A 57,671-nucleotide genomic window follows, 5' to 3' on the forward strand; every position below is an offset into this window, starting at 1 on the left:
ACGGCCATCTGGACCAGCAGCAGGACCACGGCCACCACGAACACGGCCCGCTTGCGCCGCCGCAGCCGTTCGAGGAGTCCCGGCGGCGCCACCGCGCTGTTCACCGGCACGCGGTCGTCGTGCCTGCTGGCCATGAATGTCGGCATGCCCTTTGTTACGTCCGCTCCGTACGCGCCTGCTCATCGGCCGGCCCACGGATTCGGGTGCGCGACGAGGCGCCGGCCGGATGATCCGGCCGGCGCCCAGGCAGGGGAGTCACGAGTATGCCCGGCCTTCCGTACAACTCAAGGAATCTCGGGCGGCTGCGTACGTACAGCCGGGCGTGCTCGGCCTCCTCCGTCTCGGCCTCGCCCCACTCAGTAAGGGGAGGCCGGGTCACGTGGCCCGGCCGAGACCGCCCTGCGCAGGGCGGCCCGCCAGGCGAAGGCCACGGCCAGTTCGACCAGACCGATCAGCACCATCCACAGGCCGAGCAGCCGGGTCAGGGCACGGGCCGACTCCGTCGGCAGGGCCAGTACGACGATGCCCGCGATGATGCCGATCGCCGCCCCGCACAGGACGAAGCCGCGGTGCGGCAGGTCCCTGCTGGCGAGGGCCGTGTACGCGGTCAGCACCCCGGACACGAGCCAGACGACGCCGAGGATCAGGGACAGCGCGGCGATGGTCTGCATCGGGTTCCGCAGACACAGGACGCCCGCCAGCACGTAGATCACCGAGATCAGCAGGGCGGCGAACCGGTTGCCCTGCTCCCGGTGGCCGAAGACCGACACGAACCGGAACAGGCCGATCACGAGCAGATAGAGACCGAGGAGAACCGCCAGGACGTGCAGGGTCTCATCCGGCCAGACCAGGACCAGGATGCCCGGGACCAGCGTCGCGACGGCCGAGCCGAGGAGCCAGGTCCAGGAGGCGCCGACTCGGTCCAGCAGCACCGTGGGGTCACCCGGGGGTGCGGAAGCCGAGCCCTTGTGCCAGGGGTCCGGCCCGGTGGGCGATGCCGAACCATGCGATTCGGTCATGGTTCCTCCTCACGCGGTCGAGCGGGCCACTGCCGGACCGCCGACGGGACGGTGGGTGGATTCCCGGCCTCCAGCGTCCCGTGCGCCGGCCTCCCGCGGGTCACCCCCGGCGGGTGATCCTCCCGGCAGCTCCAGCGATGTCCTCGGGGCTTTCCGGCAGTAGTGCCGCTTCCTCGGCGTCCTCATGGCTGTTCCGGCAGTTGGCGCATCTCCACGACGCGCAGCCCCAGTGACCGGCAGCGGGCCAGCAGCCCGTACAGATGCGCCTCGTCGACGACCGGGCCGAACAGGATGGTCTGGCCGGAGATCAGCACGTGATCCATCTCCGGGAACGCCTCGGAAAGCGTCTCCGACAGATGTCCCTCGACACGGATCTCGTACTGCATGGGGAGCTCCCCCCGGCGAGCGGCCTGGGGCAGGCGGACGGCCTTTCCTACGATCATCCGGCGCGCCGCGTCGCCCGCCCTCACCCGCAGAAGGTGAACCTGGGTCCGGGGCGCCGCCTCCGGCGTTCACGCCTGTTCGAGGGAGCCTGCCGGGGCGCCCGGGTCGGGAGACTTCTTCCGGCCCGTGCCGGTCGGCAGATGCGTCGTGACCAGGAAACTGGCGAGCGTGATGCCGCCGGCCGCGAGGATCGCCGCCTTCAGACCGTTCAGCTGGGCCGTCGCGTAGGAGTCCGTGACGGCGGCGACCTCGGCCGGCGGCAGCCCGGCCTGTTCGGCCGCCGAACGCACCTCGTCGGTCGGCACGAAACTGATGCCCGCTTCGAGCGCGACGCTGGTCTGCTGGCGTGCCTCCTGAGACACGTCCGGATTCTTCGCCACCTGGGTGGTGAAGGCCTGGGCCAGGGCGCCGATGAGGATCGATCCGATGAGCGCGGTCCCGAGCGCGGAGCCCAGATTCTGGGCGGTGAACTGGAGCCCGCCGACCTCGCTGCGCTCCTCCTCGCCGACGCTGGACTGCACCACGTTGCCCAGCTGCGAGGCGAGCAGGCCCATGCCGACGCCCAGCAGGGCCATGGCCCCGGCGAACTGGGCGTCGTCGATGACCGGCTTGATGCTGGCCAGCAGCCACGCGATGGCTCCGAGCAGGGTCAGCAGAGCCAGCCTGACCACCCGGCGCGGCCCCATCACCCGTCCCAGCCTGGACGCCAGTACGGAGGCCACCAGCATGGTGACGGACACCGGGAGCAGCCGCAGTCCCGTCTGGAACGCGTCGAAGCCCTGCACCACCTGGAGATACAGCGGGATGGCGAAGAACAGCCCCAGCAGGATGAGGTTCTGGCTGAGCAGCGTCAGCAGACCGGAGCGCAGGGGCAGTTTGTGCAGCAGGGACAGATGGATCAGGGGGTCGGTGCCGTGTTCCTCCCTCCGGCGCTCCCACTTGGCGAAGACGGCCAGGACGAGCACCCCGGCGGCCACGACGAACAGCGTGGGAGCGAACCCGAAGATCGTGAAAGGCGGGTTGCGGGGCTGCACCCAGCCCCAGGAACTGCTCTGCAGGACACCGAGCACGCCCAGGCCCAGTCCGGCCGCGGACAGGGCGGAGCCCACGCCGTCCAGCCGGGGGCGTGGGTCGGGCCTGGGCGATTCGGCGATCGCCCGGCGGCACAGGAGCATCGCGATGACGACCACGACCTCCCCCGCGAAGACCAGACGCCAGGTGAGGTACGTCGTCACCCAGCCGCCCAGCAGCGGTCCGACCGCGATGCCCGCGCCGGCCAGCCCGCCGATCACGCCGTAGGCGACGGCCCGGTCCCGTCCCGTGTAGGCCTCCGCCACGAGGGCCGCCATGGCCGGCAGCACCATGGCGGCGCCGAGCCCCTCGATGACCGACCAGCCGAGCGTGAGAACCCAGACAGTGGGAGCGACCGCGGTCAGGGCCGACCCGAGGCCGTAGACCATCAGTCCGATGATGAACATGCGACGGCGTCCGAGGATGTCGCCGAGCCGCCCGCCGGTGGCCATGAAGGCCGCCATGACCAGCGCGTAGAGCGTGATGACGGCCTGGATGGCGGTGACCTCGGTGTCGAAGTCCTCGACGAGCTGGCTGATGGACACGTTCATGACGGAGGTGTCCAGGACCATCAGGAACTGGGCCGTGCCGAGCACCATCAGGGCGCGCCAGTGCTTCACCGGTAACCACCTCATCGAGTCGGCCCGCGACGCTGGTGCGCCGAACAGCGGCGTCCGCCCCTGCTCCGCTCCCATGAGACCCGAAGAACGCGTCCCCCGCCTCACCCGGCGCGGGCGACCGGAGCCTGCCTTGCGACTTTCGGTACAGCGGGTGACGATCAGTGTGCGGGGGTTACGCCGGGGAGGGAGCTGTGGACCCGGACCACATCGGATCGAACGCGTCGCCGCAGCCGAGAGATCGCGGAGGCAGAACCCCATGGCCGGGCTGCTGACCCCAGGTGGTGACCCCCTGCTCGCCGTCCGGTTCACCGTCCCGGACCTGACGGAGACCTTCGTCCGCAGGCCGCGTCTGGTCGGACGTCTGAACGAGGGCGTTCAGGGCCCGCTGACGCTGGTGAACGGGCCCGCGGGCGCGGGAAAGACGCTCCTGGTCGCCCACTGGATCTCCACGATGGACCGTCCGGGTGAGGTGGCCTGGCTGACCGTGGAGCACGAGGACACCGGACCCGGCATCTTCTGGACGTACGTCCTGGAATCCCTGCGGCGGCACGGAGCGGCGGTCCCGGACGACGTCGGCAGTCCCTCCAGCCCCGGCGACGTCGACCACTCCCTGCTGACCCGGCTCGCCGCCTGGCTGAGCGAGCGCGCGGATCCGGTGATCCTGGTGCTCGACGAGTTCGACCGGGTGGGAGCCTCGGCCGAGCTCGCGGACGAGCTCCAGTTCGTCCTGCGGCACGCGGGCGGCGGTCTGCGCCTGGTGATCGTCAGCCGTACGGAGCCGCAGCTCCCGCTGCACCGCTATCGCGCCGCCGGAGCCGTCGCCGAGGTCAGGGGCGCCGACCTGGCGTTCGTCCCCGGCGAGACGGCCGCCCTGCTGAGCCGCCACGACATCCGGCTGTCGGACGACGGCGCGCGGTCGCTGACGGAGTGGACCGGAGGCTGGGCGGCCGGGCTGCGGCTGTGCATCCTCGCGGCGCAGCACGTGGACGATCCGGACACCTTCATCAAGAACTTCGAGGCGGGTCAGAGCACGCTCGCCGACTTCCTGCTGGCCGAGGTGCTGGAGGCGCAGTCGGACGAGACCCAGGACCTGCTGCTGCGGTCGAGCATCCTCGAACAGATACACCCGGATCTGGCCAACGCCCTGACCGGCCGGGACGACGCGGAAGCCATCCTGGCCGGGCTGCAGCACGCCAACGCGTTCGTCGAGGCCATCGGCCACTCGTGGTACCGGCTGCACCCCTTGTTCGCGGAGATCCTGCGGGTCCATCTGCGCGTACGCCAACCGGGTGTGGAACCCGAGCTGCACCGGCGGGCCGCCCGCTGGCTCAGCGACGCGGGACTGCTCGCGGAGGCACTGCCGCACGCGGCGGGAGCGGGCGAATGGGAGCTCGCGGCGGGCCGCTTCATCGACGAGCTGGCCATCGGCCAACTGCTGACGGGACTCGACGCCGAGCGCCTCGACGGATTGTTCGCCGCCATGCCGCCGGATGCCGCCGGTCCGGCCGCGTGCCTGGTGCGCGCCGCCCGTGAGCTCGTCCGCCACGACGTCGACCGGGCCCTCGAATTCCTGCGGCGGGCCGGGGAGAACCTGACCGACGAGGGCGCCGACACGGCGGCTCTGCGGCTGAGCCACGCGCTGCTGAGGGTGTTCACCGCCCGGCTGACGGGCTCGGCCGAGCGGGCGGAGGCGGCGGCCGAGGACATGAAGGCGGCGGAGCTGCTCCTCCCGGCCGAGCGGCTGGAACAGCACCCGGAGCTGCCGGCTCTGATGCTCACGGACCTGGGCTCGGCGCAGCTGTGGGCGGGGCGGTTCGACGAGGCCCGGACCTCGCTGTCCGCCGCCGCGCGGGTGGATGACGGACCGTCCACCGCGTACCCCCGGCACGAATCGCTCAGCCGGCTCGCCCTGATCGACTTCCTGTGCGGCCGGCCGGGCCGCTCGGAGTCGCACGCTCGGGCGGCGGTGGCCGAGGCGGAGCGCTCCGGTCTGCCGCCCGCAGCCCGGACTGGGGTCGCCCAGCTCGTCCTGGCCGCGGTCGCCGTCGACCGTGACGATCTGCCCGTGGCGCAGACGCACCTGGACCAGGCGACCGCCTCCACCACGGCCTCGCGCGATCCCGTCGCGACGGCCGGCCTCGGTCTCCTGCGCTCCCGGATTCTGCTGGCCAAGGGGCATCCGAAGGAGGCGCTGCGCGTGCTGCAGGAGCTGCGGCGGCCCCCGCAGGGTGTCGAGCCCTCGCCGTGGGTCAGCGGTCGGGCCGCGCTGGCCATGTCCACCGCGCATCTGGCCCTGGGCGATCCGCTCGCCGCGTTGGACGTGCTCGCGGAGGAGGGCACCAGCGGGCCGGAGGCCACGGCGGTCGCCGCCCGTGCCCGGCTCGCGACCGGTGACGGAGAGACGGCACGCGCCCTGCTCGACGACATCCCCACCGAGCTGGACGAAGGGCCGGGCATCGCGGTCCGGGTGCTGCTGGTACGGGCGCAGACCGCGGACGCGCTGGGCGACGACTCCACCGCACAGCGGCTGGTGGCACGCGCCCTGCACCTGGCCAGGCCGGAACATCTGCGACTGCCGTTCGTGGAGGCCGGACCCTGGCTGCGGTCGTTCGTACGACGTCGGCCCGTACTGGCCCAGGGCCATGAGTGGCTCCCGGCGATGGCCGCGGTCCGGGGCACCGAGCCCGCCCCGCGGCCGGATCACGCGCTGGTGATCGAACCGCTCAGCGAGCGCGAACAGGAGGTGCTGGAACGTCTGTCGCAGATGATGTCGAGGGACGAGATCGCCGCCGACCTGCATCTGTCGGTCAACACGGTCAAGACCCACCTCAAGAGCGTCTACCGCAAGCTCGCCGCGACCCGCCGGGGAGAGGCCGTACGGCGGGCCCGCGACCTGCACCTTCTGTGAGCAGCGGACCCGTGCCGTTCGTTGCCCTCCGACCCGGTCAGTCGGTGTCCGTGTCCGGCCGCGCGACGCAGAGCGCCCAGATGACGAACCCGTACAGGGCGATCAGCGTCAGCGACCAGACGGGGTAGTACGGGATGTCGAGGAAGTTGGCGATGATCAGCAGGGCCGCGATGCCCACGCCGACCACGCGTGCCCAGGTGGCCGCCGTGAACAGACCCAGGCTCACGACCACGGCGATCGCGCCGAGCGACAGGTGGATCCAGCCCCAGCTCGTCAGGTCGAACTTGAAGACGTAGTTCTGGCTGGTGACGAAGACATCGTCCTTGGCGATCGCCATGACGCCCCGCAGGATGTCCAGGACGCCGGAGACGAACAGCATCACCGAGGCGAAGATCATCAAGCCGCCGGCCGCCGTCAGGGCGGTCTTGGAGTGGGTGTGATGCTGGGTGGTTGCCATGGCAGAACCTCCGTTGCACGGGCCGCGACCGCAGCCAGTCACCACCGAGCCTGCGACAGCCGGCCCCCTCCGGCCTCACCCCCTGAGGGTGACGATGAACGGACCCGGTCCGTGGCACCCGGGACCAGGAGCTTGGGACCCGGGATCAGGGACCCGGGTGCGAGGGGAGAGGCCGGGGGAGGGGAGGGGGACGGGTCCGGCCCGGCACCGGGCGCTTCCGCCCGTGCCGGGGTTCGTGGCTCGGCGGGGCGCCCGCCTGTTGTCGCCCGGGTGCCGGGTGCCGGGTGCCGGGTGCCGGGTGCCGAGGGTCGTGGTTCGGCCGGACGGCGGGCGTTGCCCGTGTGTCCGGGGGTTCGTGGTTCGGCGGGGCGCCCGCCTGTTGTTGTCCGGGTGCCCGGGTTCGTGGCTCGGTCGGACGGTCACGGTTGCCCGTGCCGGGGATCCGTGGCTCGGCCGGACTGCTGCCGCAGCTCGTGCCGGCCGGGCATTCGCGGGCTGGCCGGATGGCTGCCGCTGCCCGGGTGCGCCCCCTGCGAAGGGGGGGGCGCGGCATGGACGGACGGTCGCCGCGCTCGATGCCGAGGGCGCGGTTCCGCCCCCGGCATCCGCTGCCCGGGCCGGGGAGTCGCGGGCCCGCCGGACCGGTGCCCCGGCCGCTCCCTCGGGCCGAGCGCCGCGGGCTCAGTGGCCCAGCAGCGACCTCAGCTCGGGCTGGAGGAGGTCGCCGTGGGCCCGTACGAGGTCGTCGCACAGGTCCCAGATGCGCTCGACGGGGAGGGCCGCGGCCGTCGCGGGGTCGGCCATCGCGGCGTGCCGGATGTGCCGCGGCTCGTGATCGGTCGCGGCGCGCACCACCAGGTCGTTGACGGCGACGTACGCGCTGTTCAGGGCCGCGCACTGCGGCGGCAGCGCGCCGACGCGGGTCGGCTGCACCCCCAACGCGTCGGTCAGGCACGGGACTTCGACGACACAGTCGGCCGGGAGGTTGTCGATCAGGCCGCGGTTGGGCACATTGCCGTAGATCGTGCGCGGGGTACCGGTCAGCGTGCTGTGGATGATCTGCGGGGCGTACTCCAGGGTGCCTTCGACGGGGAGGGGCGCCCCGGAGGCGAGGGCCTCGCGGGTGCGCCGGTAGCTCGCCGCGTTCTCCTCGATGATCTCCAGATAGGCGCCCACCGGCAGCCTGAGCCGCTCGATCTCGCTGTCGTGGTGGAGGTACCACGGCACGTACTCCGAGGAGTGCTCGCTCGTCTCGGTGGGGTAGTGGCCGAGGCGACGGTACATGTCCACGCGGACCCGGCGCATCAGTCCCGGGTCCTTGGCGATCGCCTCGTCCAGGAGCGGGTAGAGGTCCTGGCCCGCGCGCTCGAAACGCAGCACCCACGCCTGATGGTTGACCCCGGCGGCCAGATGGGTGACCTCCTCGAAGGGCACGCCGACGAGCTGGGCGAGGTCGTGCATCGTCCAGTACACGGAGTGGCACAGGCCGGTGACGCGCAGGGCCGGGGCGATGCGGCTCAGATACAGGACGTTCATCGCCATGGGGTTGGTGTAGTTCAACAGCAGGGCGTCCGGGCAGAGTTCCGCCATGTCGGAGGCGAGTGCGCGGAGCACCGGGAAGGTGCGCAGGGCGCGGAAGATGCCGCCGATGCCGAGTGTGTCACCGATGGTCTGGCGCAGCCCGTAGCGGGCGGGGATGCCGAAGTCGGTGCGGGTCGCCCCGTCCATGCCGACCTGGATGATGTTGATGACGAAGTCGGCGTCCGCCAGGGCCGCGCGACGGTCGAGATGCGCGGTGATCGTGGGCTTGGCGCCGCGGACACCGGCGATGTACCGGGCGGCGCCCTCCGCCGTGGCCAGCCGTTCCGGGTCGATGTCGTGCAACGCGATCCGGGCGTGCGCGAGTTCGGGGAACGTGAACAGATCGGCCAGCAGTCCCTGGGTGAACACCACACTCCCGGCTCCGATGAAGGCGATCTTCGCGGGGGTGACGTCGTTCATGTACGGCTCCTGGTGTCGCGGGTGCGGGAGATGTCCGAAGTGCCCGTGTCTTCGGCGGTGTTCGGGGTGCTCGCGCCGGGAGGGATGCCCGGGCCGTCCGCGCGGGCCGCGGCGCGGGCCTCGTCCCAGGTGGCCTGTGCCGCCGTACCGCCGTGCGCCCGGGTGGACAGCGAACCGCAGGCGGCGGCCACCGTGAGCGCCGAGCGCAGGTCGAGTCCGCGCAGGGTCGCGGCGACGAATCCGGCGTCGAAGCTGTCGCCCGCGCCGACGGTGTCCACGGGGTCGACGGGCAGGGCGGGCACGCGCGACAGCTCGGTGCCCACGCAGGCGAGGGCGCCGTTCGCGCCGTCCTTGACGACGACCGTCGGTCCCCGGCCGGCCAGGAAGGCGGCGGCCGCGACGAGTTCGGGCTCCCCGGACAGCGCGGACGCCTCCGCCGCGTTGGGCAGCAGGAAGTCGGTGAACTTCAGCACCGGGTCGAGGAGTTCGTGGTCCCAGCGTCCCGCGGGGTCGTCATTGGTGTCGAGCGAGGTCGTCGCCCCGGTCTCGCGTGCCAGGCCGAACACCGAGGCCAGTGACCGTGCCAGACGGGGCATCAGAAAGAACGAGGCCGCGTGCACATGCCGGGAGGCCGCGATCAGCTCCCGCGGTACGTCCTCGGGACCGGTCGCCGTGAGACAGCCCGGCGCGGTGAGGATGGCCCGGTCCCCGTCGCCGGCCGTCACGACCGTCGTGAGCGGTGTGGGCAGGACCGGGTCGGTGACCAGGAAGCCGACGTCGACGCCCCGCCGGGCGAGCGCCTCGCGCACGAAGGAACCCGCGGGATCGTCACCCACCCGGCCCGCGAACGCGACCCGCAGCCCGAGCCGCGCGGCCCCGCACGCCATGATCGCCGCCGAGCCGCCCAGCACCAACCCGGCGTGCTCGACGAGCTGTTCGCGCTGCCCGAACCGCAGGGGACCGTGCAGCGGGCCGACCACGACATCCGGATTGGCGTCGCCGGCGACCAGGAGATCGAAGGATGTCATGGTGCCTAGCCCTTCAGGCCGCTCGAAGTGAGCGACTGGACAAAGGTCTTCTGCGCGAGCAGGAACGCGACCAGGACGGGCAGCACGGTGATCACATTGCCCGCCATCACCGCCGACCACTGCGTGTGGTGCTGTCCCTGGAACGTCGTCAGACCGAGTTGCAGCGTGTACTGGGTGTCGTGGTTGATCGCGATGAGTGGCCAGGACAGGTCGTTCCAGGTGCTCAGGAACGTCAGCACCGCGACCGTGGCCAGCGCCGGCCTGGCCAGCGGCAGCACGATCGAGAACAGCACCCGAAGCCGCGAACACCCGTCGATCCAGGCCGCCTCCTCCATCTCCCTGGGCAGCGCGAGGAAGAACTGCCGGAACAGGAACACCGCGAACGGGGTGACGAGCGACGGCAGGATCAGCGCCCCGAGCGTGTCGATAAGACCCATTTCCTTCATCACCAGGAAGGTCGGGATCATCGTGAGCTGGAAGGGGATCACCATCGTCGCCAGCATCAGAGCGAGCAGCGCCCGCGATCCGGCGAACCGCATCCGCGCGAAGGCGTAGCCGCCGAGCGCGCCCAGCAGCAGATTCGACAGGACGGCCACGCCCGCGACGATCAGTGAATTGGCGAACCAGCGGGGGAACATCGCGTTCCCGAGCACATACCGGTAGCCGCCCAGGTCGATCCCCTTGGGCCACAGCGCGGGCGGGAACCGGTTGATCTCCGCGTTGGACATCACCGAACTGAGCGCCAGCCACACCAGTGGCAGCGCGAAGCACAGGGTCAGCGGCGCCAGCAGCAGATGCCAGCCGCTCGGCCTGCGGGAGGTCGCGGGTGAAGTCATCGGACCGCTCCTTCGATACGTTCCCGGTGGCGCCGTACGAGGTGCAGCGCCCCGCCCGCCACCAGCAGGGCGAGGGCGAGGACGTACGCCGCCGCGGCCCCGTATCCCGCGGTGAACATCTGGAACGCCTGCTGCCAGACGAAGTAGACGACCACGCCGGTCGATCCGAGCGGCCCGCCCTTCGTCGTCACGTAGATGAGGTCGAACACCTGGAGCGCCGTGATCAGTTGCCACAGCAGCAGGAACACGGTGACCGGGGTGAGCGTCGGCAGGATGATGTGGCGCAGCACCCGCCGGCGGCCCGCCCCGTCGATCCGCGCGGCTTCCACGAGTTCGGGCGGGACGTCCTGGAGCGCGGCCAGATACACGACGACACAGAAGCCGACACCGCTCCACAGCGAGATCAGCACCAGCAGATAGATCGCCTGGTCCGGGTCGGTCAGAAAGCCCTGCGGGGAGAGCCCGATCTTGTGCAGCAGGGAGTTCGCGACGCCGAACTCCGGGTCGAGGATGAACGAGAACAGCACGCCCTGCGCGGTCGCCGACACCACGAACGGAACGAAGACGAGCGTGCGGTAGAGGCCGATGAACCGGATGCGGCGGTTCAGCGCCAGGGCGAGCGCCAGCCCGCCGACCAGGCTGAGCGGCACGTACAGGGCGGTGTACAGCAGCGTATTGCCCACGGCCGTATGGAAGTTGGGGTCCTGGAACAGCGCCCGGTAGTTGTCGAGGCCGACCCAGCGGCCAGGGGTGACCAGGTCGTCGGCGCGGAAGGAGAGGAGCAGCGACCACACGACGGGCACGATGCTCAGACCGAGGATCACGACGACCGCCGGGCTGATGAACGCCCAGGCGGTGGCCGTCTCGCGACGGGTACGGCGGCGGGCGGCGCGCCGCGCGGCGGCCGGGGCCGGCGCGGCGCCGGGTGCGAGCGTGAGGGCGCGGGGAAGGGTGGACATGACGGCCTCCTTCAGCTGGATGTCAGCTGGGAACGTCTGAAGTCGAGGTCACCGGGGGATGAGCAGGGCCGCGTCGGCCGTGCCGGCGCACCGGCGGATGGCGTGGGCGGGGGAGTCCTTGCCGAGCAGGACCGAGACGATCGCCTCGCCGAGAGCCTGGGAGATCTGCGGGTAGGCCGCGTGCACGGGCCGGACCCGGGCGGAGGTCAGCGTCTCGGTGAACACGTCGAGCCCCGTGGTCGCCGCGGAGTGCTCGCGCCACTCCGGCCGCCGTGCGGTGGCCGAGCTGAGCGGGAGGCTGCCCTCCGAGATGCCCCAGCGCGCGTCCTGGGCCGGCTGGATCATCCAGCTCACGAACTCGACGGCGGCCCGGGAACGGGCGGAACCGTTGTCGAACACGGTCCAGGTGTCCGGTCCGGAGATGGTGATCGGCCTGCCGTTGTACGTCGGCAGCGGGACGACGTCGTAGTCGATCTTCGCAGTGATGATGTCCGGCAGCTCCCAGGGCCCGGTGGCCACCATCGCCATCCGGCCGCCCAGGAAGACCTGGTACATCTGCTCGCTGCCGGGTTTGGGGTCGACGTACACGCTCTTGTCGTGGGCCAGCCGGGCAAGGGTCCCAAGGGCCCGGGTGCCCTGTTCGGCGAAGCCGATGCCCTTGCCGTCGGCGGAGACCACCTCGCCGCCGAGGTCCCAGATCATCGGCCACAGCCGCCAGACGGTGTCCTCGTCGCCCGTGCCCGGCCAGCCCGTGCCGAACACCCCGCGCCCGGGGTCGGTCAGTCTCCGGGCGGTGTCGACGAACTCGTCCCAGCTCCAGCCCGGCTTCGGGTAGGGGACCCCGGCCTGCCGGAACAGCTTCTTGTTGTAGACGACGGCCAGCGAGTCGAGCACCGCCGGGGCGGCGCGCACCTTGCCGTTGACGGTGACCGCGTCCCGTACGGGCGCCCAGAAGGAGTTCCACGGCGGGGTGCCCTGGTGCAGCGCGGACGTCAGGTCGACGACCCGGGGGCTGCGCGCGACGCTCGCCAGGTCCGAGCCGAAGATGTACGCGATGTCGGGGTACGAGCCGGCGGCGAGCGCGGCCGTCACCTTCTGGAGCATCGCGTCGGCCAGCACCCCGCCGCCCGAAGCGTCCACGCGGATGCGCGGATGGGTGCGGTTGAAGTCGGCGACCATCGCCTCCACGACCTTCCTGGCCGTGTCGTTCTGGCCGTGCCACAGTTCGACGGTCACCCTGCCGTCGGCGCCGACGCCGTCCGAGGGTCCGCCGCAGCCGGCGACGGCCCCGGCCGCTGCCGCGCCCAGGAGCACCCGGCGCCGCGCGATCGCGCGTGTCATCCCGGCCCCCGTCAGCGGGTCTTGCGGACGTAGTCCGCGCTGCCGGGGGTCGAGACCATGACGTCCCGGCGCACGATGCTCAGCCGGTCGCCGAAGGCCGACCGGGCCTTGCGCAGACCGCTGTCGGTGTACTCGATGACGACCACCCGGTCGTGGAACGCCTTCGCGTACGCGCCGCACTCGTCGTACTCGCCGCACTCCTCCGCCACCGCGAAGTCGAGCCCGGTCCGCGCCCTGAGCCCCGCCAGTTCGACGGTGTTCTTCTGCCCGATGGCCAGATGCCGGGCGTGCGCGTGTTGCGACAGCAGAGTGATGAACGCGGTGGCGTCGTCCGCGCTCAGCAGCTTCCGGGAGCGGGTGTAGCTGTCGTAGTTGTCCGGCTCGATCGCGTCGAATCCCTTGGTGGCGCACTCGTCGATCCACCGGTCGACGCGCGCCGCCACCCGCCGGCGCTTGGCGGGCGTCCGGATGTCGAGCAGCGCCTCGTTCCAGTCCTGGTCGACGACGACCTTGCCGTCCGCGTCCCGCAGCAGCAGGTCCGCGGGCCACTGCCCGCGTTCCTCCGGCTGGGCCTGGAAGGCGTTGACGTAGCAGATGTTGTACACGCCGCGCGCCGGGGACGACGAGCGGTCGCGGCTGACGATGCGCACCCCCGCGGCCGGAGGGTAGGCGCCGCCGATCTGGTAGTCGAAACCCGCGTGCAGCGGGGGGAGTTTCACGGCGGCCGGTGTCGGGTCGGGCCGGGGCGTCGGTTGCGGCGAGGTGGACTCCGCCCCGACGGGCGCCGAGGGTTCGGCCGTTGTCCCGGAGGGCTTCGGTGGCGTGACCGGGGCCTTGGACGGTGTCCTCGGGCTCTTCGGCGAGGCGCTCGTGTCCTTGCCCGCATCGCAGCCCGCGAGCGTCAGAAGGCCGGCCAGGGCCGTGGCTGTGCCCAGAACTCCCGCGCGGAGAACACGTTTGACGGGGGGCATGTCCGCTCCATCAATCGCGAGTACGTCCCCGCCTCGGACGCTGCGAGCGGTCCTGGCGACTTTGGCCGGACTTGAACCTGGTCCGTTACCGGCTGGGCGTACCTCTGCGTGCCGGGTCGCACCACGGCACGCGAGGATCAAATCGTGCATGCCCGACTACGTCAAGTGCCGTCCCGGACAAGGGCATTCTCCGGCCTTTGTTTCGCGGGCCGGGGCGCGGGCCGGTCCTAGGGGCGCGGCGGATGCGGGGGAGGGGGCGGCAACGTCGTGACGTCCGGTGCCGGTTCGGGCCAGACGAGCAGCACCGGGCACGGCGCGTGGTCGACGACGAAGCGACCGGCCGGTCCGAGACTGTGCGGGCCGAGCCGGCTGCGGTCGCCGTCACGGGCCAGCACCAGCAGACCGGCCCCCTCCGCCGCGGCGACCACCTCCCGCTCGACCCTGCCGGCGCGCTCCAGCCGCGTCGCCGGGCCCCCGAGCCGCTCGGCCGCCGCGTCGAGGAGCTCGGCGGCAGAGGTCGTACCGAGGGTCTCCAGGAGGTCGCCCGGATCGGGCTCGGAACGTCCGCGGCCGAGAAGCCCCGCGAAGGCGCCGTGCGCGAGACCGGGCACCCCCGGGTCCGCGACATGCAGCAGCACCACGTCCGTCGCACCGGGAGCGTGCGTCCGTACGGCGTCCACGCACGCGGGCCATGTTCCCTCGACCAGCCAGACGACCACCCGCATGCCCATCAGCCTCCGATGACGTGGAGCGAGAACCACAGCGCCAGTACGGCGGGGACCAGTGCCGCGGGCACGGCGATCAGGCCCAGCCGGGTGAACTCCTTGAGATCGACGCCGTGTTCGTGCTGATGCACGATACGTCGCCACAGCAGCGTCGCCAGGGAACCCGCGTACGTCAGGTTGGGCCCGATGTTGACGCCGAGCAGCACGGCAAGGACCGCGCCCGCGCCCGAGTCGGCGGCCAGCGGCAGCAGGACGAGGACCGCGGGCAGGTTGTTGATCAGGTTGGCCAGCACGGCGGCGATGGCGGCGATGCCGAGCAGCGCCGACAGCGAGCCGCCTTCCGGGAGGAGGTGGTCGAGGGCGTCGGCGAGCCCGTTGTCGACCACCGCGCGGACGACGATGCCGAGCGCGAGGACGAAGGCCAGGAAGGACGGCGCGGCGGCGCGCACCACCGTGAGCGGGGTGGTGCGGCGACGGACGAGGGCGCGGGTGGCCAGGACGAGCGCCCCCGCCGCGGCGGACCAGGCCGGGTCGACGCCGACCGCCGAGGCGAGGACGAAACCGGCCAGGGTGCAGCCCACGGTGATCAGCGCGAACAGCGGCAGTTCCGGCGGCTCCTCCGCCCGCCGGGGGAGCGCGCCCGCCGCCAGGTCACGGACGAAGAAGCGACGGAAGACCAGGTACTCGGCACCGATCGCGACCAGCCAGGGCAGCACCATCAGCGCGGCGAACCGGGTGAAGCTCAGACCGCTGGCGGTGAACGCGAGCAGGTTCGTCAGGTTGGACACCGGAAGGAGCAGTGAGGCGGTGTTCGACAGATGGGTGCACGCGTACACGTGCGGCTTCGGGCGGGCCCCCATCCGCGCGGCCGTGGCGAACACGACGGGGGTGAGCAGCACGATGGTGGCGTCCAGGCTGAGCACCGCCGTGATCGCCGAGGCGAGCGCGAAGACCGCGGTGAGCAGACGGCCGGGCTGTCCCGCCGCCCAGCGGGCCATCCACGCGCCGCACGCCTGGAAGAGCCCTTCGTCGTCGCAGAACTTGGCCAGGACGAGGACCGCCGCCAGGAAGCCGATCACCGGACCCAGGTGTGCGGCCTCCGCGCGGACGTGGTCCCAGGAGATCGCCCCGGTGGCCAGGACAAGACCCGCGGCGGGCACGGCGACCACCGCCTCGGGCCAGCCGAACGGCCGCACCACCGCGCAGACGAGGACGGCCGCGAGCAGGACGACGGACAGCGACTCGGCGAACGGACCGCCGAGAGCCGCGGCGAGCGGGACGGCGACCTGCGTGCCGGGCCCGGCGGAGAGGGGTCCGGCGAGGGGACTGCCGGGACCGGGGGAGAGCGCCCCGGCGAGCAGGGCTCCGGACGTGCCGGTGACGGCTTGGACGAGCGGGCTGTTCAGGATCGGGTCCTCCGGGCGGTGATGACGGCGCCCTCCATCACATCAGACACCCCACCGCCCGCCCGCGTACGCCCTGCCCCCGCGTCACGGACCCACCCCGCAGTTCACCCTCGAACGGCTCTCACTCCTCGCCGAGAAGCGACAGCTCCGCCCAGATGGTCTTGCCGTCCGGGGTGTGCCGGCTGCCCCAGCGCTGGGTGAGTTGGGCGACCAGGAGCAGCCCGCGTCCGCCCTCGTCGAAGGTCTTGGCCCGGCGCAGATGCGGCGCGGTGTGGCTGCTGTCCGAGACCTCGCAGATCAGGGTCTCGGCGTCGTGGATGAGCCGCAGCCGGATGGGCGGCTCGCCGTAGCGGATGGCGTTGGTGACCAGCTCGCTCACCACGAGCTCGGCCGTGAACGTGGCGACGGTCAGCTCCCAGACCTCCAACTGGTCGGCGACCTGCTTGCGGATCGGCGCGACGAGGGCGGGGTCGGCGGGAATGTCCCAGGTCGCCACGTCGGAAGAGGCGAGGCCGTGGGTACGGGCGAGCAGCAGCGCCACGTCGTCCGGCGCGCCGCCCACGGGAAGCAGCGACTGGAGGATCGCGTGGGCCGCCCCCTCCAGGGACCGCGACGACTCCTCCAACGCCCGGCAGAACAGCCGCAGTCCGGTCTCGGCGTCCCGTTCGCGGCTCTCGAGCAGGCCGTCGGTGTACAGGGCCAGCACCGTGCCCTCGGGCAGGTCGAGGTCCACGGACTCGAAGGGCAGCCCGCCCAGACCGAGCGCGGGACCGGGCGGCACGTCGATCTGCCGGGGCGGGCCGCCCGGCGGCAGCACGAAGGGGGCCGGATGGCCCGCGCTGGCGAGCGTGCAGCGCCGGGACACCGGGTCGTACACCGCGTAGACGCACGTGGCGCCGACCTCTCCGGTGGTCCCCTCGGACCCGGCCTCGGTGGACAGCCGTACGACGAGGTCGTCGAGGTGCGTGAGCAACTCGTCCGGGGCCAGGTCGATGTCGGCGAGGGTGCGGACGGCGGTGCGCAGCCGGCCCATCGTCGCCGAGGCCTGGATGCCGTTGCCGATGACGTCGCCGACGACCATGGCGACCCGCATCCCGGACAGCGGGATCACATCGAACCAGTCGCCGCCCACTCCGGCTCGCGCCGCCGGCAGATAGCGCGACGCCGCCTCCAGGGCCACCGTCCGGGGGAGGGACTGCGGAAGCAGGCTGCGCTGCAGGGCCAGCGCGGTCTGGCGCTCGCGAGAGAACCGGCGGGCGTTGTCGATGCAGACGGCGGCCCTGGCCGTGACCTCCTCGGCGAGCAGCACGTCGTCGGCGGTGAAGGGTTCGGGCCGTCGGAACCGGCTGAGGACGGCGACCCCGAGGGTCCGGCCGCGGGCCCGGATGGGCACCGACATGGTGGCGTGGATGCCGTACTCCTGGACGCGTCTGCCGCGCAGTCCGTCCCAGCTCAGCCACTCCCTCAGCGTCCCGGCCGCGTTCGGTGCGACGAGCGGCCGGCCGGCGATCAGCGAGTCGGCCTGCGGGGAGGACGCGGGATACACGTCGATGTCGCCGGGTTCGACGACCGGAACGCCCTCGCGCAGCGACCGGTGGGCGGCGCGGCGGAGCATGATCGGGGCGGTCGGCGGCTCGACACGGTACTCGGCGCCGTTCTCCGGTGGGTCCAGCAGATCGACGCTGACGAAGTCGGCGAGGGCGGGGACGCAGACGTCGGCCAGTTCCTGGGCCGTGCGGGTGACGTCGAGGGTGCTGCCGATGCGCACGCTGGCCTCGTTGACGAGCTGGAGCCGCTTGCGGGCCCGGAACTGCTCGGTGAAGTCGTGCGCGGCCACACACACGCCGAGCACCCGCCCATGGGTGTCGGTCAGCGGGGCGATCCGCGCGAGCCAGTGGTGCGCCCGCTCCTCGCCGCCGCTGCGCGCGTAGGTCTCCACGTCACGCCCCCGGCCGGAGGCGAGGACCTCGGCCATCTCCCGCTCCAGCTGCTCGCCGGCCCGCCGGTCGCCGATCTCGGAGACCCGCAGGCCCCGGATCCGGTCCTCCGGGAGGCCGGTCACCTCGGACATGGCGTCATTGAGGCCGTACAGCCGCAGCCGCTCGTCGTAGACGGCCATGGCGCAGGGCGCCTGGGCGAGGACCGCGCGGATCAGCGGGTCCTCCATGCCGCGGGGCTCCCGGTCGGCCGACGGGGTGAGCAGGAGCCATTCACCGTTCCGCTCCAGGCGGTGCGCGAGCAGCCACACGGACAGGACGCGGCCGTCGCGGTGGCGCAGGGAGAGTACGCCGTTCCAGCGGTCGCCGGTGGACCCCAGGGGCGGGGCGGTGTCCGCGAGCGCCAGGATATCCGTGGCCGGGCGGCCCTCGATCTCCTCGGGTGCGTAGCCCAGGAGCCGACGGGCGCCCTCGCTCCAGCGGATCAGGGTGCCGTCCCCGTCGATGACCGCCCGTGCGGTGGCGGCCTCGTCGAGAGGGTGGACCGGGCTCATCATCGCCACTTTCCCTTGTGCACACTCACCGTGAACAAGCGCGTCGTCCGGGTTCCAGCCTAGTGGCTGGGCGTCCCGCGCACCCCCGAACAGGGAGGGCCCGGACAGCCATTCGGACGGTGCGTTTTCGGCCGATGCGGCTCGCGGTGCGGAAGTGACGGTCCGACCCTTGACGCCCCGGTGTGCCCCTCCGTCAGAATCTGTTTGTTCGCGATCAGTTGTGATGACTTATGGGCACTGATGAGGGAGAGTCGCCGTGACGGTCACTCGAAGATCGGTATTGATCGCAGGAACGGCCGTACCCGCCGCCGACGCGCTCACCGGCGCCGCGGACGCCCGGCCGACGGCTCCCGGGCACCTTCCGGGGCGCCGCACGCTCGCGCTGCGCGACGGCTGGCGCTTCGCGCTGGCCGATCCGGGCGGTATCACCGACCCGACCGGCGCCTACGAGGGGGCCGAGCGGCCCGGCTACGACGACTCGGCGTGGCGCTCGGTGGCGGTGCCGCACGACTGGAGCATCGAACAGGCCCCGACCACGGAGCACGGCACCACCAGCGGCACCGGGTTCTTCCCCGGTGGCCTGGGCTGGTACCGCACCGCCTTCACCCTGCCGTCCGCCCTCGCAGGCAAACGGATCTCGGTGGAGTTCGACGGCGTGTACATGGACGCCTCCGTCTACTGCAACGGCGAGGAGGTCGGCCGCCACCCCTACGGGTACACCGGCTTCGCCTTCGATCTGACCGGCAGGCTGCACACGGACGGCGGCACCGAGAACGTCATCGCGGTCCAGGTGCGTAACCAACTCCCCAGCAGCCGCTGGTACTCGGGCAGCGGGATCTACCGCGAAGCCCGCCTGGTCGTGACGGAGGCGATCCACGTCGCGCGCTGGGGAACACGTGTCACGACACCGGAGATCGACGGGGAGCGGGCGGTGGTCCGGGCCCGGACCACCGTCGTCAACGAGACCGGCGCCCCGGCCGACGTCCAGGTGGTCTCACGGGTCGTCGGCCCCGACGGCAGGACCGTCGCCCGCACGGCCAGTACGGTCGGCGTCGGCGACCGGACCGACGAGACCCATGAACTGACGGTCGACAAGCCGAAGTTGTGGGACTTCGCGACCCCGGAGCACCGCTACACGCTGGAGACCGAACTGCGGGTCGGCGACACCGTCGTCGACACCTTCCGCACGCCGTTCGGCATCCGCACCTTCCGCTTCGACCCGGACGAGGGATTCCACCTCAACGGCACCTACACCAAGATCAAGGGCGTCGACCTGCACCACGACCAGGGCGCCCTGGGCACGGCGATCAGCATCGACGCCGTACGCCGCCAGATGACCATCATGAAGTCCATGGGCGTCAACGCCTTCCGCACCTCCCACAACCCGCCCTCGCCGCAGATCGTCGAGGTCTGCGAGGAGCTCGGCATCGTCATGATGGTGGAGGCGTTCGACTGCTGGCGGACCGGCAAGACGGCCTACGACTACGGCCGGTTCTTCGACGAGTGGTGCGAGAGGGACGCCACCGAGATGGTCCTCGCGGCCCGCAACTCGCCCGCCGTGGTGCTGTGGTCCATCGGCAACGAGATCCCCGACTCCACCTCCACCGCCGGGCTCGCCATGGCCGACCGGATCATCGGCGCCGTCCGGGCCGCGGACGACACCCGCCCGCTGGTCATCGGTTCCGACAAATACCGCCGCGTGCCCGCGAAGGGCTCCGCGGCCGACCTCATGCTCGCCAAGCTCGACGGCCTCGGCCTGAACTACAACACCGCCAAATCGGTGGACGCCCTGCACGCCGCCTACCCGCACCTGTTCCTGTTCGAGTCCGAGTCGTCGTCCGAGACCTCGACCCGCTCCGCCTACCAGGAGCCGGAACACCTCAACACCGGGGAGAACCACACTCCGGGCCGGCGCGCGGTCTCCTCCTACGACAACAACCTCGCCTCCTGGACCATGAGCGGCGAATACGGTCACAAGAAGGACCGGGACCGCAAGTGGTTCGCGGGCGAGTTCTTGTGGTCGGGCATCGACTACATAGGCGAGCCCACGCCGTACGACGTCTTCCCGGTGAAGGCCTCCTTCTTCGGCGCGGTCGACACGGCCGGATTCCCGAAGGACATGTACCACCTGTTCAGGAGCCAGTGGACGAGCGAGCCCATGGTCCATCTGCTGCCGATGAGCTGGAACCACACGGTGGGGGACACCGTCGAGGTCTGGGCCTACGCGAACGTCGACACCGTCGAGCTGTTCCTCGACGGGAAGTCCCTCGGCACGCGGACGTTCGACACCAAGAAGACCACCGACGGGCGTACGTACCTGGAGACGACGGAGGCGACCGGCGACGACAAGACCTTCACCGACGGCCCGTATCCCGGGAGTTACACGAGCCCGAACGGCAGCGCGGGCAAACTGCATCTCCTGTGGAAAGTCCCCTACGCGCCAGGGGAGTTGAAGGCGGTGGCCCGGCGGGACGGCAGGGCGGTCGCGACGGACGTCCTGCGTACGGCCGGGGCCCCGCACGCGATCCGTCTGACCCCGGACCGCGTCTCGCTCGCGGCGGACGGGCGTTCACTGGTGTTCGTGACCGCCGAAGTGGTCGACGCCCAGGGGGTCGTGGTACCCGACGCTGAGGACCTGATCGCGTTCGATGTCGACGGTGGTTCGCTGGCCGGCCTCGACAACGGCCGTCAGGAGAGCGCCGAGCGGTACCAGGCGAGTAGCCGAACCGCCTTCCACGGCACAGCACTTGCCGTCGTCCGCGCCGGAACGAAGCCTGGTGCCCTGAAGGTGAGCGCGCGGGCTTCGGGACTGCGTGCGGGCTCCACGACCGTACGCGCCACCCCCGCCGGGTCCCGGGCGGCCACCCCCGCGACGCCGTTCCCGCCCGACCACTCGGCAGCCCCCGACTACCCGTACGCGGACGCCAGTTACTCGGGCCGCCCGGACTCCCTGCCGGCCGCGATGCTCGACGGCGACGCGGCCACCGGCTGGTCCAACGCCTTCTACAAGTCCGCGACGGCCCTGCTGCCCGCCTTCAGTGGGGCCCGTCCCGGGGACTGGGTCTCGGTCACCTGGGCGCGCCCCCGCCGCGTGGACCGTGTCGAGGTCTCCTTCACCGTCGACGCGACCCACACCCGCCCGGCCGGCGTCGAGGTCTCGGTGTGGGACGGGGAGCGGTACGCGCCGGTGCGGGGGGCGGCCGTCGACTGGGCCACGACGTCGGACGCGCCGACCGTGATCACCTTCGACGCGGTACGCGGCTCACGGCTGCGTCTCGTCCTGGCGAGCGGTCACCCGGGCGCCGCCGACGGCGGACTGCGGATCAGCCGGCTGGAGGTCCCGGTCGTGTGACGGGCCGGGGTCGAGGGCCCGCCGCTCGTGCTCGGTGAGCGTGTGGAGCTCGCCGGGCCCGAGGGGACGGTGCACCTCGACGTACTCGCCGTGCGGCAGGCGTCTGACGACGCCGGTCGCACGGCCGTGCGCCACCAGTTCGCGGTCCCGCAGTTGCAGACCCAGACAGAAGCGCCGTGTCACGACGAACACGACGACGGGAACGACCAGCAGGGAGATCCGCACCGTCCACGTCACCGTGTTGATCGACAGATGGAAGCGCGTCGCGACGACGTCGTTGCCGCCGCCCGCGAGCAGGATCAGATACAGGCTGATCCAGGCCGCCCCGAGCGCGGTGCGCACCGGTCGGTTGCGGGGCCGGTCCAGCAGATGGTGCTCGCGCCGGTCGCCGGTGATCCATGCCTCGACGAACGGGTACACCCCGATGGCGACGAGGAGCAGGGGGAACACGAGAACGGGGACGAGCACGCCGAGCACGAGGGTGTGGCCCCACAGCGTGATCTCCCAGCCGGGCATCACCCGCACCAGTCCCTCGGCGAACCCCAGGTACCAGTCCGGCTGGGCGCCCGTCGACACCTGGTCGGCGCGGTAAGGGCCGTACGCCCAGACCGGGTTGACGGTCGCGACCGCCGCGATCAGCGCGAGGACGCCGAACACCAGGAAGAAGAAGCCGCCCGCCTTCGCGAGATAGACCGGCATGAACGGCGTTCCCACGACGTTGCGTTCGGTCCTTCCCGGCCCCGCGAACTGGGTGTGCTTGTGGTACACGACCAGGATCAGATGGGCCACGACGAGCGCCGCCATGATGCCCGGGATCAGCAGGACGTGCAGCGCGTAGAAGCGGGCCACGATGTCATGACCCGGGAACTCCCCGCCGAACAGGAAGAAGGACAGGTAGGTGCCGACGACCGGTGTCGCGAGGAGCGCCCCGTTCACGAACCTGAGCCCCGTCCCGGACAGCAGGTCGTCCGGCAGCGAGTAGCCGAACAGGCCCTCGAACAGGCCGAGGAGCAGCAGCGTCCAGCCGAGGACCCAGTTCACCTCGCGGGGCTTGCGGAACGAGCCCGTGAAGAAGTGCCGCATCATGTGCGTGAGCATCGCGGCGAGGAAGACGAGCGCCGCCCAGTGGTGGATCTGCCGGATGAGCAGCCCGCCGCGCACGTCGAAGCTGATGTCGAGCGTGGAGGCGTACGCCTCGGACATCCGGATGCCATTCAGCGGGACGTAACTACCGTGGTAGGTCACCTCGTTCATCGACGGATGGAAGAACAGGGTGAGGTAGACGCCGGTGAGGACGAGGACGACGAAGCTGTAGAGGCAGATCTCGCCGAGCAGGAAGGACCAGTGGTCCGGGAAGACCTTGCGCAGGTACCGCCTGCCGAGGGAGTGGAGACCGAGGCGGCCGTCGAGCCAGTCGGCGATCCGCTCCCCGGAGGACGCTCGCTCCCCGGAGGACGCTCGCTCCCGTGAGGACGCCCGTTCCCGTGAGGACGCCCGTTCCCGGGATGGCGCCTGGTCCCGGGAGGGCCCCTGCTGACCGGCGGATACCCGCTGGTCGGAGGGCGCCTGCTCCCCGGTGGACGCTCGCTCCGCGGCGGACTCCCGCTCCCCGGTGGACGCTCGCTCCGCGGCGGACCCCCGCTCCCCGGAGGGCGCCTGCTCCGCGGCGGACCCCCGCTCCCCGGAGGGCGCCCGCTCCGCGGTGGACCCCCGCTCCCCGGTGGACGCTCGCTGGCCGGCGGACGCTCGCTCCCCGGCGGGCGCCCGCTCCGCCGCGGACGCCCGCTCGCCAGAAGGCCCCGGCTCCCCGGAGGACGCCGGTAAGCCCGTTCGTCCGGTGGCCGTCATGCGTGCCTCCCCTCGGCCGCCTCGCTCAACTCGTCCGCATCGGCTTCCTCCTCGCGCCGGACGTGCGTCAGCTTCTCGGGATTGGTGACGATGTAGACGTCGGACACCTGCTCGCCGTCCGGGGTGAGGTCCATGACCATGACCGCGTAGGGCGACGCGCCGTCGAAGACCACCGCGGAGTCGTCGCCGTTGACGCGCCGGTATCGGACGTCGAGACCGGGGCCCCGGCGGGTGGCGTAGCCGGCCAGCAGCCGTGCCGCCTTGTCCCGTCCGCGCACCGGCCGCAGACCCGCCGAGCGGGCCTTGCCTCCGCCGTCGGTCCACACCGTGACGTCCGGCGCGAGGATCTCCATCAGGGCGGTGATGTCACCGCCGAGCGCGGCGTCCACGAAGCGTTCGGTCGCCTGCCTGCGGACCCGGGGATGGGCCCGGTAGAGCGGACGGCGGGCGTGCACATGCTCCCGGGCGCGGTGCGCGAGCTGGCGGACCGCCGCGGGACTACGGTCGATGACCTGCGCGATCTCGGTGTGCGGATAGCCGAACACCTCGTTGAGGACGAAGACCGCGCGCTCCAGCGGGGTCAGCGACTCCAGGACGACCAGCATCGCGAGCGAGACGGACTCGGAGCGCAGGGCGCGGTCGTCGGCGCGCTCGACGGAGGCCGGCTCGTCGAGCAGGGGTTCCGGGAGCCAGGGGCCCACATAGGTCTCACGACGGCGGGTGATGGCGGCGCGCCGGGCGAGCGCGTGGTTGACCGCGATGCGCACGAGGTAGGCGCGCGGGTTGCCGATGTCCTCGACCGGGGAGCGGCGGGCACGGCCCGTCCATGACAGCCAGGTCTCCTGGATCACGTCCTCGGTGTCGGCGACGGTTCCGAGGATGTTGTAGACGATCGCGAACAGCAGCTCGCGGTGCTCGACGAAGACCCGCGTCGGGCCGTCGTCGACGGCCTCGGGACTTTCGGACATGGCTCGCCTCCCTTGATGCGCTCACTACTGCGAGGGGAGGAGGGGGCCCGAATGTGACACCCGACGGCCGAAATGTGACGTACGTCTCATGCGGGGTTCCGTGCGTCACACCGGCCGCGCCGGCCGCCCTCTTGAACGCGAGTCCGCCCACGCGGCACTCCGATGCCCCGGAACAAGGAGGCACGCATCGTGTTCAAGAAATGGCACGGCAATCCCTGGGCGATCCTCGTCACGCTCTCGCTCGGGTTCTTCATGACGCTCCTGGACCTGACGATCGTCAACATCGCGATCCCCGACATGGGCCAGGACCTCGACGCCTCGCTCGACGAGATCCTGTGGGTCGTCAACGCCTACACACTCGCCCTCGCCGTCCTGCTGATCACCGCGGGACGCCTCGGTGACCTGCGCGGCAAACGGAACCTCTTCGTCGCCGGCGTCGCCCTCTTCACCCTCGCGAGCCTGGCCTGCGGCCTCGCGCGGAACCCGGCCGAGCTGATCGCCTTCCGCGCGGTCCAGGGCCTCGGCGCCGCGCTGCTCATGCCGCAGACCCTGTCGATCATCGCCGAGGTGTTCCCGGCCGACCGGCGCGGCGCGGCGATGGGCGTGTGGGGTGCGGTCGCGGGGATCTCCGGCGCCCTCGGGCCGATCGTCGGCGGCGCGCTGATCACCCATCTCGACTGGCGCTGGATCTTCTACGTCAATCTGCCGCTCGGTGTCCTGGTGCTGGTGCTCGCCATGGCGATCATCCCGGGCTCGCGGGGCCCGGTACGGCACCGCTTCGACACCTTCGGCGTCGTGCTCGCCTCAGGCGCCCTGTTCTGTCTGGCCTTCGGTCTCACCGAGGGGCAGCGCTACGACTGGAACGGCTGGATCCTGTCGCTGTTCGGCGCGGCGGCGGCCCTCTTCGCCGGGTTCCTCGTCCATGAGCGCGGCCGGCAGACGCGCGATCCGCTCGTCCCGTTCTCGCTCTTCAAGGACCGCAACTTCACTCTCATCAACTTCGTGGGCGTCACGGTGTCCTTCGGTGTCATCGGGATGTTCCTGCCGCTGACGATCTACCTCCAGTCCGTCCTCGGCTTCAGCGCGCTCAAGTCGGGTCTCGTCATGCTGCCCCTCGCCCTCGGCTCGTTCGTGATGGCCGGACCCGCGGGCGTCCTCGCGGACAGGATCGGCGGCAAGTACATCCTGATGACCGGGCTGCTGGCCTGGGCCGCCGCCCTGGTCTGGATCGTGGCCGCGGCGGAGGTCGCTTCGAGCTGGACCGCGGTCGCCTTCCCGCTCTTCCTGGCCGGACTGGGCGCCGGCTGCACCTTCGCGCCGATGGCCACCGAGGTCATGCGCAACGTCCCGGCCCGGCTCTCCGGCGCGGCCTCGGGCGTGAACAACGCGCTGCGGCAGGTCGGTTCGGTTCTCGCGGGCGCCGTCGTCGGGGCCGTGCTCCAGGCGCAGCTCGCGCACACGCTCACCGACCAGGCGCGGCAGCGCGCCGGACAGCTTCCCGCCGGCTACCGCGACGGCTTCGTCGCCTCCTTCTCCCGGGCCGGGGCCGACGTGTCCGCCCGGCAGGCGACCGGCGCCCCGGCCGGCGTTCCGCACGACATCGCCGATCGCATGCGGGAGCTCGGCGGCCAGGTGTTCGGCCACGGCTTCGTCGACGCGATGGGTCCCGCCGTCCTGGTCTCCGCCGGAGTCCTGCTGACCGGCGCGCTCGCCTGTCTCGCCGTACGCCGTCACCGCGGCCCGTCCGCCAACCCGCACGCCCTGCCCGTGTACGAGCCCGAACTCGAGGAAGCGACCTCATGAGCATCGACCTCACCATCATGTACGCCGCCCACGACGCCTTCCGGCGCGACCTGGACCGTCTCGGCAAGGCGGCCGCGGACGGCACCGCCTTCACACCCCCGGTCCGCGCCGGCTGGGCCGACTTCACGCACCAGCTCCACATCCATCACACCGCCGAGGACAGCGACCTGTGGCCGCGCGTGCAGCGCAGGGTCGAGGGCCGCCCCCGTGACCTCGCCCTGCTCGCCGAGATGGAGGCCGAACACGCCCGGCTCGACCCGCAACTCGCCGCCGTGGAAAAGGCGTTGAAGGACTGCTCGGCCGAACTCGCCCCACTGGTGCACACCCTGGCCACCACGCTCGACGACCACCTCGCGCACGAGGAGGGGAGCGCCCTGCCGCTCATCCAGGAGGTGCTCACCCCCGCGGACTGGGGCGCCTTCACGGGACGTATCCGCAAGACGCAGGGTCTGCGCGGGGCGGCCGTGTTCGTGCCGTGGATCGTGGACGGCGTCGCGCCCGCCGACCGAGCCGTCTTCCTCGCCGCGCTGCCCCCGCCCGTCCGGGTCCTCAACCGGCTGTTCTGGGAGCCGGGCTACCGCAGGCGCGGTGTCTGGGGGAGCTGACCCGGCGGCGCGGGCAGATCTGGGGCGGGGTTCCGCGCAGTGGCCGCGCGGGAGTGTCCGGGACCGCCTGGGACGCCGGAACGGCCCGGGGCAGCGACCGTGCGGGGTCGGGACCGTGCGGGGGTGCCCCGGAACCGTGCGTGGTGCCTGCGACCGTTCGGTGCACCCGGGCTCGGGCGCCCGGACCGGGCTCGGGCGCACCCCACGGGGAACCCGGGCCTTCTCGGGGCCGCCGACCGAGGGCGGGAGGAACGGGGTCGGCGGCCGGTTTCGCGCGGGAGAGCCGCCGTCCCGCGCGGGGCCTTCGAGAAGGGCCGGTCCCAGTGGACTACGGGAGTTCTGCGCGCCGGGAGCGTGCGAGAGAGCCCGGCGTGGGCGCACGGTTCACACGGGGCGCATGAAATATCGAAAGCCGTTGCGACCTCTTCGAGTTGCCGACCGCTTTTGACATTCTTTCAATAAGGCCGATCTCACTCGTGCGCCTTGTTGGTCACGAGTGTGTTGTGCGAGGGTGAGCCTCCCGCGCTTGGTCAAGGGCCGGGTCTGAATCGCTGTTCGCTATTCCCGGCTGTCGACGAGCTCAAGAGGCTCCTGCCCGGCGGTCGCCGCACGGCCTTCGTCCCCGGCCGTTCTCCCGGCGTTCCGTCAAAAAGGTCTACGCCAATCGGGACTCCTTTTCGACGGGCAAGCACTTCTCTGTGCCACCTTGCACCTCGGAAGGAACCCGCTCCCGTGCGCACCCCCCGCCCACCGCTTCCCGCCCATCCGCCCGGCGGATATTTCGGCGAATCCGACGAGGATCTCGCCGCTGTGCTGAGAGGCGGGGCGGAGGCGGACACCACCCGTCCCGTCGCTCTGCTGACAGCCCGGCACTGGCGGCCGGCGTACGACTACGCGGTGATCTGCCTCGCCACTTCGTCGCAGGTCGCCTCCATGGTCACCGAGGCATCCTTCCATCACGTGCTCGACCGCCTCGCCGAGGGCGAGCGGGCTCTCGCGCTGCGGCCCCGACTCCTCGTGACGGTACGGGACACGGTCCGGAACTGGGCGGCGGACGACCGGATATCAGAAGCCCTGCCGGCCTTGAGAAAACCCGCGGGGGGCCGCGGTATGCGCCTGGCGAAGTCCATGACGGCCGAAAACCGCAAGCTCGCCGAACGTGCTTTCCTCGCTCTTCCGGGCGCCGCCCGATGCCTGTTGTGGCACACCGAGGTGGAGGACGAGTCGCTGTCCGTGCCGGCCGGCCTTTTGGGTATGGACGCCGATACCGCGTTCGCCGCCTGGGATCAGGCCCGCGAGCAATTTCGCCAGGCCTGCCTGCGCGCCCATCTGGAACTCGCCCCGACCAGGGAATGCGGTTTCCACAACCGGCTCCTCGACGCGCCGATCCGGCGCGGAGGAGCCTTGCTGCCGGATGTCCAGCAGCATCTGGCGGAGTGCTCCTACTGCCGCTACGCGGCGGCCCAACTCGGCCATTTTGAGGGAGAGTTGGGGGTCCTGATCGCCGAGTCCGTGCTCGGCTGGGGCGCCCGTCGCTACTTCGACTCCCACCGGAGCCGCGGGCGGCAAGCGCTACGGCACCGGAGCGTGTCCCCGTTCGGCGGCCGACGACAGCGAGGCGGTGGGCGTCCCGGAAAGGGTGGACGTCCGGTGGACGACGGACGCCTGGGACGTCGCGAGCGACCCGACGCGGGTAGGCGCTCCGAGGACGACGTGGGTTTGGGGAGTGGTGAGGCGCTGGCGGACGGTGGGCGTCCGGTGGTGGGCGAACGCTTTGGGGACGGCGCGGGTTTGGGGAGTGGTGAGGCGCTGGCGGACGGTGGGCGTCCGGTGGTGGGCGAACGCTTCGGGGACGGCGTGCGCTCGGAGAGTGGTGAGACCCCGGCGGGCCGTGGACGACCCGGCGCGGGTGGGCGCTCCGGAGACGACGTGCGCCCGGAAAGAGGTGCGCGCCCGGCGGCCGGTGGGCGTCCCGGGGCGAGCGGCCGCCGCCGTCTGGTGTCCCCGTTCGCCCCGACGGGGCGCCGCGCCGCCGGGCCGGCGGAAGTACCGCAGCAGGCCCTGGTCACCGGAGCAGGCCTGTCGGCCGCCCTGCTGGCGACCGTCCTCGCGGTCAGCCTGTGGCCGAACGAGGAGGGCAGCGCCGACGCGGCCGCCATCGGCGCGAGCAGCAGCCGGACACTGTCACCCACCCAGGGTTCTCAGGTCCCGCCCGTGATGTCCACCCCGTCCACCGCGGCCGGAGAGTTCGTCAAGGGGGACCGGGCCCGGCTGCGCAACGTGGACGCCGACCTGTGCCTCGACGTCCGGGACTCCAGGGCCGTGGAAGGCGCCGAGGCCACGCTGGAGGTGTGCTCGTCCGCCTGGACCCAGCAGTGGGTGTACGAGCGGGACGGACTGCTGCGCAGCGCCGCCAGTCCCGGGCTCTGCCTCGACGCGCGTGCCGACGACGGCGTCCTTCTGCTCGACCGCTGTGCCGGCGAGGACGCGAAGCAGCGCGAGGACATGCGCTACGACCTCACCGAGGAGGGCGAGTTGCTGTCCCGCGGGCGCGACGGACTGGCCGTCGCACCCGCCTCCACGGACCCCGGCGCCGACATCGTGGTCAAGGTTCGCGACTACTCCGACATACAGCGCTGGCGCACCGACGCCCGCTAGAGGCACCCCGATCCGCCGTCACCGTCGCGGACGCGGGGCCGACGGGAGCGTGGCTACGAGACGACGTCCTGCGGCGGCTTGCCGGCCACGAAGTCCGCGGCGTTCTGGACGGCGGCCAGCGCGATCCGTACCAGGGTCTCGCGGGTGACACCGGCGACGTGCGGTGACAGCACGACGTTCGGGGCTTTGAGCAACCGCAGGGCCGGGGTGGGCGGTTCGGGGTCGAAGACGTCGAGGCCCGCGCCCGCGACGGTGCCCGCGTGGAGCGCGTCCGCGAGGGCGTCCTGGTCGATCAGGGCGCCCCGCGAGGTGTTGACGACGAACGCCGTCGGCTTGAGCAGCGCGAGCCGCTCGGCATTCAGCAGATGCCGGGTCGCCTCGGTGAGCGGCGCGTGCAGACTGACGTAGTCCGATACGCGCAGCAGTTCGTCGAGTTCGACATGGCGGGCGCCGAGCCGGGCCTCCGTCTCGGCCGACGCGCGCGTGGGCCCGGCGTACACGACACTCATGTCGAACGCGACCGCGCGCCGGGCGACTTCCTCGCCGATGTGCCCGAGTCCCACGATGCCGAGCGTCTTGCCGGACAGTTCGGTGATCGACTGCTGGAGCCGGGGCAGCGCCCAGTCGGCCTCGGTCAACGCGGTGTGGGCGGGCACCAGTTGCTTGGCCAGGGCGAGCATCAGCGCGAAGGTCTGCTCGGCCACGTTCTGCTTCTCGGCGCCGCTGGAACCGATGTTGCACACGGGCACGCCCCGGTCGCGCGCGGCGTCCAGATCGACGTAGTCGAAGCCGTGGCTCGCGCACTGGATCAGCTCCAGGTCCGGTGCGGCGGCGATGTGTTCGGCGGTCACCGGCCCGAGGCCCGTGACGACGACATGGGCCTCACGCAGCGCGACGGGGTCCTCGTCCGTCGCCTCCACGACGGTGACGCGGACCTGCCCGGGAAAGAGCGTGGCGAGCGCGGCACCCGCCGTACGGCCGCCGACATGCGGAGAGACGACGGCGAGCACGTTCTTCGTGACGGTCATGCGGTTTCCTCGATGAGGTCGTCGGGGCCGAGGGAGTCCGGGCGGGCGTGCCCGGACAGCGCGAGGGTGAGATCGAACTCGGCGAGCAGACAGCGGACGACGTGTTCGACGCCCGCCTGTCCGTCGAGGCCGAGCCCGTAGGCGTACGGGCGTCCGACGAGCACCGCCCGCGCGCCCAGTGCGAGCGCCTTGAAGATGTCGTCGCCGGTGCGGACACCGCTGTCGAAGAGCACGGTGAGCCGGTTGCCCACCGCCTCCACCACGCGGGGCAGCGCGTCGGCGGCCGCGACCGATCCCGCGACCTGCCGGCCGCCGTGGTTGGAGACGACCACGCCGTCCATCCCGGCCTCGGCGGCGCGCCGGGCGTCGTTCGGGTGCAGGATCCCCTTGAGGACGATCGGGCCGTCCCAGTTCTCCCGCAGGAAGGCCAGATCCGGCCAGGTCTTGCCGGGGTCCGCGAACATGTTCACGAAGTGCATCACGGCCGCGTTCGGGTCCTCGTGCACCGGCTTGGCCAGACCGGCCCGGAACGCCGGATCCGAGAAGTAGTTGGCGGTGCCCACGCCGTGCAGGAACGGCAGGTACGCCTGGTCGAGATCGCGCGGGCGCCAGGCCAGCAGCGGCGTGTCGAGGGTGACGAACAGCGCGGTGAACCCGGCCGCCTTCGCCCGGTCCAGGAAGCTGCGGGTGACCTCGCGGTCCTTCGCCCAGTAGAGCTGGAACCAGCGCTCGGCGTCCCCCATGGCCTCGGCGACCTGCTCCATGGGGGTGCTGGAGGCGGAGGACAGGATGTACGGCACGCCCTGAGCGGCGGCTGCCCGTGCCGCGGCGCACTCCGCGTCCGGATGCATGATCGACAGCACGCCGATCGGGGCGAGCGCGAGCGGCGCGGGCAGCGAGCGGCCCAACACCTCGACGGACAGGTCGCGTTCGTGGACGTCCCGCAGCATGCGCGGCACGATCCGGCGCCGGTCGAGGGCGTCCCGGTTGGCGCGCGCCGTGCTGCCGTTGCCCGCGCTTCCCGCCACATAGCCGACCGGACCGGGGCCGAGCCGCTGCTCGGTGAGCTCCTCCAGCCGTGTCAGATCGGTGGGCAGCCGCGGTACGGCGCCCGTCATTCCGTTCAGATAGATCTCGTACTGGAAGTCGGCCCAGTGCTTCGCCATCCGTACGTCCCGCCTCTCGTCCCTGAGACCGCGCTGTACGTGGTCGATCCTGGCCACTGTGACAAGTCCAGTCCACCGTGGTGCGCACAACGTGCGGCTGGGATCATCATGCTGTGACAAACAAGTCGTCCGAGGTCCGGGAACGCGTCCGGCAGGAGATGGTCGCCGACCCGCGCGTCGTCGAGGCGATCGTCGCGGCGGTCCACGAACAGGTCCCGGTGTACGCGGCGCTCGACGACAGCCGGCTGCCCGAGGTGCGGGCCATCGCCGCCTGGGGCTTGGAGCGGCTGCTGCGTCTGTGGGCCACCGACGGCACGCTGGGGCCGGCCGATCTGCGGCGCTTCCGGGGCATCGCGTCGGCCCGCGCGGCGGACGGGCGCCCGGTGCAGGCGGTGCTGCGCGCCTACCGGGTGGCGGGCACCGTCCTCACGGACGAGGTCGCCGCCCGCGCGCCCGGTCTCGCCGCCGTCGACGCCTTCGCGCTGGCCCGCATGCTGCTCGTCACCCTCGACACCCTCTCCGAGGAGATGGCCACCGCCTACGCCGCCACCAGTGAGGACCTGGCCGCCGACCGGACCCGGGCGCTGCGGCTGCTGCTCGACGACCTGATCGCCGGGCGGCACGCCTCGGTGGGCGCGCTCACCGACCGCTCCGCCCGGCTGGGGATCCAGCTTCCGGACCCCTGCTGTCTGCTGGTGGCGGAGCCGGTCGCCGCGGACCGGCCCGACCTCGCGCACGAGACGGCGACGGAAGTGCTCGACGCGCTGGCCGGTCCCGGGGGCGAGGTGACGTCCCTGGCGACGGTACGAGGCTCCCGGGCCGTTCTTCTGCTGCCGCCGGCCGCGTCGGAGCACGTGGCGGCGGTTCTGGGCGAACGGTCCTGGCGCGGGTGTGTCATCACCGGCGAGGGCCTGGACCGGGTCGCCCTCGCGCACCGGCTCGCCGCCGACGCCCTCGACACCGCACCGGCCCACGCCCATCGGTCCGGGGGCGTACTGACGGATGCCGACGCGCAGGTCCTCGCCCTGCTCGCGGGGCGCCCGGCCGCCGCGCCGGACCACATCGCCCGGCTGGTGCTCGGACCGCTCACCGACGCCGCTCAGCGCCATTTGCTGGAGGCGCTCACGGCGTACATCGACTCGGGCTCGGCGAACGCCGCCGCGCGGGCGCTGCACCTTCATCCGCAGTCCCTGCGCTACCGCCTGCGCCGCGTCCACGAACTGACCGGCCGCGACCCGCGCGACCCCTGGCACCGCCTCACCCTGGACATCGCCCGCACGATCCGCGACTGAGGAAGTTCAGCCCCTCCGGCGATCGAGGAGCGGGGTCCGGGGCGGAGCCCCGGGATGGGACGGGCAGGGGCGGAGGGGGCGAACTTCCTTCGGTACCTGCGGCGCCGTTCAGCGGTCCGTGGCGGCCTGCCAGCCGCGCCAGCGATGGACGGTGATCACGGTCACCGGGCCGTCCGGTGGCCGGTTCCGGTACTGGGGGTACTTGTCCCGCAGCGCGTCGACCGCCGCGGCGTAGGCGTGCGGGATTTCATTGGGCACCCGATCGCCGGGCTCCGGCTCACCGGGCGGCGGGATCACGCGCGCGTCGCCGTCCGCCCGTACCCACCACAGCCGCTCCCAGTCCTCGTCGTAGGCGTCCACGAGCAGACAGACGGCCGGACGGGCGGCGATGTTGCTCAACCGCCGCAGCCGCGGTGACCGCTTGGGCTTGTGGTCGACGGCGGTGACGAGCGCGTCGCCGCAGCGCGCGAAGACGAGCGGCACCAGATGGGGTCGGCCCTCGGCGTCCACGGTCGCGAGCGTCGCCACCCGCGCCGCCAGGAACCGGCGGCGCGCCTGGTCCTCGTCCATGTCGGGCACGAGCGGCTCCCGTTCTCCGCGGACCGTTCCGGCGTCCGCGGTGGTCGGGCGGGGACACGGCGGCGCCGGCCTCCGCGCTCCCTCGTCTCGTCGGCACCTGCTGCCAGTGTGGCGCGGTCTCCCGGAGACGCGCGGTCATGGCACCGTCGGCCGGGTCACTCCTCGTCGCCGGGAGCGTCCTGCGGTTCGGCGTCCGGTCCCTGTGAGCGGACCCGCTGCACATGCTCCAGGGAGTCGCGCAGCTCGCCGAGCCAGTCGTCGGTGTGCCGCTGGACGAGTCGGACGCACCAGGCCAGGGCGTCGCTGCGGCTGCGGGCGACCCCGGCCGCGATGAGCGTGTCGAGGACCTCGCGTTCGGGCTGGCGCAGCCGGGTCATGACCGGCGCGGCGACATGCGTGAACAGGGCGCGCTCGGTGCCGCACTCCACGCCCCAGGAGACCTTCTTGCGGAAGCGGTGCTCCGCCTCGCGGGCCACCTCGACGCGGTCGTCCCTGGTGCGCTCGCGGAATTCCTGGATACGGGCCTGGAGCGCCGCCTCCTTCTCGGCGTCCGAGGCGCCCTCGGCGAGCCTCGGCTCGGGGATGCGGCCGACGACGGTGATCTCCTCACGGTCGACCGTCACCTCCGCCAGGCTCTCGAAGAGATCGTCGGGCAGGCGGCCGGCGAACCAGCCGCGCAGCTTCTCGCGTTGCTCCGTTGTAATCATGTAATCACGATTACTCCGTTGAGATCGATGTGCAAGGGCTGCGGAGGAAGTCCGCCGCAAGCGGAAGTCGAGACGGCATGCCGGTTGAAGCGGAATGTTTCAGGCCTATTGCTGAGCCGTGTCAATCCGGCCAGGTGGCCGTCGGCGGCGATCAACAACCGCTCTGTTCCGGGCCTCAGGCGTTCGAATTCTGTAACTTCACGCCACTGATTCAATACTCAAAGTTACCGAAACCCGTGGGGTCGATGTGTGTTTCCTGTGCGGACTCGGCAGACTCGCGCTCGCCGAACCGGCACTCGACCGAGCCGGTATCGCATTCGATCGAGCGGAAGGATGCACACAATGCCGAACACCGCGCGTTGGGCAGCGACTCTCACCCTGACGGCCACCGCCGTCTGCGGCCCCGTGGTCGGGTCCGCCCACGCAGCCCCCAGCCTCGGCCCGTCCGGGCTCTACGCCCCCTCCGCCCTGGTGCTCACCACGGGCCACGGCCAGAGCGCGGCCGTCACCACTCCTGAACGCGCCGTCACCCTCAACTGCGCCCCGACGGCCTCCGGGACCCACCCGGCCGCGGTCGACGCCTGCGCCGAACTCCGGGGAGTCAAGGGTGATTTCGACGCACTGACACCCAGAAACGATGTCTTCTGTACCAGGCTGTACGACCCCGTGGTCGTCACGGTGGCCGGCGTCTGGCAGGGCAAGCGGGTCTCGTACGAACGGACCTTCGCCAACGAGTGCGTGAAGAGCTCCTACGGGATGAGTGTCTTCGCGTTCTGAGAGACCGGGATCGCGTGGCCGTCGCGGACATGGACCGGGATCCGTAGCTGGGGAGTGCGGGCTCCGTCGCGAGGCGCCATGTGATTTCGCACCGAGGGTCGGTCAGACGGAGTGGGGCCGTCGGCCGGCCCTCGGCATATCCGCGTACTTCCCCAAAAACACCGGTACGAGCGCCCTGCCCCCATAGGCCACCCCCTCCGACGCCGGCCCCCGGAAACACCTCGCCCCCCGTGACGCTCTCCGGGACGACGCACCTGCCGTTGCGGCCCCGCGCCGGGTCGACCTGCGCGCCCGGCGGTGCGGGATCGCGGGCATCTGCGGGGACGGCCTACCGGTCCCCTCGGCCGGTTCGGCTTCTCCGCCGCACGGCCCACGTCCGTCACCGTTCCGAGTCACCCGGGATGCCGGCGCGGCCGAAGCGGCGTAGCGGTGGAGCATGGGTGTACTCGTCGATTGGGACCAGCGGCTGTTCACACGGGTGGCCTCGGCGCGGGTGCCCGGAGCCGATCCGGCGCTGCGGCGGCTCAGTCACGCGGCCAACCACGGGCGGCTGTGGCTCGGCACGGCAGCGGGCATGAGTCTGGTCGGCGGGCCCACGGCGCGACGGGCGGCGCTGCGCGGCCTGGGCTCACTGGCGCTGGCCTCGTTCACCGTCAACACGCTGGTCAAGTGGAGCGCCCGCCGCCCCCGCCCGGTGCTGGAAGGGGTCCCCTCGATCCGGCGCCTGGCCCGCCAGCCGCACACCACGTCCTTCCCCTCGGGGCACTCCGCCTCCGCCGCGGCCTTCGCCACCGCGGTCGCCCTGGAGTCGACGCGCTACGGCGCCCTGGTCGCGCCCGTGGCCGCCGCCGTCGCCTTCTCACGTGTCTACGTCGGGGTCCACTACCCGGGAGACGTGCTCGCCGGCGTGGCCATCGGCGCGGGCGCCGCCGCCCTCACCTGCCGCTGGTGGCCGCCGCGCCCCGTCGTGCCGGAGCGGGAGCGGCCCGCGACGCGGGCACCCGCACTGCCGCGCGGCAAAGGACTGGTCGTCTTCGTCAACGGCCGGGCGGGTGCCGGTGCCGGTTCAGGCGAAGGTGCCGGTGCCGGCGCGCCCGCCGCACCACGGTCGCCGGCCGGGCGGCTGCGCGCCCTGCTGCCCGAGGCCGAACTGATCGAGCGCGGCCCCGGCGACGACTTCGCGGAGCTGCTCGCCGCCGCGGCCGACCGGGCCGCGGAGACCGGCGGCGCGCTCGGTGTCTGCGGCGGCGACGGCAGCGTCAACGCCGCCGCCCGCGCGGCGGCCGAACGGGGGCTGGCGCTGGCGGTGTTCCCCGGCGGCACCCTCAACCGCTTCGCGCTGGACGTGGGTGTCCCGGCGTTCGAGGACACCGTGGTCGCGGTCGCGGGGGGCGAGGCGGTGTCGGTGGACATCGGCGTCGCCCGCTCGGCGGGACGGGACCTGCCGTTCCTCAACATGTTCAGCATCGGGCCGTACCGCGAACTCATGCGTATCCGGGATGAGTTGGAGCAGCGCTGGGGCAGTGGCCCGGCGGAGGCCGTCGCACTGGTCCGGGGGCTGGGCAACGCGCGTCCCGTCGAGGTGAACGTCAACGGCCGGCCCCGTCGCCTCTGGCTGCTCCTGGCGGGCAACGGCCGTTACGTCCCCGACGGCCTCGCCCCGGCCTTCCGGCCGCGTCTCGACGACGGGCTGCTCGATGTGCGACTGGTCGACGCCGACCGTCGCCTCGCCCGTACCCGCCTCGTCGTGTCCACGGTCCTCGGGACCCTGCGTCACTCACGGGTCTACGGCGCCGAGCGGGTTCCCTGGGTGGAGCTGGACGGGTTCCTCGGCGTCGACACCCTGGCGTACGACGGTGAAGCGCACCCCGGCGCGTACGGGGTGCGGCTGGAGAAGGAGTACCGCGCCCTGGTCGTGTACCGGCCCGCCCGGCCGCGGCGGGAAGCGGTCCAGTAGTCCCGCCGGGCTGTGACGCCGTTTCGATGCCGGTGCCGGTGCCGGAGACGGGTGAGGGGCCGCCGTCTCCCTGTGGACGGCGGCCCCTCGGCCTGATGGGTGACCGGGTCAGGACCCGATCACATGTGGACGACCGGTGCGGCGTCCGGGTCCTGGGCCGGGGTACCGCGGCGGTAGAGCACGAGCGCGATGAGCGCTCCCGCGGCGAAGAAGCCGGCCGACCACGCGAAGGCGGTGGTGTAGCTCTCGATCGTCGACTGGGCCCGGACCAGCTTGTCGGTCGCATCCTTGCCGGCCAGGTAACTGGTCGCGGCGCTCGCGGCGAGCGTGTTCAGCAGCGCGGTACCGATCGAACCGCCCACCTGCTGCATCGTGTTGACGGTCGCGGAGGCGACGCCCGCGTCCTCGGGGGCGATCCCGCTGGTGGCCAGCGACATCGCGGGCGGCATCACCATGCCGAGCCCGGCCCCGATCAGCAGCAGCGGCGGCAGCACGTCGGCCGAGAAGGACGAGCCGAGGTCGATGCCGGTCAGCCAGACCATGCCGAGCGCGGCGACCGCGAAGCCCGCGGGGATGACCGCCTTCGGCCCGATCCGGGGCACCAGGATCGTGGTGGACACCTGGGCCATGATCATCAGGGTCGCCATCATCGGCAGGAACGCCACACCGGTCTTGGTGGGGCTGAAGCCGAGGTTGAGCTGAAGGTAGTAGGTGAGGAAGAGGAAGACGCCGAACATGCCCGCGCCGGTGATGAGCACCGCGAGGAACGAGGCGGCCCGGTTGCGGTCGAGCAGGACGCGCATCGGCAGGAGCGGGTGCTTCGCCCGTGTCTGCCACCAGGCGAACGAGGCCAGCAGGATGCCGCCCGCGGTGAGGAAGCCCCAGGTGGCCGGTGAACTCCAGTCGTGCGTCTCGGCGTTGGAGAAGCCGAAGACCACGGCGAACAGACCGGTGGAGACCAGCAGGGTGCCCGGCAGGTCGAGCTTGGAGTTCGCCGCGTCACGGTGACCGCTCAGCAGAACCCAGCCGCCGGCGAAGGCGACGACCGCGAAGACGAGGTTGACGAACAGCGTCCAGCGCCAGTCGAGGGCGTCGGTCAGGAGGCCGCCGAGCAGCAGGCCCACGGCGCCACCGGCACCGGCGATCGCGCCGTACACGCTGAACGCCTTGGCGCGCTCCTTGGCGTCGGTGAACGTCGTGTTCAGCAGGGAGAGGGCGGCCGGCGCGAGGAGGGCGCCGAACACGCCTTGCAGTGCGCGGGCGGTGACCAGCATCCCGAAGCTGTTGGAGACGCCGCCCAGGACGGAGGCCCCGGCGAATCCGGCGACACCGACCAGGAAGGCGGGCTTGCGTCCGAAGAGGTCCGCGATGCGCCCGCCGAGCAGCAGCAGGGAGGCGAAGGCCAGGGAGTACGCGGTGACGATCCACTGCCGGTTGCCGTCGGAGAAACCGAGGTCCGCCTGGGCGGAGGGCAGGGCGATGTTCACGATGGTGGCATCGAGGACCACCATGAGCTGGGCGATGCCGATGATCGAGAGGATCCACCATCGCCGCTTCGACGAGAGTGCGGACGCCGGGTCCGCGGCGCTCGCACCGGTGTCTTTGGTCAGGGTCTGAGACATGGGAGAAGTACTCCAGGGAAGTCGCTCGTTACGTGCACGTAAACGAAACGGTTTCGTACACATCGACGTCCCGACCTTACGCCCACGTCGAGCGAAACGGCAACGTTTCGCTAGCGGGCCGGGTGTGACGTCCGTCCTATATTCCTTGCAGTTCATATAACTCTTGAGGCATATTGAAGCCATGTCCGACGACGCCTCCCTCTGGGCCGCCCTCGCCGACCCCCACCGGCGGGCCATCGTCGCGCTGCTCCTGGAGCGCCCCCGGGCCGTCGGTGAGATCGTCGAGGCGTGCGGGCTCAGCCAGCCGGGCACCTCGAAGCATCTGCGGGTGCTGCGCGACGCGGGGCTCGTCCGGGTCCGGCAGGACGCGCAACGCCGCGTCTACGCCCTGGACCCGGCCCCGATCGCCGCACTCGACGCCTGGCTCGCCCCGTACCGCACGCTGTGGAACGCGAGCCTGGACGCCCTCGGCCGCCGCCTGGACGGAGATCCGGACCCGAGGGCGGGCGAGCCGTCGGACCACCCCGACGAGCCGTTCCCGCACGATCGAAGGCGGCCGGACGGCGCAACACCCCCACTGGACGCACCTTCACCGGAAGCACCCTCACCGAAGGACTGAGCCATGTCCGCCGAAGCCACCGCACGCACCGGGACCTACCTGATCCTGGACGACGGCCGCCCCGCCGTCCGCTTCACCCGCACCTACGCCCACCCTCTCGACCACGTCTGGCGGTTCGTGACCGACCCCGACGAACTGGCCGCGTGGTTCCCCTCCCGCGCCGAGATGGATCTGCGCCCCGGCGGCACGATCACGTTCAGCGGCGATCCGAACATGCCGGAGTCGACGGGCCGCGTCCTCGCCGTCGACCCGCCCCGCCATCTCTCCTTCGAGTGGGGCGGCGACGAACTGCGCTTCGACCTCGAAGCCCTCGACGACGGGCGCACCCGCTTCACGCTCACCCACGTGCTCGCCGAACGGAACACGGCAGCCCGCAACGGCGCGGGCTGGGAGGTGTGCCTCACCGCCCTCGACGCGAGGGCGGCCGGTGAACGGTCCGCTGGGCCGCACGCCGGTGGGATCGCCGCATGGAAGGAGATCTACGAGGCCTACGTCGAGGCGGGTGTCCCCTCCGGCGCCCCGGTCCCGGGCTCGGACTGACCGCTCAGGCGAGCTGCCGCCGCACCAGCTCGTGCAGCCGCCCGCCCGTGTCCGCCAACAGCTCCGCGGGCGGGCCCTGCTGGGCGACCCGGCCGTTCTCCATCACGATGACACGGTCCGCGTCCAGCACGGTCGACAGCCGGTGCGCGATCACCACCCGGGTGGCGTTCAGGGCCTTGGTGCTCTCGATCACCGTGCGCTGCGTCGCGTTGTCGAGCGCGCTGGTCGCCTCGTCGAAGAAGAGGATGCGCGGCCGTCGTATCAACGCCTGGGCGATCATCAGACGTTGGCGCTGTCCGCCCGAGATCGCGCCGCTGCCCGCCACGAGGGTGTGCAGCCCCATGGGCATCCGCCTGATGTCCTCGGCCAGGCCCGCCATCTCGGCCGCCTCCATCGCCTCCTCCGGCGTGTACGGCTCGGTGCCGCAGATGCAGTCGAGGACCGACCCGGTGAACGGCTGCGCGTGCTGGAGCACCACACCGCACTGACGGCGTACGGCGGACCGGTCGAGCGCCGTCAGATCCTGGCCGTCGTACAGCACACTGCCCGACACCGGCCTGTCGAAGCCGATCAGCAGCCGCAGCAGGGTGGACTTGCCGCAGCCGCTCGGTCCCACGATCGCCACGAACTCTCCCGGCCGGATCGCGAACGACACGTCGTCGAGGACGAGCGGACCGTCGTCGGCGTACCGGAACGACAGCCGCCGCGCCTCGATCCCGCCGGACAGGACACCGGGACGGGTGCTCGCCCCGCTCACCTCCGGCGTCGCGTCGAGCACCGGCCTGATCTCCTCGAACATCGGCAGCGCGGCCGCCGCCGAGACGAACGCGCCGGTGATCTGGGTGACCGAGGTCAGCAGCATCGTCATCGACGTGTTGAAGGTGAGGAAGTCCGCGGCTGACAGCGAGCCGTGCGCCGGGCCCGCCAGCAGCATGAACATCAGCAGGGAGCACAGCGGCAGATACACCGCGCCCATCACCGTCGTCAGGTTCTTGACACGGCCGACCTGCTGCTGGAGCTCCCGGCTTCGGGCGAACTCGCCCGCCCAGGCCGCGTACGCGTAGTTCTCCGCCGCCGCGACCCGCAGCTTGGGCAGACCGCGCAGGGTCTGGAAGGCCTGGTTGTTGAGCTTGTTGCTCAGCACCACCAGACGGCGCTGCCCGCGCACCTGCCACAGACCGAGACCGAGGAACACCGTCGCGATCACCACGAGCATGCCGATCGCGGCCATCGCCATGGGCACGCTGTACCAGAACAGCAGACCCAGGTTCATCGCGCCGACCGTGCCCGCCTGCGCGAGCGTCGGTCCGACGCCCGCGAGCAGCCGGCGGATCGCGCTGACGCCCATCGCGGCACTGGCCAGCTCACCGGTCGAGCGGGCGGCGAAGAACGCCGTCGGCAGCCGCAACAGCCGGTCCCACACGGCCGGTTGGAGACTCGCCTCGATCCGGCCCTCCATCCGCAGCAGCGTGAGGTTCTGCATCAGCATGAACGCCGCCGACACGACGCTGGTGACCATGAGCGCGAGACAGACCTGCACGATCAGGCCGTGCTCGGCCTTCGGCACGTACTCGCCGAGCACCCTGCCGGTCGCGATCGGCACGAGCGCGCCGATCGCCACGGTCACCAGACCGCTGATCGCGAGGTTGCGCAGATCTACGCCGGTGCCCGCGAGACAGAACCGGGCCAGCCGCAGCGGGCTCAACCTCCGCTCGGGCAGCGGACGGTAGAACATCACGGCCCGTGGTTCGAACTCCGCCGCGTTGGCCTTCTCGACCGGCGTCTCCCGCCCGGACGACGGCTGCACGGCGACATATCCGCCGCGCCGCCACAGCAGCGCGACCGGCGCGCCGGACACCGCCCGGTGGCCGACCAGCGGGCCGATGTCGTCGCGCCACCACCGCCCGTCCAGACGTACGGCACGGGCCCGGACCCGCGAGGCCAGCGCGATCCGCTCGACCGGGTCGAGCCGCTCGCTCTCCGTGCCGCTGCGGGCCTGCTCGGCGAGGGTGATCCCGGCCGCGCGGGCGACCAACTGACAGGCCGTGTACGTGGCGTCCGTCTCGGCCGCGGTCGGGCGCTTCGCCGACGGCCTTCCGATCGACGCGAGCAGGGTGCGGTCGGCCTGGGCGCGGACGGCCTCACCGGCCTTGATGCCCGCCGCCGTACGGTCCTCGTGCCCGGCTTCCAGTTCCTCGATCCAGCGGTCGAGCGTGGACAGCAGCCGGTACTGCTGGTCGACCATGCCCTGCCAGACCCCGGAGTCCATCAGCAGATCGGCGGCGGCCTCGGCCCCGTACAGGGACCCGTACAGCACGCTCCCCGGTGGGACCTGCATCCAGAAGACATCGTCGTCGCTGGGTGCCGCCGCATTCTCCGTGGCCGTCGGCGCCTGGAAGAGGACGGACAGACCGCGTCCGACGCCGAGCGCGAGCGCGTACTCCAGCGGGCTCTCCGTCGGCGGCACGTACTGCGGATTGCCGTAGGCGTCGTACGACCAGGTCGCCGTGTCGGCCTGCTGGTACAGCTCCCGCAACCCGATCCGGCGTATCTCACAGTCCCGCAACGGCCGCCCCACCAGGGTGTGCTGAGGGCCCGTCACCGGACCGAGCAGCAGAGTGCCCGCTTCGAGACGGCCGAGGTGATGCCAGTGACCCTGCTGCGCGGCGTCGACCGCGAACAGGTCCATGGCGCCGGCGACCACCAGCCACAGGACCTGCGGACCCTCCAGATCGAGCCGGCTCAGCCCCGCGCAGGCGACCGGCGTGCCCATGCCGCCGAGCGCGCCGAGCACCATGTCCTGCTCGTGGACGCCCTCGTGAACCGTGGTCATCTCAACGCTCCCTGACCAGACCGGCGTACGGACCGCCGGCCGCCACCAGTGCCTCGTGCCGCCCGCGTTCCACGATCGTGCCGTGTTCGAGTACGACGATCTCGTCGCTGTCCCGCACCGTGCTCAGCCGGTGGGCGATCACCACACAGGCGCAGCCGCGCCGGCGCAGGTTGTCCATGACGGTCTGCTCCGTCTCCGCGTCCAGCGCGCTGGTCACCTCGTCGAGCACGAGAATGCTGGGCCTGCGCACCAACGCCCGCGCGATCTCCAGGCGTTGCCGCTGCCCGCCGGAGAAGTTCCGCCCGTCCTGCTCGACCCGGCTGTGGATACCGCCGGGACGGCGCGTCACGACGTCGTACAGCGCCGCGTCCTGAAGAGCGGCGGTCACCGCGTCGTCCGGGATCGAGGGATCCCACAGCGCCACGTTGTCGCGGACCGTTCCCTCGAAGAGGAAGACGTCCTGGTCGACGAAGGACACGGAGGCCGCGAGCGCGCCGCGCGGAATGTCCTCCAGCCGTCGGCCGTCTATCCGGATCGTGCCCTCCCACGGCGCGTACAGGCCCGAGATCAGCCGGGAGACCGTCGACTTGCCGCTGCCCGAACCGCCGACCAGCGCGACCTGCTGACCCGGGCCGACCGTCAGCGAGAACCCGGTGAGCAGCGGCTTGTCCAGCGGGCTGTAGCCGAACGTGATGTTCTCCAGCTCCACATGGCCCTGCAAACGCCGGGTCGACTCGCCGGTGCCCGAGCGGGCGTAGAGCGGGTCGGCCCGGAAGTTCTCCACGTCCTTGAGGCGGGCCACGTCGGCGGCGAAGTCCTGGATACGGCCCGCGACGCCGTTGAGCCGGGTGATCGGCGCGGTGAAGCGGGTGACCAGCGCCTGGAAGGCGACCAGCAGACCCACGGAGACGTGCCCCTCGACCGCCCGCAGGCCGCCGATCCACAGGATGAGCGCGCTGTTGAGCGTCGCGAGCGTCGGAGCGACCACCCCCAGCCAGGCGCTCGGCACACCGAGGCGCTGCTGTTCCTCCAGGGTGGTGGCGTGCTGTCCGGCCCACTTGCGGAAGTAGCCGTCCTCCCCACCGGTGGCCTTCATCGTCTCGATCAACTGGAGCCCGGTGTAAGCGGTGTTGGTCAGCCGGGCAGTGTCGGCCCGCAGCTTGGCGGTGCGGGTCGCGCGCAGCCGGATCACTACCCGCATCGCCACCACGTTGAGCAGCGCGACACCGATCCCGACGGCCGTCAGCTGAGGGTCGTACGTGTACAGCAGCACGGCGTAGAGGACGACGACGACCGCGTCCACACCCGCCGCGGCGAGATCGCGGGCCAGGGTCTCGGCCACCGCGTCGTTCGACTGGAGCCGCTGCACCAGGTCGGCAGGGCTGCGCTGGGAGAAGAAGGTGACCGGCAGCCGCAGCAGATGGCGCAGGAACCGGGCACTGGAGAGCGTCGAGGAGATGACGCGGCCGCGCAGCAGATTCGCCTGCTGCAGCCAGGTCAGCACCACCGTCAGCAGCACGGAGGCGCCCATCGACGCGAACAGCACTCCGAGGAGCGAACTCTGACCGCCGATCAGATACTGGTCGATGAACGTCCGGCTGAGCGCGGGTACCGCCGCGCCGACCGCCACCAGCAGCAGGCTCGCCAGCACGGCGGCGGGCATCGTGCCCGAAGTGCCGCGCAGCCGGGCCGGCATGGCGCCCAGTACCCCCGGTTTCCGGCCGCCCCTGCGGAACTCGGGGCCCGGTTCCATGACCAGGACGACTCCGGTGAAGCCGGTGTCGAAGTCCTCCATCGGGACGAAGCGACGGCCCTTGCCGGGGTCGTTGATGTGCACGCCCCGGCGCCCGAAGCGGCGCCCCATGCCGTCGTACACGACATAGTGGTTGAACTCCCAGAACAGGATCGCGGGTGCCCGCACCTCGGCGAGCGCGGCCGTGTCCATCTGCATGCCCTTGGCGGTCAGGCCGTAACTGCGCGCCGCCTTCAGCAGGTTGCTCGCGCGCGAACCGTCCCGCGAGACACCGCACGCGATGCGCAGCTCCTCGAGCGGGATGTGCCGGCCGTAGTGGCCGAGCACCATGGCGAGGGAGGCCGCACCGCACTCCACGGCCTCCATCTGGAGAACGGTGGGGGTGCGCACGCTCTTGACCCGGCCCTTGGGAACGTTGCGCCGGGGCGGGGCGGCGCGCCGTCTGCCGCGGGTGTCGGGTGCGGTGGTCACGGCAGGAGCCAATCGACGGGGCGCTGACCGGCCAGCCGGATCGAGGCCGTGGCGAGGGTCATGGAGGTGAGTGCGTACGGCGGCCCGTCGGCGGACGACCACTTCAGGCCGCTCTTCGTGGCGGACGAGCGGTCGAGCCGGACCAGGACGGCCACCGGCCTGCCGTTCGCGGTGAACCGCTGGCCCAGTTGGCTGTCGCCCAGGTAGGCGGCGATCTGCTGCCGGGTCTGCACGCTGCGGCCCACCGCCTTCACCTGGCCGCGCAGTACTCCGTACCGCTGGGCCGGCACCGACTGGACGGTGAGGTCGACGGCGGCGTCGGCGGGAATCGTGGCGGCGCTTCCGGCGGACACGTACACCGTCGCGTACAGCGGGTCGTCGGCGCGGGCGACCTTCTCCACGGCGGCCACGTCCGCGCCGGTCGAGATGATCGCGCCGATGGCGGCGGCGAGCGCGGTGACGCGGCCCGCGGCGACCGTGCGGACGACGGCCGTTTCCCCTTGCGCCGTACGGACCTTCAGCACGGGGGTGTTCGCGGGGAGCCGTTCGCCCTCCTTCGCGAGGACCGCGGTGACCTGCCCGGCGACGGGGCTCTGCAGGATGTAACTCCCCTCCGCGTGCGTCAGGACGGCGGGCGCGCCGACGGCGGAGGTGACCGTGCCGGTCACGGCCCACACGGACGCGGCGGCCATGGCGACGACCGTCACGGACAGGACGAGCCAGCCCTGCGGGCGGGCGAAGCGCACCGGAAGGTCGAGCTCTTCGGGCGACCGCAGCTTGGCGAGGGCCTGTTGGCGGAACTGCACGGGACTCTTCTCACCTGTTCGAGAGGCTTACGGCACCCGAGAGTCCCGGAACCGGTGGGGCGGTTCCGGGACTCGGCGGCGTGAAACGCGATCAGAGACCGGCGACCAGGCCGGTGACCGGGGCGGTGCTCAGGCCGGTCACACCCTCGACGGTGCCGACGGCCGTGCCCAGGACGCCGGAGACCGGGGCAACGCCGTCCACCAGGCCGGTGACGGTGCCGACGGCGTTCAGCGCGAGGCCGCCGGAGACGTTGTCGAGGTCGGCGTCCGAGATCTCGGCGGTCTCGACACGGGGGGTGGAGTTCATGATGGAACTTCCCTTCATATGGATATTCACAAGGGGGAGAGCGGCCACTCTGGGGGACAGATGACGGCCGCCGCCGCAGGGGTGCGGCTCCCGTTCCAGGGAGCGGTGCCGCCACCTCCGCGGTGCCACGGATCAAAGCACGGGCGCGGGGCGCGCTTCCAATCAACCAGGGCTCTCACCTGGGAACTTGTGCTCCAGGGGCGGTGAAGCGTGCAGGCGTCCACACGCCCCCGCGGCGACTTCTTCACATGCTGCGTGGCATGGATCCGCGCGAACCCTTGCCACTCCCGCACCGAATGGGACAGTCCCGGCCCAATGCCGCGCAGGGGGGCGCGCGCCTGTGCAGATCTCCCGTACGCGGTGACCTCGTTGAGCACGGGCTGTGCAGATTCCCTGAACCCGGGATTCCGTTCTTGATCGGCGACGGAACGTCGCCACCCGGTCGCACACCGTGGTGGGGTCCGGCCGGGATTGTGTACGCCGTGCCCGCCCGCGACGCGATCGCCGTCGCCGTGCCGGTGTAGCGGAAATGATCCGGTTGTCCCCGCAATCGACGCCTTTGGTGAGGCCAACTCCCGCAATTTGCAATGGCAGTTGAACGCCCCGGGTGACGCACGCGTATCAACAGGCAACCAGGCGCCCCCCAGTCAGCTGCCGGACGCGGCATCGACCCCGTCCCCAGGAGGTCAAGAGTTGAGTCACAAACGGATACCCAAGCGCAAGGCCGCCATCGCGGTGGGCAGCGTTGCGGCGCTCGGAGCAGCGGCTCTGCTGCTCCCACACGCCAACGCGTCACAGGCGAACGGGGACGACGCCTCTCCCAGAACGTTCAAGGCGACCGATGTCTCGAGCGTCGCCTCGATGCTCGCCACCCAACTGGGCGACGCCTTCGCGGGGTCGTACTACGACCCGGCGCAGAAGCAGCTCGTCATCAATGTGGTCGGTAACAACAGCAACGTCGTCAATCAGATCGAGCAGGCCGGCGCCGTGGCGCACCAGGTGCAGAACAGCACCTCGGCGTTGCAGACCGCCGCCAAGACGCTGAAGGCGGACGCGACGATCCCCGGCACGGCGTGGGCGGTCGACCCGAAGACGAACGAGATCCAGGTGACCGCGGACTCCACCGTCACGGGCACCAAGTGGAACACCGTGGAGTCGACCGTCAAGAACCTCGGTTCGGGCGTGGCGACCCTCAAGAAGTCCGCGGGAACCTTCAAGACGTTCGTGGACGGCGGCGACGCCATCTTCGGCGGCAACGTGCGCTGTTCGCTCGGCTTCAACGTCACCGCGGGCGACGGCACCCCCGCCTTCCTCACCGCGGGCCACTGCGGTGTCGCCGCCGCCAAGTGGTCGGACTCGCAGACCGGCGCTTCCATCGCCACCGTCGACCAGGCCACCTTCCCCGGCAACGGTGACTTCGCCCTCGTCAAGTACGACGACCCGGCCACGCAGACGAACAGCGCGGTCAACGTCGGCAACGGGCAGAGCGTCCAGATCAACGCGGCCGTCGAGGCCACCGTGGGCACGCAGGTCTTCCGGATGGGCAGCACCACCGGTCTCCACAACGGCAACGTGACCGGCCTCGACGCCACCGTCAACTACCCGGAGGGCACGGTCACCGGGCTCATCCAGACCGACGTGTGCGCCGAGGCGGGCGACAGCGGCGGCTCCCTGTTCACCCAGGACGGCGGCGCGGTCGGTCTGACCTCGGGCGGCAGCGGTGACTGCACCGCGGGCGGCGAGACCTTCTTCCAGCCCGTCACCACCGCGCTGGCGGCGGTCGGCGCGACGCTGGGCGCGGGAGACGCGGGCGCCGGCGCAGGAGCCAGTGCGAGTGCCGTGGATCCGAGCGCGACCGCGGGCGGCGTGGCTGACCCGAGTGCGACCGCGGGCGGCGTGGCTGACCCGAGCGCCAGTGGCGCGGCGGGTGCCGGCGACCAGGCGGGCGGAGCGGCCGACCAGAGCGGCGCGATGGGCGACCAGTCCGGTGCGGCGGGCGACCAGTCCGGTGCCGCCGGGATGAACGACGGCTCGGGCATGGTGTCCGCCACCCCCTGAAGCCGGTGACTCCGGCGATCAAGAACCACTGACCGGCCAACGGAACAGGGAATTCCGGTCGACAGTGGACAGGTCCGGCCCTCCGGCGGGAGGGTCGGACCGCTCCTTTTCCGTGGCGCCCGGTCAGCCGGGAGGCCGTACCCGCAGCAGGAGCAGCGCGACATCGTCCGGCCGCTCCTGGTCGCCGTCCTCCCCGCGCAGGAGCAGACTGTCGGCCAGCTCGTCCAGGGGCTGGTCCCCGGTAGCGGCGAGGCGTCGCGCGAGGTCCGCGAGGGCGTCCTCGATGTCGACACCGGGAGACTCGATCAGGCCGTCGGTGTAGAGGGCGAGGACGGACCCCGGCACGAGCGGCACCTCCGTCGTCGGATACACGGCGTGGGCGTCGATCCCGAGCAGCGGCCCGCCGGCCAGGTCGAGCGCCTTGACCTTGCCGTCCGGCCGGCGCAGCAGCGGCGGCGGATGCCCCGCCCGGGCCATCACGGCGACGCCGCGTGCCGGGTCCAGCCGCAGATACAGACAACTGGCGAACAGCTCGGTCCCGAGGTCGATGAGCAGCCGGTTGGTGCTGCCCATCACCTCCTCCGGCGCCTGGCCGACCGCCGTGTACGCGCGGACGGCGGTGCGGATCTGCCCCATCAGGCCCGCGGCCGTCACGTTGTGCCCCTGCACATCCCCGATCACCGCCGCGGCCCGGCCGTGCGAGGACACCAGGTCGTAGAAGTCCCCGCCGATGTCCATGCCCTGGGTGGCCGGCAGATAGCGCGCGGCCGCCTCGATCGAGGCCAGCGGCGGGAGCGAGCTCGGCAACAGCGCGGCCTGCAGTCCCTGCGCGAGCTGGAGCTTGGCGTCGTAGAGCAGGGCACGCTCCAGTGCCTGAGCGATCAGCCCGCCCAGACTCGTCAGCACCGCCCGTTCGTCGGTCGCGAAGTGGTGGGACTGCGCGTACCCGAGGACGCAGGTGCCCACCGGCCGCCCGGACGCGATCAGCGGCAGATACGCCCACGCGCCCATGCCGTCGGGTGTCCCGTACTGCGACGGATACAGCCGTTCCAACTGCTCGCGCGAGTCGAAGAACGCCGGCATACCGGTGTTCAGCGCATGGGTACCCGGGGTCCGCTCGCTGAGCGGCAGCCCGTCGAACTGCTCCACGGTGTGCGCGTCCGGATAGCCGCGGTGCCCGAGCACGTGCAGCCGCCCGGCCCGGCTGCCGAGGACGACCAGGGCCTGGCTGCCGACGGCGGGCGAGATCTCGTCCGCGATCAGCTGCACGACGTCCTGCACCCCGGCCGCCTCCGTCAGCGCGCTGGCCAGACTCAGCACATGGGAGATCGTCACCAGCCGCGGGCTGCCGTCACGCCGCTGGGGACCCGCCCGCGTCATCTCGGAGACCGGCCGGGCCCGTGAGATGCGGACGCTCAGCCCGTTCGTGCTCGGATACAGGCGGAACGACAGCCAGTCGCCCGGCGGGCGCAGCGCGACGAACGAGGTCACGTGCTGGCTGATCAGCGCCGCCCGGTAGCGGTCCTCGTAGACCGGGTCGTTCAGCCACGGCACGGCCGCCCAGAGCTGGGTGCCCAGGAGCCGGCTGGCGGGCACGTCGAGCAGCTCGGCCGTCGCCGCGTTGGCGAAGGACACCCGTCCGTGCAGATCCAGCGAGCACAGTCCGTACGGCAGTCGCGCCACCATCCGCGTGGCCTCCACCGTGCCGAACGTGCCGACCGACGACGCCGCGCTCGGTGTGAGCAGGTCGGGCTCGGCGTGCAGCGGGCGGTTCTCCACGGCGGCCCGCTCCAGGCGCAGGGCGAGCCGGCCACAGGCCGCGGTGAGGTGTTCCCGCTCCCAGTCGGAGAGTTCCGGCGGGTGCGAGCCGGGCCAGGTCAGGAAGGCCGCGCCGTACACGGTGGTCGCCGTCGCCACCGGAAGCGCCGCGAGGGCGAAGGGATAGGGCAGCACCACCGAGATCCGGGGATATCGGCGGGCCATCTCGTGCTCGCCGCCCACCCAGATCAGCCGCCGCTCCCGTACCGCCTCGGCGACCGGGATCGGCGCGCTCAGCCCCACGCGTTCCCACGGTGCCGCGAAGGCCCGCGGCAGCCCGGCGGAGACCGCCATCTCCAGCACCGGCTCGTGGGAGGCCAGCAGGTACACGGCTCCCGAATGGGCGTGCACATCGTCGAGGATCGAGGCCAGCGTCAGCGACAGCAGCGGCCGTCCCACCGGGACGCGCCGGCCGGCCGGCGCCTGAGCGGCCTCATGCCCGTCGGACACGCCGACCACCTCCTCGCGGGGCCGCCGGGGCCTCCGCACCTCCAGGGATCAAGGCTCCCCCCTGAAGACCCATCGCGCACGGCGAACGGAGCCGGCCCCCCGACCCGGTGTCCGTACCGCGGGCGGCCCGGACGTACGGACGGTTGCACCGGCCTTCGGATCGCTGTCGGATCACCGTGCGAAACACATGAACAAAGGTGGATTCGATTTCGTTCGATTGCCCGTGCCGTACGGGCTGCCGCGCAGGCCCGACGGGTCCGGAACGGTCACAGGGGCTGCGCCGGAGCCCCGGAAGCGCTGTAATTACGGCGTGGTCAGTGAGGGTGCTGCGGAACGCGGAACAAGAATGTCGCGCGCCGAACTTGCCCTGAAGACGCTTACCGCGGACCTCGACCCGCGCGAACGGCTGCACCGCCTGCTCGAACAGGCACTCGTCTTCACCGGTGCGACCGTCGCCGCCGTGTACTCACCGAGTGTGAGGGGCGGCGAACTGCATCTGGCCGAGTCCGCGGGAGTGCCCAGGACGCTGTACGGGCTCCGCGACAGCTACCCCCTGTCCGGCGGCTCCCCGGCAGCCGAGGCCCTCCGCTCGGGGCAGTCGCGCTGGCTCGGGCCGGAGGAACTGGCCCGCCGCTCCGACGCCCCGCGGCTGCTCTCCCAGGACTTCTCGCTGGCCGTGCTGCCCCTGCGGGACAACGGCTGCATGGTCGCCGTCAGCGAGAACCCCGAAGGCTTCGGCTCCGAGGACCGGGCCTGTCTCGGCATGCTCGCCGACGCCGTCGTCTGCCCGCCGGCCCCGCTGCCCGACGACGCCGCCGACCTGCCCGCCAGCTCGTTCAGCCTCTCCATGGACACCGGGCACGTCGAGGTCGACAACGACGTGCTCGACCTGTTCGGGCTGTCCTCCACCGCCTTCGACGGCAAGGTCGAGACCCTGCTGTCGATGACCGTCCCGGAGGACCTCCCGTCCCTGATGTCCGCGGTGGAACCGGACCACATGATCATCGGCGACCGCGAACTGGAGTTCCGCATCCTCCAGCCGTCCGGCGGACACAAGTGGCTCCGGCTGCGCGCCCGCCTGCTGCCCTCCGGAGAGGGCCGCCCCGCGCGGCTCGTGGGCACCGTCTCCGACGCCTCCAAGCTGCGCTCCGGCCTGAACGACGTCGGCCGCGTCCAGCGGCTCGCCGCCGCCCTCGCCAACGCCGGAACCGTCCGCGATGTCGGCCAGGCCGTCGTCACCGCCCTGCGCAAGCCCCTCCAGGCAGACCGGATCGCCGTCGCCGAGCTGGAGGGCGACCGTCTCGTCGTCACGCTGCTGGAACCGCCCGAACCGGAGTACTGGCCGGAGCTGTGGCGCAGCGAATGGCGCTCGGAGTGGCCCGACGCCCCCGTCCGGGCCATGCCGACCCTGGCGGCGGCCCTGAACGAGGGGCGGCCCGCCATCTGGCCGGCCGGCGCGGAGCTGGAAGCCGCGCTCGCCGAGGTCGGCCCCGGCGGTCTCGCCGTCCTGCCGCTGCCCGCGGGCGGACGCATGGCAGGGGCCTGCCTGATCGGCTGGGACGCCCCGCACGACTTCGGCCCCGACGAGCGTGCCCTGCTCACCGCATCCGCCGGGCTCGCCGGGCAGGCCCTGGTGCGCGCCCACGCCTTCGACGCCGAGCACGAACTCATCGGCATGCTCCAGCGCACCCTGCTCCCGCGCCGGCTGCCCCGGCTGCCCGGCGCGGTCGCCGTCGCCCGCTATCTGCCGACCACGTCGGGCCTGGACGTCGGCGGCGACTGGTACGACGTGATCCCGCTGCCCGACAACCACGTCGCCCTCGTCATCGGAGACGTCCAGGGACACAACGCCTCGGCCGCGACCCTCATGGGCCAGATGCGCACCGCCCTGCGCGCCTACGCCGTCGAGGGCCATCCTCCGGACGTGGTGGTCTCGCACGCCAACCGGCTCCTGCTCGATCTGGAGACCGACCTCTTCGCCACCTGCTGCTATGTCGACGTCGACATGGAGGAGGGGTCCGCCTGGTATGTGCGGGCCGGACACATTCCACCGGTGTTGCGTCACCCGAACGGCGGTACCGAGGTTCCCGAATCGGAACCCGGGCCGCCGCTCGGCGTCATCCGGCAGACCGACTTCCCCATGAGCCCGCTGCGGCTGCTGCCCGGCACCATCGTGGCGCTGACCACCGACGGTCTGGTCGAGTCCGTCGAGGTCGACATCGAGGACGGCCTGAAACGGCTCGCCGCGGGCCTGGCCGGTTCCGACCCCGCCCACCTCGGTCTCGTCGCCGACGAACTGCTCACGGGCGCCAACCGCAGCGACGACGTGGCCCTCCTGCTGATGCGCTACGACGGCATGGAGGTGCGCCCGCTCCGCGAGAGCTGGACCGTCTGGCGGGTCCCCGAGGCGGTCCGGCACGCCCGCCGCTACACCCGGCGCGCCCTGCGCACCTGGGGCGTCGACGCCCACACGGACGCCGCCCTGCTGATCGTCTCGGAACTCGTCACCAACGCCCTGGTGCACACCGACGGCCAGGTCAGGCTCGACCTCACCCTCGTCAGCCACCGCCTGCGCATCTCGGTCGCCGACAACTCGCCGCGCACGCCGATCAAGCCCACCAGCATCGGCTGGGAGGCCACCGGCGGCCGCGGCATCCTCCTGGTCGAGGCGATGTCCGCTACCTGGGGCACGGTGCCGGTGAGCGGCGGGAAGCAGGTCTGGAGCGAGATCGCGCTGGACTGACGGGACCCTGCCCGAGCGGCGCGGGATCGCGCCGGCCCCCGTCCGAGGGCCGAGGTGACACCCTGAGGCCGTGCGTCTCCTGCTGCTGTCTGACACCCACCTCCCGAAGCGGGCCAGGGAACTCCCCGCCACGCTCCTCGCCGAACTCCCGCTCGCCGACGTCGTGATCCACGCGGGGGACTGGGTGGACACCGCCACCCTCGACCTGCTGGAAGCCCGTTCCCGACGCGTCGTCGGGGTGTACGGCAACAACGACGGCCCCGAGCTGCGGGTCCGCCTCCCCGAGATCGCCCGCGCCGAACTGGGCGGCCTGCGTTTCGGCGTCGTCCACGAGACCGGCGCCGCGGAGCGCCGCGAACAGCGCTGCGCGGAACGCTTCCCCGATCTCGACGTCCTGGTCTTCGGGCACAGCCACATTCCCTGGGACAGCACCGCGCCGACCGGCCTGCGCCTGCTCAACCCCGGCTCGCCGACCGACCGCCGCCGCGAGCCGTACTGCACGTACATGACGGCCACGGTGACCGACGACGGCCGGCTCACCGACGTGACCCTGCACCGGCTGCCCCCGCGCACCGGCTGATCCACCGCTCCCGGGACGCGGGTCAACGCGGGTGGATCGCCCCGTCCCTCGTCGTCAGCGGCAGCCCGCTGCCGCCCCAGCGCAGGGCGACGATCTCCGCGGCGACGGACACGGCCACCTCCTCCGGTGTACGTGCCCCGAGGTCGAGACCGACGGGGGAGCGCAGCCGGGACAGTTCCCGCACCGAGACGCCGGACGCGAGCAGCCGTCCGACGCGGTCGTCGTGGGTACGGCGGCTGCCCATCGCCCCGATGTACGCGGCCGGGCGGCGCAGCGCCTCCTCCAGCAGGGGCACGTCGAACTTGGGGTCATGGGTCAGCACGCAGATCACCGTGCGCGCGTCGGTCGTCGTGCCGCGCAGATAGCGGTGCGGCCAGTCCACGACGACCTCCACGCCCGCCGGGAACCGTCTCGGCGTGGCGAACACCGGGCGGGCGTCGCACACCGTGACCCGGTAGCCCAGGAAGGCGCCGATACGGGCCACGGCGGCCGCGTAGTCGATCGCCCCGAATACCAGCATGCGCGGCGGCGGTGCGAAGGAGTGCAGGAAGACGGTGACGGCGTCCTCGCGCCGCTCGCCGTGCGGCCCGTAGTGCCGTTGCCCCGTGGCGCCCTGGGCCAGCTCGCCGCGCGCGTCGGCGGTGACGGCGACGTCCAGGCCGGCCGAGCCGAGCGAACCGGACACCCCGCCGGGCGCCCCCGCCCCGTCGTCCGGCTCGTCCGGGCCGGTCGAGCCGAGGGAACGGGACACTCCGTCGGGTGGCCCTGCCCTGTCGTCCGGCTCGTCCGGGTCGGTCGAGCCGGGGGAACGGGACACTCCGTCGGGTGGCCCTGCCCTGTCGTCCGGCTCGTCCCGGCCGGTCGAGCCGGGGGAACGGGACATCGCGCGGTCCGGACCCCAGTCCTCGTCCGGCCACACGGCCAGCGTGGCTCCGCGCGGCGCGGGCCCGTCGGACACCGTCGCCACGGTCACCGGGCGGCCCGCGGACACCGACTCGGCCACCGCGCCGAAGGCCGGATCGTCGGCGGGCGACACCCGCCGGACCAGCAGCGTGATCTCACCGCCGCAGGTGAGTCCCACGGCGAAGGCGTCCTCGTCGCTGTACCCGAACGTCTCCAGGCGCGCCTCGCCCGAGGCGATCACCTCCTGGGCCAGTTCGAACACCGCCCCCTCCACGCAGCCGCCGGACACACTGCCCACGACCTCGTCGCCCGGACCCACCGCCATGGCCGCGCCCGGGTCGCGGGGCGCGCTGCGCCCGACCGCCACCACCGTTGCCAGTCCGAAGGGTGTTCCGGCCGCGTACCACGCGTACAGCGCGGGGAGGATGTCACGCATCGTCCGCTCCTCTCGCCGCCGGCCGGCCCCGCTTCAGGGGTCCGGTCCTCTCGATGATCAGGTTCCGGTCACCTTCAAGGATCCGCCCCGCGACACGATTTCGTTGAGCGTAGAGATGCGCACACCCTTCATGTCCACCCAGGAAGGAACCTGATCGACACCCCCGGTCACCCGGACTTCATCGCCGAGGTGGAACGGGTGCTCGGCGTGCTCGACGGAGCCGTCCTCGTAGTCTCGGCCGTGGAGGGAGTCCGGGCGCGGACACGCGTCCTGACACGCACGCTCCAGCGGTCGTGCCTTCCCACGCTGATCTTCGTGAACACGAGGCGCCTTCGACCACCACGCGCCCGTGGCGCACGGCGTGATCCCGGACCGGCCCCGGAGCAATCTGAACCCGCTGGACCGCAAGGAGTACCTGCCGCATCTGACGCGCCGGGTCGGCGGGTGAGCCGGCCGCCCTGCTTCCGTCGTCACGCGAAGTGGCCTGTGGAACAAGAAACTTACTCATGAGTCAGAGGTGTTGACGCCTCCCGGTACCGGCGGGACTGTTGTGAACATGTCGAAGTTACGTGCGCGTCTGCTCGGCGTCCTCGTACTCCTCACCGGTTTCCTCACGGCGGCGGGCGCCGGGCCCGCCGCCGCGGACGGTCTCCCCGACTCCCTCTGGTTCGACCAGCCCGCCGCCGCCACCCTCACGGTCACGAACGGCCGCTTCACCGACGGCCTCGGCCGCGAGGTCGTCCTGCGCGGCTACAACGTCTCCGGCGAGACCAAGCTGGAGGAGAACAGCGGACTGCCCTTCGCCTCGGTCGCCGACGCGGTGAAGTCCGCGACCGCTCTGCGCGCCCTCGGCGGCGGCAACTCCGTGCGCTTCCTGCTCTCCTGGGCGCACGCCGAACCCGCCCGAGGGCAGGTCGACAGCGCCTATCTCGCCGCGGCCACCGACCAGATGCGCGCCTTCCTCGACGCGGGAATCCGTGTCTTCCCCGACTTCCACCAGGACCTCTACTCTCGGTATCTCTTCAACACGGGTAGCTGGTACTCCGGCGACGGCGCCCCCAAGTGGGCCGTGACCGCCGGCGGTTACCCGCAGGAGTCCTGCGGTATCTGCCTCTTCTGGGGCCAGAACATCACCCAGAACAGTGCCGTCCAAGCGGCGCAGTACGACTTCTGGCACAACTCCTACGGGCTCCAGGACGCCTTCCTCACGACGGCCCAGGCGACCATGACGTACGTCCGACAGCACCTCACCACCGCCGAGTTCGCCGGTGTCGCCGGCTTCGACCCGTTCAACGAGCCCTACGCGGGCACCTACGAATCGGGCCAGACCAGCCGCACCTGGGAACGCGACCTGCTCTGGCCCTTCTACGGGAGGTTCCGGGCACGCATGGACGCGGCCGGCTGGCAGGACAAGCCCGCCTTCGTGGAGCCGAACCTCTTCTGGAACTCCAACATCAGCTCCCAGAAACAGGAGGGCGGACTGCTGGACGCGGGCACCCTCGGCCCCCGCTACGTGTTCAACACCCACTTCTACGACCAGAAGGCCATCTCCGGCATCCTCATGTGGGGCAAGGCGGGAGACGGCCAGTACGCCACCGACTTCGCCGCGGTCCGGGACCGGGCCTCGGCCGCCGGGACGACCGCGGTCGTCAGCGAGTTCGGCCACCCGCTCTCCGGAACGGTCTCGGACAAGGCCCCCACCGTCGACAAGGCGATGTACCAGGCCCTCGACTCCCGCCTCCCGGGCTCCAGTTGGTGGACCGGGACGGCCTCGTCGGGACCGGTCCTGTCGGGTACCCAATGGCAGTGGGACATCTACAGCGGCCGGCACCACGAGCTGATGAACGGCAACCCCGACAAAGTCCTGACCTCGGGTGACGCCTGGAACGACGAGGACCTCTCCGCCGTACGCCTCGACGACTCGGGTGCCGCCGTACTGCGTCAGGACGCCCGGCTCCTGGACCGCCTGTACCCCAGCGCCACCGCGGGCTCCACCCTCGCCTTCACCTACGAGGACCGCTCCCGCGACGGCTCCACCACACTGACGTGGAACCCGGTTCCCTCGACCCTGCCGCAGGTCTCCCAGCTCGTGGGAGCGGGGCAGTACGGCCTGCTCGTCTGGCGTTCCGACGGCGGCACGGCCCCGACGGAACTCCATCTGCCGGCCTCCTTCCCGGCCTCGGCCACGACGGTGGTGTCCGACCTCGGAGCGATCGCCTCCCCGCCCGCCTACACCACCGCCGCACCCATCGCCGTGGCTCCCGAGCCGGGCGGTACCGGAAGCCGCCGCCTCCTGCTCACCGCGTCCGGCTCGGGAACCGTGCACTACGCGCTGGTCACGAACGGGGCGAGCGCCCCGTCCTCCGCTCTGCTGAGCGGGGCCCGGACCGAACTGGCCGCCTGGGCCGCGGCGCGGTTCGGCTGAGCACCCGTCAACTGCCGGACGGACCGCTCCAGTTCGCCTCCACATGGCCGAGGCGAACTCGCTGGGGGTGGTCGCCGACCGGCACCGACACCGTCTTCTGCCCGGTGGCGAAGTCGATGGCGGTGACCTGGTCGGCGCCGCTCTCGGAGATGACACAGTCCTTGCCGTCCCCGCTGACCGTCGCCCAGTACGGCTTGGAGGCGGGGACCAGCGGGCCTTCCTGGAGGGTCGCGCGGTCCACAACGGTCGCGTAGTCGTCCATCGTCCCCGCCACGCACAGCTTGGTGCCC

Annotated in this window: 41 protein-coding genes and 2 pseudogenes (2 of these 43 running past the window's edge); 15 read left to right on the top strand and 28 right to left on the bottom strand. The window is 71.9% G+C overall.

The features are described from left to right. The 4 genes from ACIQRL_RS25820 to ACIQRL_RS25835 all read right to left on the bottom strand — a co-directional run. Positions 1-134, bottom strand: the start of a protein-coding gene (locus ACIQRL_RS25820) for an ArnT family glycosyltransferase (RefSeq protein WP_401335675.1). The gene continues 1,582 nt to the left of window position 1, outside the view; the window shows 134 of its 1,716 coding nt (coding positions 1-134); the start codon lies at positions 132-134; its stop codon lies off the left edge, out of view. A 222-nt stretch (positions 135-356) separates the two neighbouring features. After that, on the bottom strand, positions 357-1,019 hold the full coding sequence (locus ACIQRL_RS25825; RefSeq protein ID WP_401335678.1) for an HdeD family acid-resistance protein: 663 nt from the start codon (positions 1,017-1,019) through the stop codon (positions 357-359). 182 nt (positions 1,020-1,201) lie between these two features. Continuing rightward, a complete protein-coding gene (locus ACIQRL_RS25830) occupies positions 1,202-1,405 on the bottom strand; it encodes a hypothetical protein (protein WP_261707285.1) in 204 nt (67 codons plus the stop codon). A 126-nt stretch (positions 1,406-1,531) separates the two neighbouring features. Further along, positions 1,532-3,154 carry an MFS transporter gene (locus tag ACIQRL_RS25835; protein WP_401335681.1) on the bottom strand — a complete coding sequence of 541 codons (1,623 nt, stop codon included), beginning with the start codon at positions 3,152-3,154 and terminating at the stop codon, positions 1,532-1,534. Positions 3,155-3,410: 256 nt separating this feature from the next. Between ACIQRL_RS25835 and ACIQRL_RS25840 the strand changes: the two genes are divergently transcribed. Continuing rightward, positions 3,411-6,062 (top strand): LuxR C-terminal-related transcriptional regulator, encoded by a 2,652-nt coding sequence (locus ACIQRL_RS25840; protein ID WP_401335684.1) that lies wholly within the window; start codon positions 3,411-3,413, stop codon positions 6,060-6,062. A gap of 37 nt (positions 6,063-6,099) precedes the next feature. On the opposite strand, the gene ACIQRL_RS25845 is transcribed toward ACIQRL_RS25840, so the two are convergent. The 10 genes from ACIQRL_RS25845 to ACIQRL_RS25890 all read right to left on the bottom strand — a co-directional run bounded on the left by ACIQRL_RS25845 (position 6,100) and on the right by ACIQRL_RS25890 (position 18,277). After that, positions 6,100-6,519: a hypothetical protein gene (locus ACIQRL_RS25845; protein ID WP_401335686.1), complete on the bottom strand. Its 420-nt coding sequence runs from the start codon at positions 6,517-6,519 to the stop codon at positions 6,100-6,102. Between the two features lie 681 nt (positions 6,520-7,200). Further along, complete coding sequence (locus ACIQRL_RS25850) at positions 7,201-8,520, bottom strand: alpha-glucosidase/alpha-galactosidase (protein WP_401335688.1); 1,320 nt, start codon at positions 8,518-8,520, stop codon at positions 7,201-7,203. After that, the gene (locus ACIQRL_RS25855; RefSeq protein ID WP_401335691.1) at positions 8,517-9,548 is read right to left on the bottom strand and encodes a carbohydrate kinase family protein; all 1,032 of its coding nucleotides are present in this window, start codon (positions 9,546-9,548) and stop codon (positions 8,517-8,519) included. Before ACIQRL_RS25855 ends, ACIQRL_RS25850 begins: the two co-directional genes overlap by 4 nt. Before the next feature lie 5 nt (positions 9,549-9,553). Then, a complete protein-coding gene (locus ACIQRL_RS25860) occupies positions 9,554-10,384 on the bottom strand; it encodes a carbohydrate ABC transporter permease (RefSeq protein ID WP_401335694.1) in 831 nt (276 codons plus the stop codon). Beyond that, a complete protein-coding gene (locus ACIQRL_RS25865) occupies positions 10,381-11,343 on the bottom strand; it encodes a carbohydrate ABC transporter permease (protein WP_401335696.1) in 963 nt (320 codons plus the stop codon). The genes ACIQRL_RS25860 and ACIQRL_RS25865 overlap by 4 nt, the downstream gene beginning before the upstream one ends. A gap of 48 nt (positions 11,344-11,391) precedes the next feature. Next, positions 11,392-12,684, bottom strand: coding sequence for an ABC transporter substrate-binding protein (locus tag ACIQRL_RS25870; protein ID WP_401335699.1), 1,293 nt, complete (start codon positions 12,682-12,684; stop codon positions 11,392-11,394). Positions 12,685-12,695: 11 nt separating this feature from the next. Further along, positions 12,696-13,655: an endo alpha-1,4 polygalactosaminidase gene (locus tag ACIQRL_RS25875; protein WP_401335701.1), complete on the bottom strand. Its 960-nt coding sequence runs from the start codon at positions 13,653-13,655 to the stop codon at positions 12,696-12,698. Between the two features lie 227 nt (positions 13,656-13,882). Beyond that, on the bottom strand, positions 13,883-14,380 hold the full coding sequence (locus ACIQRL_RS25880) for a universal stress protein (RefSeq protein WP_401335704.1): 498 nt from the start codon (positions 14,378-14,380) through the stop codon (positions 13,883-13,885). A gap of 5 nt (positions 14,381-14,385) precedes the next feature. After that, the gene (locus ACIQRL_RS25885) at positions 14,386-15,618 is read right to left on the bottom strand and encodes an arsenic transporter (protein WP_401336430.1); all 1,233 of its coding nucleotides are present in this window, start codon (positions 15,616-15,618) and stop codon (positions 14,386-14,388) included. 289 nt (positions 15,619-15,907) lie between these two features. Further along, positions 15,908-18,277: a SpoIIE family protein phosphatase gene (locus ACIQRL_RS25890; RefSeq protein WP_401336432.1), complete on the bottom strand. Its 2,370-nt coding sequence runs from the start codon at positions 18,275-18,277 to the stop codon at positions 15,908-15,910. A gap of 256 nt (positions 18,278-18,533) precedes the next feature. Between ACIQRL_RS25890 and ACIQRL_RS25895 the strand changes: the two genes are divergently transcribed. Then, on the top strand, positions 18,534-21,629 hold the full coding sequence (locus ACIQRL_RS25895; protein ID WP_401335706.1) for a glycoside hydrolase family 2 TIM barrel-domain containing protein: 3,096 nt from the start codon (positions 18,534-18,536) through the stop codon (positions 21,627-21,629). On the opposite strand, the gene ACIQRL_RS25900 is transcribed toward ACIQRL_RS25895, so the two are convergent. Together ACIQRL_RS25900 and sigJ are read right to left on the bottom strand one after the other, a co-directional pair. Continuing rightward, positions 21,540-23,051 (bottom strand): cytochrome bc complex cytochrome b subunit, encoded by a 1,512-nt coding sequence (locus ACIQRL_RS25900; protein WP_401336435.1) that lies wholly within the window; start codon positions 23,049-23,051, stop codon positions 21,540-21,542. The genes ACIQRL_RS25895 and ACIQRL_RS25900 overlap by 90 nt on opposite strands. 422 nt (positions 23,052-23,473) lie before the next feature. Then, positions 23,474-24,445 (bottom strand): RNA polymerase sigma factor SigJ, encoded by a 972-nt coding sequence (gene sigJ, locus ACIQRL_RS25905; RefSeq protein ID WP_401335709.1) that lies wholly within the window; start codon positions 24,443-24,445, stop codon positions 23,474-23,476. Positions 24,446-24,634: 189 nt separating this feature from the next. On the opposite strand from sigJ, the gene ACIQRL_RS25910 reads away from it, so the two are divergent. The 3 genes from ACIQRL_RS25910 to ACIQRL_RS25920 all read left to right on the top strand — a co-directional run bounded on the left by ACIQRL_RS25910 (position 24,635) and on the right by ACIQRL_RS25920 (position 29,511). Beyond that, positions 24,635-26,248 carry an MFS transporter gene (locus ACIQRL_RS25910; RefSeq protein ID WP_401335710.1) on the top strand — a complete coding sequence of 538 codons (1,614 nt, stop codon included), beginning with the start codon at positions 24,635-24,637 and terminating at the stop codon, positions 26,246-26,248. Continuing rightward, a complete protein-coding gene (locus ACIQRL_RS25915) occupies positions 26,245-26,853 on the top strand; it encodes a hemerythrin domain-containing protein (RefSeq protein WP_401335713.1) in 609 nt (202 codons plus the stop codon). Before ACIQRL_RS25910 ends, ACIQRL_RS25915 begins: the two co-directional genes overlap by 4 nt. A 732-nt stretch (positions 26,854-27,585) precedes the next feature. Continuing rightward, entirely contained in the window at positions 27,586-29,511 is a 1,926-nt protein-coding gene (locus tag ACIQRL_RS25920; protein ID WP_401335716.1) for an RICIN domain-containing protein, read from the top strand. A gap of 53 nt (positions 29,512-29,564) precedes the next feature. On the opposite strand, the gene ACIQRL_RS25925 is transcribed toward ACIQRL_RS25920, so the two are convergent. Both ACIQRL_RS25925 and ACIQRL_RS25930 read right to left on the bottom strand, forming a co-directional pair. Continuing rightward, on the bottom strand, positions 29,565-30,539 hold the full coding sequence (locus ACIQRL_RS25925) for a 2-hydroxyacid dehydrogenase (protein ID WP_401335719.1): 975 nt from the start codon (positions 30,537-30,539) through the stop codon (positions 29,565-29,567). After that, entirely contained in the window at positions 30,536-31,705 is a 1,170-nt protein-coding gene (locus ACIQRL_RS25930) for a lactate 2-monooxygenase (protein WP_401336438.1), read from the bottom strand. Before ACIQRL_RS25930 ends, ACIQRL_RS25925 begins: the two co-directional genes overlap by 4 nt. Before the next feature lie 113 nt (positions 31,706-31,818). Here ACIQRL_RS25930 and ACIQRL_RS25935 point away from each other — a divergent pair, with 113 nt between their 5' ends. Beyond that, complete coding sequence (locus ACIQRL_RS25935; protein ID WP_401335721.1) at positions 31,819-32,997, top strand: PucR family transcriptional regulator; 1,179 nt, start codon at positions 31,819-31,821, stop codon at positions 32,995-32,997. Between the two features lie 108 nt (positions 32,998-33,105). On the opposite strand, the gene ACIQRL_RS25940 is transcribed toward ACIQRL_RS25935, so the two are convergent. Continuing rightward, the gene (locus ACIQRL_RS25940; RefSeq protein ID WP_401336440.1) at positions 33,106-33,567 is read right to left on the bottom strand and encodes a TIGR03668 family PPOX class F420-dependent oxidoreductase; all 462 of its coding nucleotides are present in this window, start codon (positions 33,565-33,567) and stop codon (positions 33,106-33,108) included. Positions 33,568-33,731: 164 nt separating this feature from the next. After that, positions 33,732-34,283: a hypothetical protein gene (locus tag ACIQRL_RS25945; protein WP_401335724.1), complete on the bottom strand. Its 552-nt coding sequence runs from the start codon at positions 34,281-34,283 to the stop codon at positions 33,732-33,734. A gap of 342 nt (positions 34,284-34,625) precedes the next feature. On the opposite strand from ACIQRL_RS25945, the gene ACIQRL_RS25950 reads away from it, so the two are divergent. Both ACIQRL_RS25950 and ACIQRL_RS25955 read left to right on the top strand, forming a co-directional pair. Then, positions 34,626-35,060: a protease inhibitor gene (locus ACIQRL_RS25950; RefSeq protein ID WP_401335726.1), complete on the top strand. Its 435-nt coding sequence runs from the start codon at positions 34,626-34,628 to the stop codon at positions 35,058-35,060. Positions 35,061-35,496: 436 nt separating this feature from the next. Beyond that, positions 35,497-37,017: a phosphatase PAP2 family protein gene (locus ACIQRL_RS25955; protein ID WP_401335729.1), complete on the top strand. Its 1,521-nt coding sequence runs from the start codon at positions 35,497-35,499 to the stop codon at positions 37,015-37,017. A gap of 119 nt (positions 37,018-37,136) precedes the next feature. On the opposite strand, the gene ACIQRL_RS25960 is transcribed toward ACIQRL_RS25955, so the two are convergent. Beyond that, positions 37,137-38,639: an MFS transporter gene (locus tag ACIQRL_RS25960; RefSeq protein ID WP_401335731.1), complete on the bottom strand. Its 1,503-nt coding sequence runs from the start codon at positions 38,637-38,639 to the stop codon at positions 37,137-37,139. 181 nt (positions 38,640-38,820) lie between these two features. Between ACIQRL_RS25960 and ACIQRL_RS25965 the strand changes: the two are divergent. Together ACIQRL_RS25965 and ACIQRL_RS25970 are read left to right on the top strand one after the other, a co-directional pair. Beyond that, positions 38,821-39,141: pseudogene (locus ACIQRL_RS25965) on the top strand (ArsR/SmtB family transcription factor); the annotation flags it as partial. A gap of 120 nt (positions 39,142-39,261) precedes the next feature. Further along, complete coding sequence (locus tag ACIQRL_RS25970; RefSeq protein WP_401335734.1) at positions 39,262-39,798, top strand: SRPBCC family protein; 537 nt, start codon at positions 39,262-39,264, stop codon at positions 39,796-39,798. Between the two features lie 4 nt (positions 39,799-39,802). On the opposite strand, the gene ACIQRL_RS25975 is transcribed toward ACIQRL_RS25970, so the two are convergent. The 4 genes from ACIQRL_RS25975 to ACIQRL_RS25990 all read right to left on the bottom strand — a co-directional run bounded on the left by ACIQRL_RS25975 (position 39,803) and on the right by ACIQRL_RS25990 (position 45,968). Beyond that, complete coding sequence (locus tag ACIQRL_RS25975; protein ID WP_401335737.1) at positions 39,803-42,631, bottom strand: NHLP bacteriocin export ABC transporter permease/ATPase subunit; 2,829 nt, start codon at positions 42,629-42,631, stop codon at positions 39,803-39,805. 1 nt (position 42,632) lies between these two features. Next, a complete protein-coding gene (locus ACIQRL_RS25980; RefSeq protein ID WP_401335740.1) occupies positions 42,633-44,855 on the bottom strand; it encodes an NHLP family bacteriocin export ABC transporter peptidase/permease/ATPase subunit in 2,223 nt (740 codons plus the stop codon). Continuing rightward, the gene (locus ACIQRL_RS25985; RefSeq protein ID WP_401335742.1) at positions 44,852-45,661 is read right to left on the bottom strand and encodes an HlyD family efflux transporter periplasmic adaptor subunit; all 810 of its coding nucleotides are present in this window, start codon (positions 45,659-45,661) and stop codon (positions 44,852-44,854) included. Before ACIQRL_RS25985 ends, ACIQRL_RS25980 begins: the two co-directional genes overlap by 4 nt. A 91-nt stretch (positions 45,662-45,752) precedes the next feature. Then, entirely contained in the window at positions 45,753-45,968 is a 216-nt protein-coding gene (locus ACIQRL_RS25990; protein ID WP_401335745.1) for a type A2 lantipeptide, read from the bottom strand. Positions 45,969-46,661: 693 nt separating this feature from the next. Between ACIQRL_RS25990 and ACIQRL_RS25995 the strand changes: the two genes are divergently transcribed. After that, positions 46,662-48,026, top strand: a complete 1,365-nt coding sequence (locus ACIQRL_RS25995; protein ID WP_401335748.1) for a S1 family peptidase — start codon at positions 46,662-46,664, stop codon at positions 48,024-48,026. A gap of 123 nt (positions 48,027-48,149) precedes the next feature. Here ACIQRL_RS25995 and ACIQRL_RS26000 read toward each other — a convergent pair whose 3' ends face one another. Then, positions 48,150-50,303: a SpoIIE family protein phosphatase gene (locus tag ACIQRL_RS26000; RefSeq protein WP_401335751.1), complete on the bottom strand. Its 2,154-nt coding sequence runs from the start codon at positions 50,301-50,303 to the stop codon at positions 48,150-48,152. A gap of 337 nt (positions 50,304-50,640) precedes the next feature. Here ACIQRL_RS26000 and ACIQRL_RS26005 point away from each other — a divergent pair, with 337 nt between their 5' ends. Then, positions 50,641-53,037, top strand: coding sequence for a SpoIIE family protein phosphatase (locus ACIQRL_RS26005; protein WP_401335754.1), 2,397 nt, complete (start codon positions 50,641-50,643; stop codon positions 53,035-53,037). 70 nt (positions 53,038-53,107) lie between these two features. Further along, the gene (locus tag ACIQRL_RS26010) at positions 53,108-53,617 is read left to right on the top strand and encodes a metallophosphoesterase family protein (RefSeq protein WP_401335757.1); all 510 of its coding nucleotides are present in this window, start codon (positions 53,108-53,110) and stop codon (positions 53,615-53,617) included. A gap of 22 nt (positions 53,618-53,639) precedes the next feature. On the opposite strand, the gene ACIQRL_RS26015 is transcribed toward ACIQRL_RS26010, so the two are convergent. Then, a complete protein-coding gene (locus ACIQRL_RS26015; protein ID WP_401335760.1) occupies positions 53,640-54,956 on the bottom strand; it encodes an XdhC family protein in 1,317 nt (438 codons plus the stop codon). Positions 54,957-55,103: 147 nt separating this feature from the next. On the opposite strand from ACIQRL_RS26015, the pseudogene ACIQRL_RS26020 reads away from it, so the two are divergent. Next, positions 55,104-55,277, top strand: a pseudogene (locus ACIQRL_RS26020) (GTP-binding protein); the annotation flags it as partial. A gap of 235 nt (positions 55,278-55,512) precedes the next feature. Continuing rightward, on the top strand, positions 55,513-57,381 hold the full coding sequence (locus tag ACIQRL_RS26025; protein ID WP_401335763.1) for an endoglycosylceramidase: 1,869 nt from the start codon (positions 55,513-55,515) through the stop codon (positions 57,379-57,381). A 7-nt stretch (positions 57,382-57,388) separates the two neighbouring features. Here the strand turns inward: ACIQRL_RS26025 and ACIQRL_RS26030 are convergent, their stop codons facing one another. Next, positions 57,389-57,671, bottom strand: partial view of a YncE family protein gene (locus ACIQRL_RS26030; protein WP_401335766.1) — the final stretch only. It continues 977 nt past the right edge of the window; the window shows 283 of its 1,260 coding nt (coding positions 978-1,260); the start codon falls outside the window, past its right edge — the gene reads right to left on this strand; the stop codon is at positions 57,389-57,391.

This window comes from Streptomyces sp. NPDC091209, assembly GCF_044757755.1.
In the GTDB taxonomy this organism is placed as follows: domain Bacteria; phylum Actinomycetota; class Actinomycetes; order Streptomycetales; family Streptomycetaceae; genus Streptomyces.

What these genes read in the sequence shown, in the direction of transcription:
- ACIQRL_RS25825 (WP_401335678.1), bottom strand. Translation starts at nt 1,019, where the DNA reads ATGACCGAATCGCATGGTTCGGCATCGCCCACCGGGCCGGACCCCTGG.
- ACIQRL_RS25975 (WP_401335737.1), bottom strand. Translation starts at nt 42,631, where the DNA reads ATGACCACGGTTCACGAGGGCGTCCACGAGCAGGACATGGTGCTCGGC.
- ACIQRL_RS25830 (WP_261707285.1), bottom strand. Translation starts at nt 1,405, where the DNA reads ATGCAGTACGAGATCCGTGTCGAGGGACATCTGTCGGAGACGCTTTCC.
- ACIQRL_RS25875 (WP_401335701.1), bottom strand. Translation starts at nt 13,655, where the DNA reads ATGCCCCCCGTCAAACGTGTTCTCCGCGCGGGAGTTCTGGGCACAGCC.
- ACIQRL_RS25930 (WP_401336438.1), bottom strand. Translation starts at nt 31,705, where the DNA reads ATGGCGAAGCACTGGGCCGACTTCCAGTACGAGATCTATCTGAACGGA.
- ACIQRL_RS26025 (WP_401335763.1), top strand. Translation starts at nt 55,513, where the DNA reads ATGTCGAAGTTACGTGCGCGTCTGCTCGGCGTCCTCGTACTCCTCACC.
- ACIQRL_RS25870 (WP_401335699.1), bottom strand. Translation starts at nt 12,684, where the DNA reads ATGACACGCGCGATCGCGCGGCGCCGGGTGCTCCTGGGCGCGGCAGCG.
- ACIQRL_RS25990 (WP_401335745.1), bottom strand. Translation starts at nt 45,968, where the DNA reads ATGAACTCCACCCCCCGTGTCGAGACCGCCGAGATCTCGGACGCCGAC.
- ACIQRL_RS25970 (WP_401335734.1), top strand. Translation starts at nt 39,262, where the DNA reads ATGTCCGCCGAAGCCACCGCACGCACCGGGACCTACCTGATCCTGGAC.
- ACIQRL_RS25860 (WP_401335694.1), bottom strand. Translation starts at nt 10,384, where the DNA reads ATGACTTCACCCGCGACCTCCCGCAGGCCGAGCGGCTGGCATCTGCTG.
- ACIQRL_RS25950 (WP_401335726.1), top strand. Translation starts at nt 34,626, where the DNA reads ATGCCGAACACCGCGCGTTGGGCAGCGACTCTCACCCTGACGGCCACC.
- ACIQRL_RS25940 (WP_401336440.1), bottom strand. Translation starts at nt 33,567, where the DNA reads ATGGACGAGGACCAGGCGCGCCGCCGGTTCCTGGCGGCGCGGGTGGCG.
- ACIQRL_RS25855 (WP_401335691.1), bottom strand. Translation starts at nt 9,548, where the DNA reads ATGACATCCTTCGATCTCCTGGTCGCCGGCGACGCCAATCCGGATGTC.
- ACIQRL_RS25955 (WP_401335729.1), top strand. Translation starts at nt 35,497, where the DNA reads ATGGGTGTACTCGTCGATTGGGACCAGCGGCTGTTCACACGGGTGGCC.
- ACIQRL_RS25850 (WP_401335688.1), bottom strand. Translation starts at nt 8,520, where the DNA reads ATGAACGACGTCACCCCCGCGAAGATCGCCTTCATCGGAGCCGGGAGT.
- ACIQRL_RS25945 (WP_401335724.1), bottom strand. Translation starts at nt 34,283, where the DNA reads ATGATTACAACGGAGCAACGCGAGAAGCTGCGCGGCTGGTTCGCCGGC.
- ACIQRL_RS25890 (WP_401336432.1), bottom strand. Translation starts at nt 18,277, where the DNA reads ATGAGCCCGGTCCACCCTCTCGACGAGGCCGCCACCGCACGGGCGGTC.
- ACIQRL_RS25960 (WP_401335731.1), bottom strand. Translation starts at nt 38,639, where the DNA reads ATGTCTCAGACCCTGACCAAAGACACCGGTGCGAGCGCCGCGGACCCG.
- ACIQRL_RS26005 (WP_401335754.1), top strand. Translation starts at nt 50,641, where the DNA reads ATGTCGCGCGCCGAACTTGCCCTGAAGACGCTTACCGCGGACCTCGAC.
- ACIQRL_RS25840 (WP_401335684.1), top strand. Translation starts at nt 3,411, where the DNA reads ATGGCCGGGCTGCTGACCCCAGGTGGTGACCCCCTGCTCGCCGTCCGG.
- sigJ (WP_401335709.1), bottom strand. Translation starts at nt 24,445, where the DNA reads ATGTCCGAAAGTCCCGAGGCCGTCGACGACGGCCCGACGCGGGTCTTC.
- ACIQRL_RS25865 (WP_401335696.1), bottom strand. Translation starts at nt 11,343, where the DNA reads ATGTCCACCCTTCCCCGCGCCCTCACGCTCGCACCCGGCGCCGCGCCG.
- ACIQRL_RS26015 (WP_401335760.1), bottom strand. Translation starts at nt 54,956, where the DNA reads ATGCGTGACATCCTCCCCGCGCTGTACGCGTGGTACGCGGCCGGAACA.
- ACIQRL_RS25925 (WP_401335719.1), bottom strand. Translation starts at nt 30,539, where the DNA reads ATGACCGTCACGAAGAACGTGCTCGCCGTCGTCTCTCCGCATGTCGGC.
- ACIQRL_RS25915 (WP_401335713.1), top strand. Translation starts at nt 26,245, where the DNA reads ATGAGCATCGACCTCACCATCATGTACGCCGCCCACGACGCCTTCCGG.
- ACIQRL_RS25880 (WP_401335704.1), bottom strand. Translation starts at nt 14,380, where the DNA reads ATGCGGGTGGTCGTCTGGCTGGTCGAGGGAACATGGCCCGCGTGCGTG.
- ACIQRL_RS25845 (WP_401335686.1), bottom strand. Translation starts at nt 6,519, where the DNA reads ATGGCAACCACCCAGCATCACACCCACTCCAAGACCGCCCTGACGGCG.